The following is a 57,671-nucleotide window of genomic DNA, read 5'->3' as shown; positions in this document are numbered from 1 at the left end:
TTAAAGCCCCACAGACCGTCGAGCATGTACAGGGACGCATCGCCGCCACCAGTAGCCGCCTTAATCTGAACCGGAATATTGCGGTTCATAGCCGGCGAGAAGACCTGGCAGTACTGAACCCACCAGTTGTATGGATCCCACTCACAGCCTGGACGCAGTCGATCACGGTTTGGATCAGCACTCGCATCCTTCGCGGATGCGAGCATGATGCCACCAAACACCATTGCAACAGCCACAAGGGCAGCTACGACCTTCACCGTGAAGTTACGACTCACTGCAGTAAAGCTCATCGTTCTCCTCTTTACTTTCGGACTTACCTCCGCGCCAGACTTTTCGGAGGCAGTCGCTTACGCGAGCTTTCGCTTTTCTGCTTCCAGTTGTGACGCGACAACTGGAGACCCCACAAAAGAATCTCGAGTATGTAACGATACTCAATCGTTTCCCTACATCCAAGTTTAAATCGTAATCATTCCGTAATATTTCTCACATTTCTCCCCAAAACTATCCACCACAAGGAGAAACAATGTTTACCAGCATGGAATTACAAAATTGTAATTCTGCCCCCGGCTGATCCGTAGGACTAACTGAGAAACCTAAAACACGCCTACAAGAACCCCAAACACAACCTAAGTACTAACGAGGTACAGAAAAGCCCATGCACCCCTCGGTGCATGGGCTTTCAGCTACCACCCGAACCCGACGAGAACCCGACGAGAAAACCGACGGAAATCGCAGTTCGCTTAAAGGGAAAAGAACTGGGAACTACCCCAGAGTCGGGACAGCGTAGACAGCGATAGCAATGGACAGCAGCCACAGTACGGCCAGTGCCTGCAGCGGACGGTCCTTGAGCGCAATCTCATCCGGGCTTCCCGCATCACCACGGTCAACGTCGGCTGCGAAGCGCAGGATGGCCACAGTGAATGGAACCATCGAGATCTCGTACCAAATAGCCGAAGTCGACGAAGTGCCCGGCGCGCGGCCCATCTCAAAGCCCCACAGCGCGTAGCTCAGCACCACGGCGGTCGCAGCGAGGGTCCACACAAAGCGCAGGTAAGTCGCGGTGTAACCCTGCAACGACTTACGAATCTTCTTACCTGTGCGCTCCGCCAACAGCAGCTCAGCGTAACGCTTACCGGCTGCCATGAACAGCGAACCAAAGGCGGCAACCAGCAAGAACCACTGGGACAGGTTGATGTTGGCCGCAACACCACCGGCCATTGCACGCAGCATGAAACCAGAGGACACCAGCGCAATATCAATCACCGGCTGGTGCTTCAGGCCAAAGCAGTAACCAAGCTGCAGTGCAATGTATACAGCCACAACAATTGCTAGCCCCGGCCCCTCAGAGGCAAACCAGGACACCGCAATCGAACCAATAATCAGTGCGGCCGCCATAATGTACGCCATGCTAACCGGCAGTACGCCAGCGGCAATTGGGCGGAAGCGCTTGGTTGGGTGCGCCCTGTCAGCTTCGACATCGCGGGCATCATTAATCAGGTAAATCGACGATGCTGCCAAGCAAAAGGCCACAAACGCCACCAGGATGTCGACGGTCAGCGTGCCGATCGAACGTCCCGAGTCCATGATCTCGTTGCCGGCTGCCAGTGGAGCCGCAATGACTAGGACATTCTTCACCCACTGCTTCGGGCGAAGCGCCTTGATCATGCCGTCCAGCAGATTCTTCGGCGGATGCCCCTGCGGGTGCGCAGGCTCATCGATACCGGAAGTGTGCGGCTCGGACCCAATCCTTGATTGAGAAGCTTGCCGCTGGTTGGCCGACACATTGGCCAAGTTGTCGTTCTCCGCCTGTGTCACTGTGCATTCCTTTCCGCAATGGAGGGCTGTCCACCCTGGTTATGCTGCGCCTTTTTCGGCTCGATGACCTTATCACCTATCTTGTCCACCGCAAGAGCAGTGGCTGTACCCAGCGCTGCTCCGAGAGCAACATCGGTTGGGTAATGAACTCCCAGCACCAGGCGGGAGAGCATAATCGCAGGCACACCCACAGCCGGGGCTGCCGGGTAACCCAACTTTGCAATCCCCACCAGCGCCGCCGTCGTCGACGTCGCGTGCGAGGACGGGAAACTCAGCTTGCTCGGCGTACCAACGCCGATTGCTATACGACGATCATGGGGACGCGGGCGACGGACAATGCGCTTAAGCACCACTGATGCCGCATGCGAGGTAAAAGCGGCCACACCGACCTTTGCCCAGCCAATGCGTCGCTCCTTATCCACCGCCGCCCCGAGAGCAGCGAGCCCCATCCATCCGAGGGCGTGCTCACCGAAATAGCTCATGGCACGCGCGGTGGGCAGCACCCCCGGAACGTCGTTAAGCGTGTGCTGAATATTAACGAGAACGTCGGACTCGCCGAACGGATCGCCTTTAATTTTCGAAGACATTCGCCCAGGCCTTCCTACTGGTCAGATCGTCATAGGCTGCGCGGTAGCGTGCCTGCATTTGCTCAAACCGTTCCCCAACCTGCTTTTGCAGCTCCCAGGATTCTTCCAGCAGAGCCTTGGCCTTGTCGCGGTCACGCTGGCGATACACCACGCCACGGCCGTCAGCGGTGGTGACCGTTGCGCCATCCAGACGCGACAGGGAAAACCAACGCGCCTCCAGCGGCGCCAGGTTTGCCTGCGGCACCGCATGGTGCTCGGAGTTTTCCGGGCGCACGCTGTGAAGCAAACCCTTGGCCAGCCAACCGACCTTCTTCAGCTTGCCCAGACGACCACCGACATCCTTTGTCGGAACCCCCGGAATACCGGAGGGCTTTGGCAGATCGCCTGCGCTCGGCAACACAACCGCGTCGGGGAAGCTCTTGCGCAGGGCATTGATGCGCGGCAGCGACGATTCGAGAATGTCGAACAGATGCTCCGGGCCTGCCAAGAAGTCCTTCATGGCTTCGTTTTGGATGGCAACAGTGGAGTACTCCAGGCACAGGAGGTGCTTGAACGTGGCCTTGCGCATGGAACGCACGATGCCGGCAGCATCGCCCTCGTGCTGAAGAGCCGCGACGATCAAGCGGTTGCGCAGGTGGAAGTACGCCTGCCAATCAATCGCATCGTCCTTGTCCGACCAGGCCATATGCCAAATTGCGACGCCCGGCCACGTGGCCGTCGGAAAGCCTGCCTTGCCTGCGCGCAAACCGTATTCGGCATCGTCCCACTTAATAAACAGTGGCAGTGGCTGACCGATTGTCTCAGCAGCGACGCGCGGAATCAGGCACATCCACCAGCCGTTGAACTCCACATCAATGCGACGGTGAAGGTCCTTCGAATCAACAACCTCACCGGTTGCGTTAGTGCCGTGCTCCCCGCGATCGCGCAGCGGGTGCGCATAAAAGTCGTGGTCATAGTGGACGTGTGGCGCGGAGGTCCACATGAAGTCATGGCGGCCGATGACTTCACCCATCGAGTGCAAGTGGCTGCGCTCCTGCAGGTTCAGCATCTGACCGCCAACCAGCATCGGGGACTTCGCGAACCGGCCAACAGCGACCGCGCGCGGAATGGAATCCGGCTCGATGGCGATGTCGTCATCCATGTAGAGGATGAACGGGCTATCGGTCGCACGCTTCGAATCCGAATCCGGACCCCCCAGGGCCTCGTACATAATGCGGGAGTACCCGCCAGAACCACCGAGATTTCCCTGCGGGAAGATACGCAGGCGGTCACCGAAGTGCTCGGCGACAGCATCGAAGCCCGGCTCGTCTGCCGGATGCTTGGTGCCCTGGTCAGGCATCAAAACAGCGTCGATAATGGCATCGACTTCAGGATCCGAGGACAGCGCCTCAAGAGCAGCAACTGCATCGGTCGGGCGATTGAACGTCGGGATACCGATAGTGACGCGTCCCTCCGGCGCCGGGTGCTCCGTGCCGTCCGGGTACGTCTGGCTCGGCGCCTCGATATCGGAGTACCAACCTGCGGAGTGGATTACCACGTCCGTCTCACAGGTGAGGTCGAACCAAATCCAGCCGCCGTCTTCAAATTGCGTCAGCGGTACTGGGATTTCGCAAACATGCACATCCTTGCCGTCCACCTTGGCTTCTGCGCCTTCAGCCGCTGCACCCAGGTCACCGACAACTTCGCCGGTCACGGCGATACGCGCACCGTCAATCTTCGAACGGTAGATGTCCACGCGCGCGGTACCGGACAGCTCCAGGCGCAGGACAACATTGTCCAGATTCGTCCACCGGCGCCAGTAGCTGGCCGGAAACGCATTGAAGTAGGTTTCAAAACTAACTTCATCACCCGCCGGAATGGTGGCTGACGTGCGCGAATGCGCTTGCACGCGACCGGCATTCGTCTCCGGCTCAACCAAGTAGAGCGAGCGGACATCACGGGGCTCACCCAACTTTGGCAGCAAAATCCGCTGCAGGCGTTCAACGGCAAGGCTTGACGACGTTGTCGGGGTATGTGTCCGCTTTTGTTCAGGCTGTGATGCCATGAGACGTATCAACCACTTTCCGAAAGGTCTACCGGGGATGTTGCCGCCGATAAGTTACCGACGTTTCTATCTCATAGCATCCTAGTGCCCGTGGCGGATTGCCTCTTGTTGCCACGCTAGCGACAGCCCAGAATGTGAAAGCCCCTACGCGCTGCGGACTATCTGCTGCGCATAGGGGCTTTTTCGTTCAGGTTCTAGTTTTAAGCTCCGAGGAAACCTTCGATGCGGGCCTTGGAGTTCTGGAGGTTACGATCCCAGGTCGGCCAATCGTGGATACCGGTCTGCTCGTATTCAAACGTGGCATCCAGACCGGAGGTACGAGCACGCAACTCAAACTCGCGGGTGGACAAGCGGGACAGCGACTCCAGCGCAACACCACCGGCCTTCGGAACAACACGGTAGAGGTTCTTCGGGTCGCGAACCTCATCCGGAACACCATTTGCCGAGGTAATAACCAGATCCAGCCCCTTCATCTTCTCGACGTTCAGGTACGGATCATTGCGGACACGCTCCGCTGACATAGGCGCACCCCACATGTCGAAGGAGCTGTAGCCCGCCGACAACTGAGCAGCCTCAATTGCAGTGGTCATACCCGGCGCGGTGGTGTGCAGGTAACCGGAGAAGGCAAGAGCCTGACCGAACTGGTCTCGGTGGTTGTATGCCAGCGACAGTGCAGCAGATGCGCCCATGGACAGACCTGCAATGGAGTTACCAGTGCGAGAAATGCCGAACTCACGCTCAAGGTAAACCGGCAGTTCCTGAGTCAGGAAAGTCTCCCACATGTTTACAAACGGACCGTGCACACTAACCGACGGACGCTTCCAGTCGGTGTAGAAACTACCGCCGCCACCACCTGGAATAACCAGGTTGACGTTGGACCCCTCAAAAGTACGTGGAGCGTTACCGTGCTCCACCCAGTCTGAGGCATCAGCCGGGCTACGCAGGCCATCTAGCAGGTAGAGAGCCTTGTTACCACCATTGGCAGAGGCCACAATCTGGACCGGAATATCACGATCCATGGCCGGCGAATAAACCTGGCACTTCTGGGTGAAGTACTGGTACGAATCCCATTCACAACCCGGGCGCAGCGAACCTCGGTCGCCCGCCGCGCTCGCGGCCGGCGCCATGGTCAATGCAGACGCAGCCACAGCTGCTGCGGACGCAACGGCTGCAACCTTTCGGCGCCAACCACGGAAAGTAGAGGTGATTTTCACGTGTGCATTCTCCTCACAATGTGCGACTCCCCACGACCGGTGGGAGCTATCAGGCGTGTTTCCTCTTCAGGGAATTACCTTAAGAAACAATAAATCTTCGACAAACTTACCCGCATTCACTGTTGTTTTCCAGCAGAACACGTCGAAACCCCACCTTTCGGCGGGTTCCGGTATTCGCGTTTCTACTGCGCAAGCTCGCGCGACTCCCGCGCCCCACGCCAGGTAATAATCGCGCCGGCTACCGCGATCAGCACAATGCCCAGCGCCATGGACCAAGTCACTCGGTCACCGGAAAACGCCCAGCCCAGGATTGCACCGATAACCGGATCTAGTGCAAAGAGCGTGCCGACGACCGCCGCTGAGACAATTCCCGCAGCGATGGTGTCCATCACGTAGGGAATCACAGCACCAATGAACCCAGAAATAACGATGGTGGCCCACATCGAACCGTCGACAAGCGGTGCGGCGGAAACGGAAAACGGCGCGAGCACGATTGCTGCGACGACCACTGACAGCGCCAGATCCGGCATGCCGCCGCCCTCGGAACTGCCCATTCGGGCGGAGAAGAGCGTGTAGGCGCCGAAGAAGATCGCGCCGATCGCGGCGTAACCAATGCCGATAAGGTCCAGGTCATTGGAGGGCTGGGCGATTAGGGCAACGCCGATGAAAGCGACGATGGCCCACAGGCGGGATCGCCACATTTTCAGTCCCAGGAAGGAGACGACGCAGGGGCCGAGGAAGTCGATGGTGACGGCAACGCCCTGCGGGAGGCGGGCGATAGCGGCGTAAATCATCATGCTCATCATGCCCATAGCGATGCCGTAGACCACGATGTTGATGGCGCGAGCGCGGGTCATCCCGGACAGCTTTGGCCGGAACAGGACCACCATGATGATGGCCGCGGCAGTCATGCGTAAGCCCGATATGCCCGGCGCGCCGACCGTGGAAAGCATGCCAGTGACCAGCACGGCCGCGGCCTGGGTGCCGAGAGAACCGATGAGAACCAGAATTACGGGAGCCACTGGCAGGGTGAGAAACTTGTTCACACGCTGTAGCAATGGCCCCTGCTGGGGAACTTCGGTTTGGTTTTCTTCGCGCGACACTCGCGCAATACTAGTGCGGGAGCCGCAAGCGGCAAACTAGTGCCCGCGCTCCTGCTCGATTGCTTCGCCGTCGTTGAAGAACGGCGCAATCTTGTTGTCGAACATCGACAGTGCGGAACCGATTGCCATGTGCATGTCCAGGTACTGGTAGGTACCCAGGCGACCACCGAAGAGGACCTTGTTCTCCTGCGCTTCTGCTGCGGCGAGCTTGCGGTAAGCCTCCAGCATCTCGCGATCTTCCGGGGTGTTGATCGGGTAGTAGACCTCGTCGCCATCATCGGCGAAGCGGGAGTATTCCTTAACAATTACCGTCTTGTCCTTGACGTAATCGCGCTCCGGGTGGAAGTGGCGGAACTCGTGGATACGGGTGTACGGCACATCTGCGTCGTTGTAGTTCATCACTGGGGTGCCCTGGAAGTCGCCGGTGTTGACAACCTCCATCTCGAAGTCCAGCGTGCGCCATCCGAGCTTGCCCTCTGCGTAATCGAAGTAGCGGTCCAGCGGGCCGGTGTAGACGACCGGAGCATCCGGGGAGACAGCGCGCAGCTCGTCACGCACCTCGAACCAGTCGGCGTCGACAACGACGTCAATCTTGTCGGAGGTCACCATGTTTTCCAGCCAGGCGGTGTAGCCGTCGACAGGCAGACCTTCGTAGGTGTCGTTGAAGTAGCGGTTATTGAAGGTGTAGCGAACGGGCAGACGGGTGATGTTTCCGGCCGGCAGGTTCTTCGGGTCGGTCTGCCACTGCTTGGCGGTGTAGTGCTTGACAAAGGCCTCGTAGAGCGGGCGGCCAATCAGGGAGATGGCCTTTTCCTCGAGGTTCTTCGCGTCCCGCGGATCCAGACCGTCAGTCTGATCCTTAATCAGCTGGCGAGCCTCGTCCGGGCTGTAGTACTTGCCGAAGAACTGGTTGATCAGCCCCAGCCCCATCGGGAACTGGTACGCGGTGCCCTTGTACATAGCGAACACGCGGTGCTGGTAGTCGGTGAAGTCAGTGAACTGGTTGACGTAGTCCCACACCCTCTTATTAGAGGTATGGAACAGGTGCGCACCGTACTTGTGCACCTCGATGCCAGTCTCCGGCTCTGCCTCCGAGTAGGCGTTGCCGCCGATGTGGTTGCGGCGTTCAACAACGAGCACGCGCTTACCCAGCTCATTGGCGGTCCGCTCAGCAACGGTCAAACCGAAGAAACCCGAGCCGACCACGATGAGGTCGTAGGTGTTGTCCTTGATGTCCTGTAGGGACTTCGGAGCAAATTCATTGGCAGTGGTGTTCTTTTCGCTACTCACGCCTTAAAACCTATTGCATTTCCATCCGGTTTGCGGGTGTACACGCGGGCTTTACGACGTCCACGTGAGCCCAACCCAACGTTCGTTTGGTCACATTATTTGATAATTTTCCCAAAATTAACGGGGAAACACAGATGCCTCACTAGATTTTTTTAGTCACACTGGTAACATCCTCCTCAGAATTTTCTGTTGCTTTGCAACTTTCCTTCCCTTCGACCCCGGGGTAGGCCTCGGGTCGATAACCCTGTACCCCATTTTTTTGGAGCTTTTACCGTGCCAACTCGCCGTCGCATCAATGCCCCGTCGATGGGCCGTCGCACCTTCCTCTATGGACTGGCAGCTACTACTGCCGCAGCTCCACTAGCAACATGGGGTATTCGCCAGGCCCCTACCCTGGTTGAAAGCCCAGGCGCCAGCCCCATCGCGGCCAAGATCTCGACATCGCCGCTGGTTGACGCTGTCACGATGATGATTGACGACGCAGCCGTCGGCACGCATGCCATTACCGATGCCCTGCACCCGCTTCGCGGATTCGTGAAGGACATCACCCGCGACGAACCGTTCTCCCAGTTCGCCCTGACCTGGCCGGGCGATGACAACCTGCAGCTCTACGTTCGCGCCGAACGCGAAGATGGCAGCTTTGGCCCGTGGTTCCACGCTGATTCTCACGGCCCGATGAATAACTCCGGACAGTCCGGCACCGAGCTGCTGTTCGTTGAGCCCACCAGGCGCGTGCAGGTGTCGACTGTCGGACTGAACCTCCTCGAGGGCCTAGATCCACGCAACATCATTGGTATCGACAATCTTGACCCCGCAACCATCGGCGGTTCCCTGCAGGACCTCGTCAGTGCTACGGCCGCGTTGTCCCTCAACGCCGTCCAGGCAGTTTTCATCGACGGCGTAGAGCAGGTCGGCGAGGTTATTCAGCCAGTTGCGTACGAGTCGTCGATTGCCGGTGCGCCAAATGTAATCAGCCGTGCAGCATGGGGCGCAGATGAGTCCATCCGCAGCGGTTCGAGCTCCTACAGCACTTTCAAGGGCACGTGCATCCACCACACCGCGGGTTCCAACAATTACTCAGAGTCGCAGGGACCGGCCATTGTCCGAGGCATTTACGCCTACCACGCAAAGACGCTGGGCTGGGGCGATGTTGGCTACAACGCGTTGGTCGATAAGTACGGCAACATCTACGAGGGGCGCTACGGCGGCCTGGACAAGAACATTGAAGGCGCACACGCAGGTGGCTTCAACAACGGCACCTTCGGTATTTCGGTGATGGGCAATCACGACCAGCTGGAGATTCCGGATGCGGCCGTCACTGCACTCGGCGAGATGGTCGGCTGGCGCATGAAGGTCGGTGGCGTCGATCCGATGTCCACCGCCGCACTGACCAGCGCCGGCTACTCGAAGGCACGCTACAGCTCCGGCCAGACCGTGAACCTCCCGGCCATCTTCGGCCACCGCGACACCGGCTACACCTCATGCCCGGGCACCTTCGGCTACCAGCAGATGGATGCCATCCGCGCTGCAGCCAAAGCCAAGTTTGATGGCGCCGGCGGAGCGGGTATCGCCGGCCGCTCGACGGATTCGAACAACCAGGACGGAGAGGCCGCCAGCATTCCGTCGATTCCGGGCACCGGCGAGTCGGGCGACAACGGCGGTTCCCTCGGAAACGTGGAAACGCCCACGCCAGGCGAGGTTCTCGGTGAGTTTCTAACTGATTCCCTGCCAGCCAACCCTGCCGAAGCTACGCAGGCCTGGTTTGCGCCCCAGAACTAAGTCCCCGCTTATCCAATCCAGGCATAACCACATCACATTTGTGGTGTAGCACCAGATTTTCGTAATCACCCAGGAGTTATTACCGTGTTTAGTCGCCGCCGCATCAATCGCCGCGCAGGTGCCAAGCAATCCTTGGTACTCGCTGCCGTGGCGACCCTTGCTCTGACACCCGTCGCCGTTGTCGGCGCAGGTGCCGCTTATGACCTCATCGAGGACAACGGCGCCGGCCCCATCGATCCGATCGTCCAGAGCAAGTCGCTTGCAGACAGCGTCTCCGTTCTCGTCGAAGACGCGGCAATCGCAACACAGTCGCTTGCCGACGAGGCTCATCCCAACCGCGGTGTCGTCAAGGAAATTACCTCCGATACCGAGTTTTCCCAGTTTGCACTGACGTGGGCCGGTGACCCTGATATCGCCAGCTTCGTCCGCGCCGAGCGCGCCGACGGTTCCTGGTCCGACTGGTTCAGCGTCGACCCGGACTACCCCGCTGAAGGCAATGGCAACGGTCTGAACGGAACGGAGCTCATCTACATCGAGCCAACCAAGCGTGTTCAGGTTTCCACCCACGGGCTCAACATCTTCGGCCCGGGTTCCGGCGTGGATCTGAAGGACATCAAGGGCGCCGAGAAGTTGGATCTGTCCAAGCTCAACCTCGACGAGATTAATGCCGAGGGCGCCAAGAAGGCCGTGGAGGATGCAAAGGAATCCGCTACGGATGCAGCCAAGGCCGTTGACGATGCCGCTTCCGACTACCAGCAGACTCCGGATGCAGCTCCTGAGGACGCACTCGATGACCCGACCGCTCCGAGCGCTAACGACGCTGCAGGTCTGGACTCGCCGAACCTCCCAGTGAAGTGGACGGACATCGAGCCGGTCGCCGATGAACTGCCAATCGACCAGGTCGACGCAGTGCTTATTGACGGCCAGGCTGCCGCATCCGGCATCGACCCAATTGTGGACGCCAAGAATGTCACGGGCATGCCGAAGGTCATTACCCGTGCCGGCTGGGGTGCCAACGAGAATAACCGCTGTAAGGGCGCGGACTACGACAGCAAGCTTGTCGGTGCCACCGTGCACCACACCGCTGGCTCAAACAACTACACCGAGAGCCAGTCCGCTGGTATCGTCCGCGGCATTTACCAGTACCACGCACAGACTCTGGGCTGGTGCGACATCGGATACAACGCCCTGGTCGACAAGTACGGCAACATCTTCGAGGGCCGCTACGGTGGCCTGGATAAGAATGTCCAGGGCGCTCACGCAGGTGGCTTCAACACCGGTACTTTCGGCATCTCCATGATGGGTAACTACACTTCGGTTGCTCCCAGTGAGGCTGCACTGAACTCGGTGGGCAACATGATTGGTTGGCGTCTGAAGGTCGCCGGCGTCAAGCCGACCGGCCAGATCCAGATGACTTCGGGTGGCACCAGCTACTCCAAGTATGGATACGGCAAGCAGGTCACTCTGCCGACCATCTTCGCGCACCGCGATGTTGGTAACACCACCTGCCCAGGTGATGCTGGCTACGCCCAGATGGGCAAGATCCGCTCGATTGCCGAAAAGAAGTACAACAGTCTGACCAGCGGAAAGATTGACAATGAGGGCCCAGATGGCTTGATTGACCTCCTCGTTCCGCAGGATGAAAAGGGCGATAAGACCGCCGAAGACGCAGATTCGCAGTCGACCGAATCGACCGAGTCAACCGAGTCGAGCTCGACTACCTCGACCACTTCGACCACTTCGGCATCCACGGGTACGTCCACGACCTCCTCCTCCGAGAAGTCCTCGAGCGCATCGAGCACCACTTCGTCGACAACGTCGAGCTCCGACTCGACCACCTCGGGTACTTCGAATACCTCGGAGCCAACCGACGCCACGAACACCAGTGACACTGCTACGGCTGATTCCTCCGCACCGTCGGCAAGCGAGCAGAGCAACTCCTCCTCGCCGAGCGCATCCGACGAGCAGCAGAAGGCACAGGCTCTGGAGACAGTCTCGGGCGCACGTTCGATGCTGGCCTCGGCGCTGGGCATGCTCGGCGCACCGGGTCTGGGGCAGACCGCCGATGCCATTCTGGGTGCGGTTGGACGCTCGATTGAAAACGGACCATCGATTGCTGACCTGCCGGTTCTGATTGACCAGATCATCACTATCAATGAGCAGAACGACCTGGCTGCCGAATGGCGCCAAGTCTCCGAGGAAATGGGCTCGGTTCTCGGCTACGCGATGTCCGGTATCCAGAGCGGTTCTACCGTGGCGAACAATGCGGGCCAGGCCGATGCCCTGCGCTACGTGAAGTTCTCTAACGGCGTAATCACCGACTCCGACACCACCGGCGCTCACGCTATCTGGGGCAAGATTGCTGACGAGTGGGCCCGCCAAGGCTTCGAGGTCGGCAAGCTGGGCGCTCCGACGAAGACCCAGGTGGTCGATGGAAACATCGAGCGCGCTGAGTTCCAGAACGGTTCAATCACCTTCGACCGCACCACCGGCGAAGTCAAGACCGAGCTGAAGTAAACGCTGCAGTAAACCCGAAGCAGACGCTGTCGAGCACTGGTCAGCCAGCTGGCGCGGGGAAAAACCTCGAGGCTAGCTAGAACCAGCGCTCCAGCACACGAGCAACACCGTCATCATCATTGGTGGCGGTGATTTCGTCTGCAATCTCCTTGACGCTGTCAGCCGCATTGCCCATGGCCACACCCGTGCCCGCCCACGACAGCATCTCGATATCGTTCGGCATGTCACCGAAGCAGACCACATCTTTCGCGGTCGCTCCGACCAGTTCAGATACGTATTCAAGCCCGGCGCGCTTAGTCACGCCCGGCGCGGACACCTCCAAAAGCCCGTCCGGCATGGAGTAGGTCACGTGCGCCAGGCTCGCGTCAATTGCGGGGGCGACCAGTTCATATAGCTGGGCACTGTTCACATCTGAGTTTCGCAGCAAGAGTTTCGTCGCGGGTTCTGACAACACGGCCTCTTCAGCAAGCTCACCGTGCTCATCCGATTCCCACGCATGGTCATAGGACGGTGCCACCACAAAAAGCTCATCGATGGCGTCATTCGCCGATGTCCCAGCGCGCTCTGCCGCAATGCCGATTCCACCGATGGATCGCGTCGCTTCGCGCGCATGCTTAACGACGTATCGCAGCGTCTCTGGCTTCAGTGTGTTGGCGGCAACTACTTCATCACGGCCGGAGTCGTAAATCACGGCGCCATTGGCACACACGCACAACGGCTGAACCGGCAGCTGCTCGAGCACTGGCTGCAACCACCGGGCCGGCCTTCCCGTGGCCAGCACTAACGGGGTGCCGCGGCGTAGCATTCGCGTGACGGCCTGTCGCAGGCGGGGAGTTACCCGCTCCCGCGAGTCGATGAACGTCCCGTCAATATCCGAAGCTACGAGTAGTGGATGTAGTCTCTCGGTCACTTCGAACTACTTGCCGTCCTCACTGTTGTCATCTTCACCGTCATCGCAAAACCGGTCGTGCAACAACTGCAGCGTTGCAGCTACTCCCCCATGCTCGACAGTGTCGATTACCCAGTCCGCGTTCTTCAGCAAGGCCCAGTCCGCATCGGCCATAACTACCGGCATGCCGACACGCTGTGTAGCTTCCTCAAAGTTCGAGCGACCGGCAAAAAGAATCGCGGTTTCTTCCTTGCGAGCCTGCTTGCGCAGCGTGCTAACCACCGCATTTGTGACGTCCAGCTTGCTGGCGCCCTCCGGAAGTTCCACGACCTGCAGGTCAACCGATTCCAAAGCCGATAGATTCGGCTTATCTCCCGACTCGTGCAGAACAACGATTGTGGCTCCGACATCACCGAGCTGCTGCAAGGCCTTGATAGTTTCTTCGCTAATTGTGCCCGCGTCGTCGGCAAGCGATGCGGGGTAATCGAAGATAAACGTCTCCGGCTGAGCGGTGATGAGCCTGTTCAAGCGCTGTGGAAGCTTGTCGCGAATCATCATCGACTGGCCGATAAGACGGTAAACGGTCTGCTGCGTCTGTTCAACACCAGAGGCGGAGGCCTTCTCGAGCTGCACGTACGCTTCGCGGAACGTCACGCGCATCGAATCCGTGGCAGTACGCACGGACTCCTTGCTCTCCTTGGCGCCGGCGACGACATCATCAGCCATCTGTTCCACAGACTGACGGAACTGCGCCAACAGCGCGGTCGTCTGTTCCCTTCGACGAGCAGACTCCGCGCTCATCGTGTGCGAGGCATCGAGGAACTGCTGCCTGGTCTGATCGCCGAATTCACGCGCCGACTCGGCTAGCTTTTCCTTGAATGCAGCCAGGTCACCGCGCAAATGACGGATACGCTGGCGCTCTTCTTCGACTTTCAGGTCCTCTGCCTGTGCCTCTTCGAAAGTCGGTGCGCCACCGCCAAGACGAGCCGGCACCCAGTAGGCGCCCTTCGGCAGGGGACCTTCTTCAGCTGCGTACTCGTCCCAGAGCTGACGAACGCCCTGATCCATGATTTCGTGCAGCTTCTCGGTGGCTTCTGCCGGATCCCCCTCCGGTGTCCACGGTGGCAAAACCGTAATGTGAATCGGAGTATTGCTGCGGCCGAGATGCTTGGGGTGCCCCTTCGTCCACACGCGCTGGGATCCCACAATCAGCACGGGGATGATGGGCTTGCCGGTGCGCTGCGCCATACGCACTGCGCCGGACTTCAAATGCTTGACCTCGAAACTGCGCGAGATAGTCGACTCCGGGAAGATACCTACCAACTCGTCGTTTTCCAGCTTCGCGCAGGCCTCTTCGAAAGACTTGGAGCCGTCAGTGCGATCGACCGGAATGTGCTTACAAGCACGCATGATTGGTCCTGCGACCGAGTGGTCGAACACTTCTTTCTTCGCCATAAAACGGACAAAACGGCGGTGCTTGCGGAATGGAAGACCGACATAGGTGAAGTCCATGTATCCGGTGTGGTTAGTAACGAGAACGGCGCCAGAGTCTTTCGGCACGTTTTCCCAGCCCTTAACGGTGAACTTCAAACCTTGGGCAAAGAAGACGGTGCGCGCCAATCCGATAATCGTTAAGTACACAGGATCCTTGAACATGGCCTTTACTCTACAATCTTTCGCACCCCTTAGCGGGGCAATATGCACTGGTATCTGAGACTCGTGAATAAATGTCGTTACAGGCTCATATTCATGTGTAAATGCGAGCGCAGCTCCAGTCATCGCCTCTCAAATACGCCACACGCCCGCCGTGCACCCATTGCCCACCCATCAGCCATCTTTGACACCCCCATTATGGGGGGTTTCATTGCCAGCTGACTTTCAGTCTAAAAGTGGAAAACCTCTATTAACATAGCCATCTACCTGCGGAAAATCGGACAACATTACTGGCGCGATTTTCGTGACTTTTTGCCCCATTATTTATATCTACGTAACCGTAGGTTGGCGCTCACAAGTAAGCCGAGTTTTGGTAACCTGAGCCGTGAGCCGAGAAATTCTCTTCGACGAAAAAATCAACGCCCCCACCGGGAAGGATTGGAAAATGTCGTCCTCTTCATCTCTCGCCCCATCTGCAGTTCTGAACAAGGAACAGCATGAAAAGACCTGGGAGAAATTCGGTACCGAGCAATACGACGTCGTCATTATCGGCGGCGGTTCTGTAGGCGCTGGCGCTGCGCTCGATGCCGCAACCCGTGGTTTGAAGACTGCGGTCATTGAAACTCGTGACTTCGCAGGCGGTACCTCTAGCCGCTCCTCAAAGATGTTCCACGGCGGTCTGCGCTACCTGCAGATGTTGGACTTCCGCCTGGTAGCTGAATCCCTGCGCGAGCGCGAACTGTCCATGTCGCATCTGGCACCGCACCTGGTTAAGCCACTGCGCTTCGTCTTCCCTCTGACTCACCGCGTATGGGAGCGTCCGTTCATGGCATCGGGCTTCTTCCTTTACGACGTCATGGGTGGCGCCAAGCAGGTTCCGATGCAGAAGCACTACTCCCGCAAGGGAACCCTGAAGCAGGCTCCGGGCCTGAAGGAAGATGCCGTGGTCGGCGGCGTTCGCTACTACGACACTCTGGTTGACGATGCCCGTCACACCATGACTGTCCTGCGCACCGCTGCTCACTTCGGCGCTGACGTCCGCACCTCCACCCAGGTTGTCGACTTCGTGAAGGAAGGCGAGCGCATCGTCGGCGCGAAGCTCCTTGACACCGACACTGGCGCGACCACCACTATCCGCGGCAACGTTTTCGTCAACGCCACCGGCATTTGGTCCGATGAGATTGAGAAGCTGGCTGGCGTCACCGGCAAGTTCCGCGTCCACACCTCCAAGGGTGTCCACATTGTTATTCCGAAGTCCGCTCTTGAGGGCTCGGTGGCAATGACCTTCGTGACTGAGAAGTCCGTCCTGTTCGTTATCCCGTGGGGTGAGTACTGGATTATCGGTACCACCGACACCGACTGGACCATGAACCTGGCAAACCCGGCAGCTACCCGCGCTGACATCGACTACATCCTCGATCACGTCAACGCCAAGGTTCGTCGTCCGATTACTTACGACGACATCGTCGGTGTCTACTCGGGTCTGCGTCCACTGGTGGAAGGCGACTCCGACTCCACCACTAACCTCTCCCGTAACCACGCTGTTGCCCACGTTGCTCCGGGCATGGTCTCCGTCGCAGGCGGTAAGTACACCACCTACCGCGTCATCGGCGCCGACACCATTGACGCTGCAGTCCAGGATGTTCCACGCAAGGTACCAGAGTCCGTCACCGCTGATGTCCCGCTGCTCGGTGCCGATGGCTACCACGCACTGAACAACCAGAAGGCAGAGCTGGCCAAGCAGTTCGGTATCACCGAGAAGCAGGTCGAGCACCTGCTCAACCGCTACGGCTCCCTTATCTACGAGGTTCTGGCTCCGGCAGCTGAGGACAAGTCCCTGCTCGAGCCACTGGAGGCCGCTGAGCAGTACATGCGCGCTGAGGTCCTCTACGCAGTGACCCACGAGGGCGCAATGCACCTCGACGATATTCTGGAGCGCCGCCTGCGTGTCTCCATGGAGTACGCACACCGTGGCGTCGACAGTGCCCGGGCCACCGCGGAACTGGTTGCCCCAGCTCTGGGTTGGAACAAGGAGACGATGGAGAAGGAAATCAAGGTCTTCATCGAACGCGTCGAAGCAACCCTGGCAGCTGAGCATGAACTGACCGACAAGGCCGCTAACGAGATTGCTGCTCACGCAGTGGAAACTCGCGCGGACGTCGACGTCAGCCTCGACCGCTAGTTCATTTCCCACCCTCCCCTAGGTGGCCATAGGAGTTAGCTCTTGAATGGCCACCAGCGCTGTAGCCACAACGAAATAGCTTCCTTCTCGGGAAAACGGCTTCGCACTTCAAAGGGCTGATGGGGTCGAAATAAAAGTGCCGGCGAAAAATAGTTTCTCGCCGGCATTTCTTATACCTAAAGAATTCTACGTTGCAAGATTCATCGTGACCTTGCCCGGTCACGACTCACAGAGAGTTTTCTACATCTCATGGAGACAATCACAGGATCCCAGGCATTCCTCTGGGAGTTTTTCGGAACCGCCATTCTGATTCTGCTCGGTAACGGAGTCTGCGCCTCTATCAACCTCCGGACTACCCGCGCTGCAAATGCAGGCTGGTTGGGCATTGCCTTCGGTTGGGGTATGGCCGTTTTCGCTGGCGCATCTATTGCTGACGTATCCGGCGGGCACTTGAACCCAGCGGTAACCGTTGCCCTGGCAGTCAAAGGCAGCCTGGCTTGGAGCCTGGTCCCCTATTATGCCGCAGGTCAGCTGTTGGGCGCATTCGTAGGTGCAATCCTGGCATGGGCCGCATTTAAGCAGCTGTTCGATGCCAATGGCGTTGACGACAACGGCAATCCGACCAATGCGAATGCCGAAACTGGTGGCAACTTCTTCACCGCGCCGGTTCATCCAAATAACTTTTGGAATGCCGTCACCGAGTTCATCGCGACCTTCGTTCTGCTCGCATTCATCCTGTTCGGCCCAGCCGGCGGCGAGCTTGGCCCGCTGACCTACTTCGGTGTCTCGTTCATCATTGTGTCGATTGGTCTTTCCCTTGGTTCCCCGACTGGATACGCTATCAACCCTGTTCGTGACCTCGGCCCCCGTTTGGCCTACGCTTTCGTGCTCCCGATCAAGGGCAAGGGCGATGCGAACTGGGCATATGCATGGGTTCCGATTGTCGCACCGATGCTGGCAGCCGTGGCTGCAGGCGCTCTTGCCTTTGCCATCGGATAACGGGAATATGAGAGTAAACGCACAATAGAATAGCGCAAGTCCGAAAACTCACATTTACACACAATTTCGCTAGGAGTATCCCCCATGATGCACAGCAAATATGTCCTCGCCATTGACCAGGGAACTACTTCCACCCGCTGCATCATCTTCAACCATGACGCAGAGATCGTCACTGTCGCCCAGATGGAGCACAAGCAGATCTTCCCGGAAGAGGGCTGGGTCGAGCACGATGCCCAGGAGATTTGGACCAACACCCGTCGCGTAGTCAGTGAAGCTCTCGCTGATGGCGACATCTCCTCCCAGGACATTGAGGCAATCGGTATCACCAACCAGCGTGAAACCACTGTCGTCTGGGACAAGAACACTGGTGAACCGGTCTACAACGCCATCGTCTGGCAGGACACCCGCACGAACGCCATCTGTAAGGAGCTCATGGGGGATGAAGGCGCGGACCGCTGGCGTGAGACCACGGGCCTGCGTATCAACTCCTACCCGGCTGGACCAAAGGTACGCTGGATTCTCGACAACGTCGAGGGCGCTCGCGAAAAGGCTGAGGCTGCCGACCTACTCTTCGGCACTATCGACACCTGGCTGCTGTGGAATCTCACCGGCGGCGCAGAGGGCGACAACGGCGAATCTGCAGTTCACGCAACGGACGTCACTAACGCATCCCGTACTCTCCTGATGGACCTCAAGACCCTCGAGTGGGATGAGGACATTTGCCGTGAGATTGGCATTCCGATGTCGATGCTGCCGGACATCCGCCCGTCGGTAGGCGACTTCGGCCGCGTTCGCGCCCGCGATGCGCTGTCCGGCCTGCCCATTACAGGTATTCTCGGCGACCAGCAGGCCGCCATGTTCGGCCAGGGCTGCTTCGGCGAGGGCGACACCAAGAACACCTACGGCACTGGCCTGTTCATGCTGATGAATACCGGCGAGAACCCGAAGTGGTCCGAGCACGGCCTCATCTCCACCGTCTGCTACCAGGTCGAGGGCGAGAAGCCGGTCTACGCTCTCGAAGGCTCTGTCTCCATGGGCGGCGCACTTGTTCAGTGGCTGCGTGACGAGCTGCAAATGATTCCAAATGCCGCTTCCATCGAGAACAAAGCAAAGAGTGTCAAGGACAACGGTGGCGTGTACATCGTGCCGGCATTCTCCGGTCTCTTCGCTCCTCGTTGGCAGCCGGACGCCCGTGGCGTCATCGTCGGCCTGACTCGCTTCGTTAACCGCAACCACATCTCCCGCGCTGTGCTGGAGGCTGCTGCGTACCAGACCCGTGAGGTTCTCGATGCCATGGTCGCAGAATCCGGCACGGACATCACGACGCTGAGCGTTGATGGCGGCATGACCATGAACGAGTTCCTCATGCAGTTCCAGTCCGACATCCTAGATGTCACTGTCACTCGCCCGAACAACATTGAAACCACTGCTCTCGGCGCTGCATATGGTGCAGGTCTGGGCGTTGGCTTCTGGTCGAGCTTGGATGAGGTCAAGGCTCACATCACAATTGACAAGAAGTGGCGTCCGAAGATGGAGGCCGAAGAGCGCGATCGCCTGTTCCACCAGTGGAACCGTGCCGTTGAACGCACCTACGGCTGGGTCGAGGATACCGATGCTGAGGAGGCACCGAAGCCTGAATAAGCCCTCGTAAGAGCCTAAAAATGGCTCGGAGAACCGATTCGGTTTTCCGAGCCATTTTTATTATAAATTCAGGGCTTATTTGTTATAATAAAATTATTATCACTACCATCCGCTCCTCGATTGAAAATAGAAAAGAGCAATCATGCGTCGCGCATCGATTTTCACTGCGAGTGTGACCACCGCCCTGACTTTGGCACTGGCCACCCCGGCAGCATCAGCAGCCCCAACGGACTTCATCAAGAACCCGCTGGAGCCAACCCCTGACCCGCAGTCCACTGCAATGGTCGAACTGCCAACTACCCCGGCGCCGACCACTACAGTTGACGGACGCCACGTGACGGTCACCGACGGCTACATGACCTCACAGGATGGCAAGGGCACCCAGATTTACTGGAAGTCCAACACCATTCCGAACGCCAAGGCCACTGTCGTCGTCGTGCATGGCGCTGCAGAGCACCTGGGTCGCTACGAGTGGGTAACCGGCAAGCTTCTGAACGCCGGCTACAACGTCTACCGCCTCGACCACCGCGGCCACGGCCACACGGGTCAGGTTGAAGGCACTCCAGTTGCTCGTGGCCACATCGATGATTTCCACTCGCTTGTCGATGACCTGCACATGCTTGTAGAGAAGGCCAAGGCGGAGAACCCGAGCACGAAGACCTTCCTGCTCGGCCACTCCATGGGCGGTCTTGCTGTGGACTTCCACGGCATCAAGTACCCGGGCAGTGTCGACGGCATCGTCGCCAACGGCGGTGGCGCTCTGTTCAACCCCTACGGCGGCACGGACAAGGGCGAAACCATCACCCCAGAAGCCATGACCGATGTCCAGCGCGAAGCACAGCCGACGATTTACCAGCGTTTGCCGTTCCAGGACATGACTACTTTCAACACGCGCATGCTCAAGGAAGTACCGAACCGTACCGAGATGCGCGTCCCATCGCTGCCGGGCACTGACCTGATTCAGGTTGGCAACCCGCTGGGTGCGAAAACCTCTTCTTCCCAGGCAGTGCGTGATGAATACGGCACTGATCCGTACAACAACTCCAAGCTTTCGCTCGGCATGGGACAGCAGATGGCGTTTGCCGCTACCTACAACGGCACCAACTCCGTCGACTTCGTTGAGCCGACCCTGGTCATGATGGGTGGCCAGGATGAGATTGTGCCGCCGTTCTTCTCGCGTGACTGGTACAACGGTATCTCGTCCACCGACAAGCAGCTGATCGAGTTCGAAGGCCAGTTCCACGAGACCTTCAATGAGCCGGCACAGCATGAGGCCATTGCGACGGCTATTGCCTGGCTTGATGCGCGCATCTAATTGAGCGCTAAATAGGAACCGAACCGGTTCCTAACAGTTACGAGTTCTTCATAGAGCTAACCCGGTGGAATGGGGGCGATTGTCTTCTGACAATTGCCCCCATTTTCTTTGCCCTGTTCTCTGCCAGCTGTATAGGCGTTCAGTACTTGGCAATACAAACTACTGGGGGTATAGTTGGCATTACAAGGTACTAGGTATGAAAAGCATTATGCTCAAACAACTTCCTTCTACCGCCGGAAAGAGAGCACAACGCCATGCCCAAACGCCCACAAACACAACTGAAGAAGGGAGTACTCGAGCTCGCCATTCTCAAGCTGATTTCTCGCGAAGAGCTCTATGGCGCGGCACTCGTCGCAAAGCTCAACGCCTACTCCCACCTCAGCGCGCCCGCAGGAACCGTCTACCCCCTACTCTCGCGGCTTACCACCAACGGCTTGATTAGCAATCGCTGGGAGGAATCCCCCAAGGGGCCGCCCCGCAAGTACTACTCACTAACAGACAAAGGACAGCAAACACTCACGCAGCTACATCAGGATTTCATCGACCTATCCGCCGACATGACCGCACTATTTTCCGAGGAGCCCCAATGAACACCTACCTCACCGCCATCGACCACAAACTGCGTGAAATCGGCATGCCGCACGCGCAACGCCAGGCAATCATTTCCGAGCAGGAGAGTCTTCTGCAAGAGCTTAACGACGTCCACGCAGACCTGGCCGAAGAGCTGGGAACGGCGACCGAATACGCCGAGCGAGTCGCCGAACAAGTTGGTGAACCGAGCGCTTTGCGACGCTACCTCAGCAACCCACTTCGAGCATTTTCCAAGCGCGGTCGCGCTTCCCTGTGGAATATGAACGACCCGCGGATCCTCCAACCTCACCTGTTGGGTTTCGGCTGGTCCGTTAATTGGGCTGCGGTGGCCACCAAGCTGGGCATTGTCCGACCGGACGATATTGACGGTGAGGTTATCTCTGAAATTCCGGCTCGCGCACTGCAGGCGACCGCTTTTCTCCCCGCAGCCGTGACGGTTGCACACGGAGTCGCACTGGCCAGGTGCTGGAAGCAGTTGCCTTCAGAAGTCCACACAAAATGGAAGCTAAACGGCGAGGCAGTTCAAAAGACAGCACCGAAGGAAACTCTGCTTCTTCCCTTCGTGGTTTCTACGGTCGGAGCTGGATTCTCAGCTGCTTCGCTGCTCAAGGCGGATGACCGCGAAGATACTCTGCGCGTCGCGTCCCTAGGCGCGCTCGCAAGCACAATTGCGCCATCTCAGCTGATCGGCGTTCTCACGGAAGAAAACTCCAAGCTCAATCCGGCCTTAGTCCACGCTGGTGTTGCTCTGACGTCGGTCGTGGCTTCGGCCGCATGCCTTGTCTTTCCCCTCTTCGCGGGGCTGAAGGCCACGTGGAAGAAAGCTGGAGCAGCTTAAATCACGGTGCAGGAGACATCAGCAGGTGAAAGACTCATCAGAAAGATTGTTGTAATCCGAATGTTGTAAACAACCTCTACCACCTCGAGTGAGGCTATCCCCCTGATTCAGTTGTGTTTTCGGTTGTGTTTCTACACTCAACCTTCCTGGTGTTTTTACCTTCTCAATCCCCCAAGTAATTTTTTAGCGCAATTACACGACTCACGCCCGAAAAAGTCACTTCACGACACCTATGTCACCTCGTGCCAGCTGTGGAGGTGGCATGAGGTGACATAGGTGTCGTGAAGTCGCGGATGAGCTGGGGGCGGGGCCGCACCTACTTAACCGGCTCGAGAACTTCCTTGCCCATCATGAACGGACGCAGCGCCTCCGGAATCACCACAGAACCATCGGCCTGCTGGTGGTTTTCCAAAATGGCGACCAGCCAACGCGTCGTGGCCAGCGTGCCATTTAGGGTGGCGCAGTACTGCGACTTGCCGTCGGCATCGCGGTAGCGGGTCTTCAAACGACGAGCCTGGAAAGTCGTGCAGTTCGAAGTCGAGGTCAACTCGCGGTAAGTGTTCTGCGTCGGCACCCACGCCTCGGTATCGAACTTGCGGGAAGCGGATGCACCCAGGTCGCCACCAGCAACATCGATGATGCGGTACGGAACATCGACCGCGGCCAGCATCTCGCGCTCCATGTTCAGCAGCTTCTGGTGCTCTGCCTCCGCCTGCTCCGGCGGACAGTAGGAGAACATCTCCAGCTTGTCGAACTGGTGCACGCGCAGGATTCCGCGGGTGTCCTTGCCGTAAGAGCCCGCTTCACGACGGAAACAGGAAGACCAACCAGCGTAGCGACGCGGCCCCTCCGACAGGTCAATAATCTCGTTGGAGTGATAGCCGGCCAGCGCGACTTCCGAGGTACCGACCAGGTAGAGGTCATCTTCCTGCAGGTAGTAAATCTCATCGGAGTGCGCACCGAGGAAACCAGTACCCGACATGGTCTCCGGACGAACCAGCACCGGCGGCACCATCAGCTGGAAACCGTTCTGAGTTGCCTTCTGAGCAGCCAGGTTCATCATGGCCAGCTGCAGCATGGCACCGTAGCCGGTCAGGAAGTAGAAGCGGGAACCGGAGACCTTGACGCCACGCTCCATATCAATAAGCCCCAGCGACTCACCGAGGTCCAGGTGGTCCTTGGGCTCAAAATCGAACTGTGGAATCTCGCCAATTTCCTCCAGCACGACAAAGTCATCTTCGCCACCGGCGGGCGCACCCGTAACGATGTTGCCAATCAGGTACTGCAGACGCTCGACCTCAGCCTCGGCTTCCTTCTGCTCCGCTTCGGCTGCCTTCACGGCGTCGGAAAGCTCCTTGGCCTTCTCCAACATGGCCGGACGCTCTTCCTTCGACGCCTGACCAATCTTCTTACCGAAGCCCTTCTGTTCCGAACGCAGCGCGTCGGTGGAGGCAATAACCTCACGGCGCTTAGCGTCAGCTTCCAGCAGCTGATCGACCAATGCCGGGTCCTCACCACGGGTGCGCTGGGACTCGCGGGCTACTTCAGGGTTTTCGCGGAGAAATTTGAGATCAATCACGTCACCTAGAGTACCTGGTTTACGTCGATAAGCAGGTACGCGCGGGTTAGAGCGCCGCTTCCGCTCCTGAGGCGACCAGCAGCGCGCCGAGGACGAGGAAGATCGCGCCGGCGACAGTGTCAATCCACGGTCCTGCCAGCACCATTCGCTTGACGACGGCATCCGTCGACACCACGATTGCGATAAATAGGAAGAAAGCGATTTGGGAGACGATTAGCACCAGCGTACAAAGCACGAGCGTCCCCACAGATGCGCCCGCGGGAATGAACTGTGAAAGCACTGCCGTGAGGAAGAGAACAATCTTCGGGTTCGACATGTTGGTGAAAAAGCCCTGGCGGAACGTCGCCTTCGGCGACCGGAGCGCCTCGCTTCCCAGGGCTGGTGCAGCACCGGCGCGCAGTTCGCGGAGAGTATTGATGCCTGCCTTGGCCATACTGATGCCCATGTAGATGAGATAACAACCACCGACAAGCTGGATTACGCCCATCAGCAAAGGATTGGCGGTGATGACAGCTGCGAACCCAAAAACGGTAAGCGTCATCCAGATAGTGGCGCCAGTACTGATACCTGCAACCGCTGCGATCGCGTGCTTTCGGGATTTGGTGGCAAGGCGCAGGATTAAGAAGACGTCAGGCCCTGGTGAGGCCATACCAATAATGTGGACGCCCAGCAGGCTGAGTAGTGCAGTCCAGGTCAAGACTCGTGTCCTCGGGTAGCGAACGAATACCGGACTATTGTAGTGCTTAAAGCTCTTGAGCAAATTTGGACCGCAAACTCGGGCAGAGCGTCGATGACTGAGCTCCCTGCAACGGCATCAACGCTCATGGCAGCGTTGTCGCTTTTAGCGTTACCTTGTCCACAGGCTCATTGGCGGTGCACAATGGGGTCACTATGGCTGATGACAATATGAACCAGGATCGCGAGCACGCTGCCGCCACAGACACTGACTCCGGTGCAGGTACTGGCGCAGATGCCAGCGCTGGTGCATCCTCCGCAGCCGGCAACGATGCCAACGCTTCGAATAACTCCCGTGGAAGCTGGGGAATGCGCGCTTTGTCGACGGCAATGCTGGTTGGCGCCGCGGGAATGGCATTCGCGCTGCAAGCGGGAGTCATCGAGCCACCGAGTGGGCCACTTGGGGGCAAGGGTTCGTCGGCAAGCGCGTCATCGTCGACAACGACGACCATCGTCGACAAGGAGACGACGGCGTTCACCAGCGCAACCGCGGGCAACTGTCTGGACTGGAATCTGGCAGAAGATTTGAATGTTTCTGACTTCCGCGTCGTGCCCTGTGAGCAGCCGCACGCTTATGAGGTCGCCAAGAAACTGAATCTCGCCGATTACGAGGAACATCCGGGGCAATACGCCAAAACTGCCAACTACCCGACAGCGGACAATTTGGTGGCTCTGCAAAATGGCGTGTGTCGCAACACTGTGACTGAATACCTGGGCGGCCAGTACGATCCAGACGGTCGATTTATCACGGCGCCGATCATTCCTTCACCTAGCCAGTGGGAAAAGGGTGACCGAACCTTCCTGTGCGGTATCCAGGTCGTCGATGAAGACGGCAACACGGCGCACATGTCCGGTCCTGCGGCCGGGCAGGACCAGTCCCGCGTGTTCGAGGGCGGCCGCTGCGTGACATTGGACGAAAACGGCGCCATCCGCCAGGTGCCGTGCGTGGAAGATCACCTGATGGAGTCGACGGGAGTTGTCAATCTCCGCGACCATTTCGGTGACAACGTCCCCACTGACCAGGAGCAAAATGATGTGCTCGCGGAACAGTGTGTGACTCTCGCGCAGAATTACCTCGGCGGTGACGACCCGCTGTATAACTCCACGCTACTGCCATTTTGGACGTCATTGTCGCAGGAGTCGCTCAATGCCGGCTCGCGCAGTGTGAACTGCTGGTTGATTAAGGACAATGGCCAGGGCGGGTTCTCCACTCTCAACGGCCACGCTAACGCGTCCTTCACTATCGACGGCCAGCCGCCCGTAGCTCCGCCACCGCGCAATCCGCTGCGGGAGGAGCAGGGTGACGCTGGCGCTGGCGCTGGCACAGGTGACGTCGGTGAGGTCGGTGCCGACGGTCCTGGCGCAGGAGCAGGCGCTGCGGATAACGCAGTCGCTCCCGCCGGACAGTAGAACAATCGGCCAGTAAAACAAGAGGACATTGCGAGGCAGCACCATAAATGGTTGACGTTAGCCCGGAGCGGTTCGATGCACTTGTCGATGAGGCCATCGACCGCATCCCCACGCAGTTTCTCGACCAGCTCGATCAGGTCATCATCCAGGTCCACCCGTATAACCTCGACGAACCCACACTGCTGGGCCTCTACGAGGGCATACCTCTGACCGAGCGTTCTAACAACCACTGGGGTCCGCCTGACCAAATCAGCCTGTATCGCGACATGCTCTGCCGCATCAGCCGCACCGAAGAGGAGCTGGTGGAGCAGATTCGGGTCACTCTCCTGCATGAAATCGGGCATTATTTCGGCCTCGAGGAGGAGGATCTGGACCGACTCGGCTACGGATAAGTTTGTCCCGCCGTGCACGGTCTCGTTCCTCTCGCGATACTGTCCCCTCCCCTCTTCTTCCCTGTAGCCTTAATAACCATGAGCGACAACTCGAGCGAGAAGCCAGAAATCAGGGTCGGCGACAGGGAGCGCAACGCTGCCATGGAGCGTCTCGGCAATCATTTCGCTGATGGCTACTTGGATGTCGATGAGTTCTCCAAACGCGCCGAAAGTGCTGCTTCCGCTAAAACTCGGGCGGAACTGCAAACTCTCTTCGCGGACCTGCCCGCTGAGGTCTCCCCCGAGAGTTCACAGGGCACCCCGGCTAATCCGCAGCATCAAAGTGTCGATCAAGAGCTGCAAAACCTGATGAAAAAGGGCCGCCAGCTCAACATTGTTGATTCTGCTGCAGGCGTTATCGTATGTGTCACTATCGTTCTGATGTTTGCCACCAATATCGATAACGCGTGGCTCGGCTTCATCGTCGCTGCGGCCGTTGCCCTTATCGGGCGCGCCGCCTTGAACATCAATGATGACGAAGAAGAGCTCCTCAACGAAATCAACGAAGAGGAATCCAAGCGTCGCACGGAACGCCTACGCCTGGCAGCTCAGAAGCGCCGTGAGATTCAGGAGGGCCAGCAGTAACGGTCGCCGTTTCGCTCTCTTCTAGGGCAACTCGCTGTCGCCCCAGCGACGCACATCCCACGCGCGCGGTTCAATGCCAGCACGCTTGCCGACGGCCGCTGCGTTCGGAACCAGCTCAATTCGCTCGGTATTGGCAATGCGGTGTCGCAGTGCGTATTCCGGATCCACCCCGGTCAGATACTGCCCAATCAGACGAATAGCCGCGCCGTGGCTGACAATGACGACATCCTTGCTGCCGCCCTCCCTGGACTCCTTGGATTCACCACCTGTCGCTCCTGCCTGCTCCAGCAGCTGCTGTAGCGTCGGCAGGTATCGGTTCAGCACGTCAGCACCGGATTCACCGCCGGGAAGACGGTACTCCAGCTCCCCATTGAGCCACTGGTAGAAGGCGCGCATGTACTCCATGTGCGCATCGCGATCATTGCGCCCCTCAAGGTCGCCGGCCTGAATCTCGTGGAGACCACCCTCATGGCGGATGCGAACGGAAGTCTCTCCCAGGTGGTGCAGATTCGCGACCGCGCCTGCACCAGTTTGGCGTGCACGCAGGGCATGGGATGTGACAATGTCACCGATTCTGTGGACGTCGGGAAGCAAAAGACGTCCCAGACTGCGCGCCTGCCTCACACCGAGGTCGGTGAGCGGTGCGCCCGGCAATGCGGTATCCAGGCGGCGGTTGATGTTGCCGGTGGTCTGCCCGTGGCGGATGAAAATGATGCGCTGGGAATCAACCGGCATGACAGATTCAGGGCGGTCTGGGCGGTCATCGAGGAAAGGCAGCTGTCCAACTGGATTTTCGGGCGCGGCGGGTGTCATGTTTTACCTTCGTCCTTCCTTGAGCGCGTCGACCCATTCAATTGACTGGGAGATATCCGGCGGCGGGGTCATAATGCTGCGGCGACCGCCCTCAGCGACCGGCCAAGATCCCAGATACCGCAGGTCTTCGGCGTATTCGTGCAGTGCCGCGAGAGCCGCCGCAACCTGTGCATCATCAACGTGGCCGTTGCAGTCAATGTAGAAGCGGTAGAGGCCGAAGAGCTCGCGTGTCGGCCGCGACTCGATGCGGGTGAGGTTGACCTGTCGCACTGCGAACTCATTCATGGCGCGCATCAGTGTGCCGGGCTGGTTCGGCAGCGTGAAGGAGACCGAGGTCCGGTCGGCACCGGTGCGCGGCGTCGGCACACCAGGGCGCCCCACCAGCAGGAAACGGGTCCGGGCACCGCGCACGTCGGCGACCTCAGTGGCCAGCGCCTCAAGTCCGAGCAGCTCACACGCGCGGGCCGGGGCAGCGCAAGCGTCGTGAGTGCCCTCGGCGACCTGGTGAGCCGCCGCCGCATTGGAGCTGGCCTGATGAACTTCCACGCCCGGAAGGTTGGCATCCACCCACTGTTTGACCTGCGGATACGCCACAGGATGTGTCGTAAAAGTACGCACCTGTTCCGCCGTCGTACCGGGACGGACCAGGATAGAGAAGACCACCCCGACCTCGGTTTCACGGAAAACCTGCAGCTCCGGCCCAGCAGCGAGGGCATCAAAAGTTGGTGTGACGGGACCGTCCACGCTGCTTTCGATAGCCACGCAGGCAAAGTCCGCTTCCCCTCGGCGCACGGCTCCAAGCGCGGCCGCGGGACTATCCACCGGCACCGCATTGACCGCAGATTCCCCTGCCGGATCAATCTCGCCAGCACGCGCCATGTCCCACAGCGCCTGCTCGGTGAATGTGCCCGCAGGACCCAAATAAGTAACCGTCGTCATAAGCTCAGATTAGAGGGCTTCTACACTTATTGCATGACCTTTTCTTCCGAGATGCCCGCCCGCGCCCTCACTGAAGCCGTGCGCAGTGGCGCAATCTCGGTATCGGAGATCGTTTCGGAATTCGCCACGCTTGCCGACGACGCCGCAACCAATCCCGCCCGTTTCGGTATTGCCACGTCCTTGGCCGAGCACGCTGTCGACCGTGCACGCAGCCTCACTGCTCAATCAGAGGCCGCCCGGCGCGCTAGCCACGGCCTCCCGCGTGACCTCCTGGGACTGCCAGTGGCGATTAAGGACCTATTCACCATCGCCGGTGTCAAATGCACGATGGGCTCCGCCAACTTGGCTTTCACCGCCACCGAAACCTCGGAACCCGTGGCGAAACTTCTGGCTCGCGGCGCCATCCTCACGGCGACTACACACACCTCCGAGGTTGGGATGACGGCCTACACCGAGCCGATTGGCTACCCGGCTCCGGAAAACCCCTATTTCGCCGCGCCCAATCAGCTGCCCAATCAGCCGGATACCGCGCCACGCACTCCCGGTGGTTCCTCGGGCGGCAGCGCAGTAGCTGTCGCAACTGGTGTCGTTCCCGCAGCTCTGGGCTCTGACGGTGGCGGTTCCATCCGCGTGCCTGCCGCCTGCTGTGGCCTCGTTGGGTTGAAACCGGCACACGATATTGCGGGTGGAAATCTCTCCACGCCCGCTTTTCTCACTCGCACAGTCGATGACGCAGCGCTACTGGCCGGGGTGCCCTTTTCCGCAACCTCGCATGTTTTCCGACGGTCCCAGCGCCCCCTTCGCATCGGTGTCACTGTCAGCCCGTTTCATGCTGAGGTGGACGTCGATAAGCGCTGGGCAAACGGTGTGTGGGCGGCGGCTGACCGTCTTGCCGACGCCGGGTATGAGGTGGTGGAAGTGCCCAGCCCCTATGACCCGGCAGGTCCGGACGTGTTCGAGATCTTTCGACGGACCATCACGCGAATGGCCACGAAATTACCGCGCGCGGACTACTCCGAGATCGTGCAGTGGATTCGCGCCTGTGGCCAGGAGACTTCCGCAGCGGAGGCGGCGGCGACACATCAGCAGCGGATGGCTCTGCCCGGCGCGATTCGATCGCGTTGGGAAGTCGATGCGGTGATTACGCCAACGCTGGCGTTTGATCCGCCACGTATTGGGCATTTCTCTGCGTTGGCGCCGTGGGAGGACTTTGACGAGCAAACCCGGTGGACTCCGTGGTTATCGCTGTGGAATCTGACTGGGTGGGCAAGCGTGTCCGTGCCAATTGCTGTGCCGGGCACAAGCGGCAGCACACCCAACGCGGAGCTCCCCGCCACCAGCGTCAACATCGGTGCGGTGCACTGCGGTGAGGCAGAGCTACTGGAGATCGCTAGCGTGCTGGAGGCTGCTAACGCCAGCTAACGCACGTACTTCGCTGCCATTGCCGCTGCCTGTCCGGCGTATCCGCCACCAAATAGCACCGCGTGCATGAGCACCGCGTAGAGCTGGTGGAGTTCGCAGCTCTCGGCGAAATCCGGCAGGGGATGTACAGATTCGTAGCCACGCAAGATCTTGTCGAAGTGCGTTGCCCCGAATAGCGCCAGCAGTGCCAGATCCTCCTCCCGGGCTCCGCCGTGTGCCGCGGGGTCAATCAGGATCGCGCCGTCTGCATCCCACATGAGGTTTCCCCACCACAGGTCACCGTGGACACGCGCAGCGTCTGGCTCGTTGTCGAAATCTCCAGCCAAGAGTCGGTCAATGAGCTGGTCAAAGATATCTAGCTGACGGTTATTGTAGGAGTTTTCCAACTTTCCAAGCGTGGGCAGCAGACGTCCTTTCGCCCAGTATTCACCGAAGCTCTCCCGTGGAGTCAGGTCCATCTGTAGTGGCTGATCCAGCGGACCGAAGTAGCCGTGCCCCTCCCACTCATCGGGGCCGGCACCCCAGCCAGCGGCGCCCAGATTGTGGGTAATAGCCAACGATTTTCCAAACTCGTACGCTGCCTGTGGATTCGGCGCCATCGACTCAATTCGACGCAATTTCAGCGCATGCCCGCTCACGCCCAGCACATCCACGACGCGCGCACCACCGTCAGATTCGCCCTCGCGCAGCCAGTCCAGCCCCGCCGCCTCACAGGCGAAGAACCCTCGAGGAACACCATGTCGGCTCTTGACATAAACATCCGACTCGTTGACTGCACGTTCGTAGTTCTGGTTCATTGCGGACATATTTCCAGCATATTCTTCTTCGGTCCCAAACCCTTTCAGCACGTCGCACGCAGGGTAACGCCAGCGCTACCAATACTTGTATTGCTGTCTCGGTTCTCTTAGTGCACTGTCGTTGCCTATTCTTAATTGGTATGGAAGGCAACTTCGACGACTCGCGCATTGCCCGCGACCGATACGGCAGGCCGCTCAAAGATCGCTATGGTCGCCCCATCTACCGCCGTGTGGACGAGGCGTCGCCGAAGCATGCTCGCTCCCGTGCGGCCGATTCGCGTGGCGCTTCACGACGCCCCATCCCTCCCCGCCCGAACCGCCCTTCTCGGGCAGGGGCAGCCCGCCCAGCGCCTATGCCTCCACGCAGGTCTAGGCCGCAACCAGAACGTCGGCAGGCGCCACTGAACGAAACGCGCATTGAGTCCCGTCCACCGATGAACCGGACCGGTAGCGGACGCGCTGGCAGCGATCCGCGGTTTCCTCCACCCGGCTATAACCCGGATGCGGATTTCCAATCTTCCTCGCAGGGTTCGTCGCAGGACTACTACAGTGCCCCACAAACAGCGAGTTCTGGCCGTGGTGGACGCCGCAGCAGTCGTGGCGGAGCCGGTGCCAGGTCGAGCTTCCGCATGCCACGCATGCGGCTGCCACGCTTGCGCTTTAAATCCATCATCCTGGTTGTCGTCATCTTCCTTGTCGCCACGATGGCACTTGTTGACATCCGCCTGACCAGGGTCGACGCGTTCTCAGGTCTGGCAAATCGCCCTGCCAATACGATGTCCTCCAACTGGTTGCTCGTCGGTTCGGACTCTCGTACGGGCTTGTCAGAGGAAGATGCCGCCAAGCTATCGACGGGCAGTGGTGATTTCGGCCAGCGCACAGACACCATCATGATTGCCCACATTCCGGTGTTCGGTAAGCCGAAGTTGGTCAGTATCCCGCGTGACTCCTTCGTGGATATCCCGGGCAATGACAAAAACAAGATCAATGCGGCATTCGCATTTGGTGGCCCCCAGTTGCTCATCGACACCGTAGAGAAAAACACTGGAATTCACATCGACCACTACGCCGAAATTGGCTTTGGCGGTTTCGCCGGTGTCGTCGACGCTGTCGGTGGCATCGAAATGTGCCCTGAAGAAGCCATCGACGACCCGCTGGCAGGCCTGAATATTCAGGCCGGTTGCCAGAAATTCGATGGCGCGAGTGCCCTGGGTTACGTGCGCACGCGTGCTACCGCCCAGGGAGACTTGGACCGCGTAGAGCGGCAGCGTGAATTCATGAGTGCGCTGATGGGACGGCTGAAGTCACCTGCGGTATGGCTCAACCCCTACCGCTGGATTCGCCTGGCCAATGCTGGCACTAAGGCCGTGCTCGTCGGCGATGGTGACCACGTCTGGCATCTGACCTGGCTGATGTTGCGCATGCTCTTCGGTTCCGATTCTCTTACCGTGCCCACCTCAGGCGCCATGGATACCGGTTATGCGGGCAATGTGCTGCTCTGGGACGAAATCGAAGCGCCAACACTTTTTGCGGAGCTGAGATAGCCAAGAGAGTAGCTAAAACTGCTTCAGATAACTTAGAGGCAACTAACGCGTGTGGCTCAGTTTTTCGCTGAGCCACACGCGTTAGTTCTTAAACCAGTTCCGCCAGGCTGTCTAGGTACCTAGTTCCGAATGGTCACCTGACGGGACACGATGGTCTCACGGGACTTACGCTCCTCGGCGGTCAGCGGCTCTTCGCTGGCCAGCGCCTCAGCGATACGCTTGTCGGCCTCTTCCACGGCAGCAATCCAGTGGTCGTGCGGCTTGGTGTTATCCAGGTCCCAGACCGGCACCAGCACGCCATCGGTACGGAAGACACCGGCGAACTTCGTGCCCTCTCCCAGCGAGAGGTTGTCCGCAGCGTGCACGCGTGCCAAGGCATCCAGCAGCGGCTTCTCATCTTCACGACGCACCCAGCGGATGTGGGCGCGCTCGCCCGGATCAATCCACCACACAGCACCAGCGACCTTCGCATCCAGGCGGTATGACGGGAGAATCGCGTCGTTAGCCACGGCCAGGTTCTGCTCGATCATCGGGGTGCGTTCAATGCCCTTGGGAATCCACCACTCGAAGTCCTGGTGGACCTCCATGTTGTCGAGATCCACGGCGGTCAGGACGTCGGTAAGCGGTGCAGCTTCGCCGTCAGTAGCGGCGGAGAGCTGCTGACCCGGCTCTGCATCGCAAGCCCATGCCAGCGCACGGGAGAGATCCGCAGCGCCGTCATTGGTGCGAGCCTGCGTCTGCAGCGCGACGAAAGCCTCATTGCCCTGGTCAGCGGCACGCGTCAGTGCGGCTACGCCACCCGGCAGCACGGTGCAGAGCTTGATGTCACGCTCAGCGTCAGCGACCGTGACCGGAATGACCACAGCCGGAGCGAACTCGCGGACAGCCACGATGTCAGCCTCTTCGTCGAAGTCCTTGAACGGACGCGGATTGCCCAGCAACGCTGCACGCTCAGCAGCGCGGGCTGCCAGCTTCGCCTGACGGCGGCTCATGCCCTCCGGGGCCTGATTATTCTTCTTACGAGATTTCTTTCCCACAAGGCCACAGAATACCTATTCGCAGTCCGTAATTCGCGACTGCCTGGGCTACTTATAAAAATCGTCGACGAATTCGCTCGCCGTTCCTTCGAAAAGCTGCTTGTCGACGGCCATTGCGCCCGCCTCCCCCTGTTCATCGGTAGCTTCGCTGGGGATGAAGCCCTTGGACCAAAAACCGGGCTGGGTGCGCTCGCGACCTGCCCCAACGGGAATGTTGCGATGCACTTCCTCGGGAGCCAACACGTAGCGGAGTAGCCGAGCCGTAAGGGCAGTTGTCACACAAGCTAAAACAGTGATGATTCCGGCCTGGAAGTACGTCCTGGACACGTCGGCAGCGATAAACCAACCCGTTGCAAGTGGCCACAAAACGCAGGCCAGATACCAGATAAAGCGACCTGGCCCCATTACGGCAGTGACTCCTGTTTCAGCCAACGCGACCACGGGTCCCGTGATGTTGCGCACTGGCCACATGTGCATCGTGCGCACATCCGTTGCCGTGCGCGACAGCAGTGGGCGGGCATACGTTGCGCGGTCACGCAGCACCTGGAGGGTCTTGTAGACCGAAAAACCCAGCCCAATGAGGGAAACCATTCCGCAGAGACCGAAAGCCCATGCTCCCAGTTCGCCGAGGAGGGAAACCACCAGATCCTGACCTGGACTCAGAATGCTCATCCAGATGAATACGGTAAATGCGGCGAATACTCCAGCGCCGCTCATTGCCCATCGAAAGACGCTGTCCGCACGCTTGCGAACAATCTCATCGGCCTTCCAGCGCGGCGTCGCACCTGTGATGGCCGAATCCGAGACAGTCGGCTGCCAGCTCTGCTGCGGTGGCAGCACCACCTGAGGTGGGGACTGCTGTGGCTGCTGTTTTGGAGACTGCGGCGGCACAGCCCACCCCGCGTTTTCTGCCTGTTCATTAGACATTTTCCGCAGGGCTCCTCTCTTACGCGCGGCCGGCTTCTTCCGCAGTCTTTTCTCCCACGGTGTTTTTAGGTGCGCTCCCCCTAACCTACCTAAACTAGCCCGGCCCCTACCCCAGCCACTAGTCCGACCAGCTGCGAATCTTCCGCAGCATGATGCGGCTCTTACGCTGCGAACGTCCCATCTTCCGGGCCAGGTTGTTCAAAATCGCGATGGCCTCGGTAATGTGCGGCCCCTTGTTCAGCATCACGCACTCGGCACGCAGGGCGAAGGCCGCATCGGTAATCTCCGCGCGGGACGGCAGGCCGGCCTTGGCCATGTTCTCCAGCACCTGAGTACCCAGAATGGTCGGCACACCGGCTGCCTGCGCCAGCGTCAGAATCTGGCCTGGGACCTCACCCATACGGTCGAAGCCCAGCTCCACAGCCAGGTCACCACGAGCAATCATCAGACCGGACTTGGCGCGCTTCATGCTGGCGATGATGATTCCCGGCAGATTCTGGAATGCCGGAATAGTCTCAATCTTCAGCACAACACCCAGGTTCCGAGCCTTCGACGCCAGGTCCTCGCGGCCCGCAGCCTCATGTTCCGCCGCAATCTCATCGAGCACCTTGTAAACGTACTCAGCATCCCCCTGCGTGCGAATAAAGCTCACCGCAGCAATATCCGCATGCTCCACCACAAAGCGCAGGTGCTCAATGTCTTCGTCGGTAAGCGAATTGAGTGGCAGGTCGGTGTTCGGCAGATTGATGCCCTTATGCGCCGCCAGCGGCTGACCATTCGGCTTCGTACGCAGGACACGCAGCCGGGCATCGACGTGACTATCTTCGCTTGACGACGTCTCGGAGACCTCAACCACCTCAGCGCCAAGTGCACCGTCGTCGAAAAGTACCGGATCGCCCGGCTTCAGAGCCGCCACAGCAGACGGCAGCGAACAGGAGACACGAGGAATCTCGTCATTTGTGCGGGGAATGGTGGTGATTTCCTCGCGACTGGTGAGAATGAACTCATCCCCAGTGTGGAAGCGCAGCTTTTGCACGGTCGGTGGCACACCACCAGCGCGCGTGACCTCGTAGTTGCTGCGCAGGTGTGTGCCCTCGGCGATCCAAGCGTTCTTCTCCCCCTCGGCGAGGACAGCCTCGATCTCGCCCTCGGAGTCGGTGTCGATGCGCACAACGGTGAAGTGACGCTTCGCCGAGCGGGAGTCATGCAGCGTAATGACATCGTCAAGCTGCAGCTGTTCCAACCACCCCTGATCTGCTTCCAGCGGCAGTGCGGGACGCCCCGGCAAATCGCTCGGAGCTGGCTTGGGGTGCTCATCCAGCCGTGGAGTCAGCCAAATCTTGGACTTGGAGATGACCGTGCCGGCGTCGTCACGCACAACACGGGCGCGCCCCACACGCGGCCCCGGTTCGATATCACCCGTGCGCAGCTTCGGGCCAGCCAGATCCATGGACACGAAGATGCGGCGACCGGCCTTCTCAGCTGCAGCATTGACGTTGTCAATCATGCGGCTCCACTGCTCAGGGCCGTCGTGGGCGCAGTTGATGCGAGCGAGATCCATGCCAGCGGCAGCGAAGCTCTCCACCAACTCTGCATCGTCGGCGGCCTCGGCGGGCAGGGTCACCATAATGTGCGAAGTGACATCCGCGCGCTCCTGACCGAACAGCTCGGTGGCGTTGTTATCCAGGGCAATATCCGCGCGCTCATCGTCGGCAATAATGCGGGCGACATCGATGTCTGAGGTGCGCCCCGCCAGCGCCAACAGCGCGTTGAGAGCGAGCTCAAGGCGCCCCCGGGTGAAAGTCTCCACCGTGGTCAGACTGGTCACGCCGAGGTCGTGCAAGCTGTTTTGCAGCTCACGGATGTCAATTGTGCGCAGGTGTGCGTAGTGCAGCAGGTTTTCCGCGTGCCGACGGCGCTCTTCCGGCACCTCTGCGAGCAGTGCAGAAGCCTCCACCGAGACGTCGTCCAACTCTGTGATCAGATCAGTGACCTTGCTGATGAGGTCATCCAGACGCGGTACGGCCGCGCCGCTTTCAGTGTTGTCAGTTGCTGTGTCTTGAGGGCTCTGCGCTGCCATAGAGAAGGCACTCCTGTGTTGAAGACGAAGCGTTGGCCAGAGTCGGCCACGCGGGCCAATAGAAGGTGGGCATTCTCATTCTCAAATGAGACGGCCGAAAGCGCATGTCGAGAAGACATCTACTCTCGCTACCAGCAGTTACTTCCAGAATGGATCCTGCACATCTCGGAGCGTCTGAATGGACTTGTCCAGCTGCTTCTTTTCGTATTCGTCCAGCTCAAGCTCGATAACGCGGCGAATTCCTCGACGGTTCACAATGGCTGGTGTTCCGATGAACACGTCCTCATGACCGTATTCACCTTGCAAGTATGCGGAGACCGGCAGAGCTACCTCTTGGTTCTGGAAAATGGCGCGCGTAATGCGGGCCAGACCCATACCGATTCCGTAGGAAGTGGAGCCCTTGGCATCGATAATCTCGTAGGCGGCATCACGGGTTCGGATGAAGATGTCCTCCAGCTCGTCGTGAAGCGCGGGGTCGGCGGCGAGGCGCTTGGACAGACTGACGCCTGCAACGTTGGCGCTGGACAACACCGGCAGCTCGGAGTCGCCGTGTTCACCAATGATGTATGCGTGCACGCTCATCGGGGAAACATCGTAGTATTCACCCAGCATGTAACGGAAACGTGCGGTGTCCAGGATGGTGCCGGAGCCGAAGACACGGTTGTGTGGCAGCCCGGAGTACTTCCACGCGGCGTATGTGAGTACGTCGACGGGGTTGGAGGCGATCAGTAGGAGCCCATCAAAACCGCTGGCCATGACGGAATCGACGATGGACTTCATAATTTTCATATTCTTGTCCACCAGCTGTAGGCGAGTCTCGCCGGGCTTTTGTGCTGCGCCTGCACAGATGACTACCAGCGCGGCATCGTCACAGTCGGCGTACGTGCCCTGAGTGACTTTGGTGCGCGACGACGCCCACACGACGCCATGGTTTAAGTCCATGACGTTGCCCATCGTCTTCTTTTCGTCGATGTCAATGATTGCCAAATGGTCGACAGTGCCTTGGTTGACCAGTGAGTACGCATATGCCACGCCGACGTCGCCAGCGCCGATCAGCACGACCTTATTTCCTGTGGATAGCTTCATAGCCCTCGGATCCTTCTCAACCGATTCGGAAAACGTTGCGACACCCCACAGGCTACGCTTTGTGCGGAAAACTGGCGCGGGATGAATAAACCCCGTGGAAAAAATTTTGCCATGATGGGAGTTATGGGATTCCTGCGTCGCGCATTTACTTCGATTGCGCCCTCGATTGCGTCTACGGGCAACACACCTGTAGCTCAGTCAATCGAAACCACCAGGACAGTGCGAGCTGCACGAGCAGCGCGAACGGGAATTACAGGAGTCGCTGGCACAGCTGGCATGGCCAAAGCGCTGGGCGCAGTCGGCACCGGCAGTCTGATGGCTACCAAAGTCTTTCGCGAACGCCTCCTAGGTACCGGCCCTGGCACTATCCGCAGCGCACTGCGGGCGGGCATCCCCTCCAACCCCGGTCTAATTGGTGCAGAAATTGCGTCATGGGCTGCCTTTAGCCCCTCGCTGATGCCGCGTACTCGGACCGCCACCGTTACTGTGACCTTCCTGGCACAGCTGGCGGGCCATGTCACCGGGGTGGCTATCGGCTATGGCTACAACACGACGATGCGGCGTCTGGCCAGCACTCCGCTCAGCCGCTTTGCGCCGGCACCTCGCCACGAGCGCGCGCTGGCCGTGACCTGGCATGTTGCCACCACGGCCACCACCGCGGCGCTGTGGCTGCGCTCCATTTCCCAGCAGCGCGAAATTGGCCGACTGGTGGGCAAGGATGAGCAGGAATCCGCACGCAGCCAGTTCGCCTCCACAATGATTGCCAGTGGTCTCTACCTGACCACTCGGGGGCTCTCCGCGCTGGCCAATCGCGGCTATGACTTACTGCGGGACAACCTCCGCCCCTGGCTGCCGCGCGGTCTCGCCCCGGTTCTCAGTGGTGCCATCGTCGGTGGTGCCGTGGCCGCCAGCATTGACCGACTGCTTATCCGTCGGACTTTGGAGTCCATCGCCAAGAAGTCCCGATACCTGAACACGCTGGTCGTTCCCGGCCGCATGCAGCCGTGGGAGCCAGAGCGTTCCGGTAGCCCGTGGTCTTTGGAGCCGTGGCACGCACTCGGCGCCGAGGGGCGCGTCTTCGTCGCCGAAGGCCCCCGTGCCCGCGACCTGGCAGCGGTCACCGGCAAGCCGCTCTCCGAACTGCAGGAGCCCATCCGCATTTATGCGGGCAAGGTGCCAGGTCGTTCTCTGCGGGAACAGGCGGAGCTCATCATCCGCGAGATGCACCGCACCGGCGCGTTCCGGCGTGATCATCTGGTTGTCTTCACCACCACCGGCACCGGTTGGGTGCCACCGTGGTCGGCGCAGGCTGCAGAGTTCTTGACCCTTGGCAACTGCGCCACTGTCGCTCTGCAGTACTCTGACCTCCCCTCCCCAGTGGCATGGCTAACGGACCACGAAACCCCAATCGCGGCTGGCCACACCCTTATCCATCGGGTGTTGCAGGAAGTCGACAAGATGCCGGAGAACGACCGTCCAAAGGTCTACGTCGCCGGTGAATCCCTCGGCGGGTTTGGCGGTCTCGGCGCATTCGAGAATTCCGCTGACATGCTCGCACGCGTCGACGGTGCTGTCTGGACGGGCGCACCACAGTTCTCCGCAATGTGGAAAGAGCTGACGCACCGTCGGACAAAGGGGTCTCCGGAAATCGCTCCAGTCATCGACGAGGGGCGAAACATCCGCTTCGCTACGCGCCCCGACGAGCTGTACCACTCCTTCTATGGCACCAAGTTCGGGCCGTGGGAATTCCCGCGCGTCGCATTCCTGCAGCATGCCTCTGACCCCATCGTTTGGTGGGATTACCCACTGGCCTGGCGCCGCCCCGACTGGCTTGCAGAGCGCGTCGGCCGCGATGTTCTCCCCTCCATGCGCTGGCATCCGTTCGTCACCTTCTGGCAGGTGCTTATCGACGGCCTCGCCTCCGTCACCGTCCCCGGTGGTCACGGCCACCGGTACGAGGAAGAAATGCTGCCCACGTGGGCTTCCATTCTCGACATTCCGCTTGACGACGACCTGGGTGGCGCGGCCGGAATGCGCTTCAAGCGCGTGAGTAAATGGATTCGCCGCATTCAGCCGCCACGTTCATAAACTTGTGACAGATACCTCTGAACAGCATTTTTTACGAATTTCGCATTAATTGTATTGCTTAAATGGTTGCGCATCCGCTCATCTTGAGTACCATCGACGGCACAACCTAAAAGCGTGTTGAGGAGGAATTTTCCTAATGACTAAGTACGAACTTCCTGAGCTGGATTACGCTTACGACGCTCTGGAGCCGCGCATCTCCGGCGAGATTATGGAGCTGCACCACAGCAAGCACCACGCTAATTACGTCAATGGTGCCAACGCTGCTTTGGAGAAGCTCGCTGCTGCTCGCGAGTCCGGCGACTTCGCAGCTGTTACCGGCCTGTCCAAGGACCTGGCCTTTAACCTGGGTGGCCACACCAACCACTCCCTGTTCTGGAAGCTGCTGTCCCCGAACGGTGGCGGCCAGCCGACCGGTGAGCTGGCTGAGGCTATCGAGCGCGACTTCGGCTCTTTCGAGAAGTTCCAGGCTCACTTCAACGCTGCTGCTCTGGGCCTGCAGGGCTCCGGCTGGGCTGTTCTGGGTTACGACACCATTGCAGAGCGCCTGGTTATTGAGCAGATGACTGATCAGCAGGGCAACCTGTCCATCAACCTGAAGCCGGTTCTGCTGCTGGATATGTGGGAGCACGCTTTCTACCTGCAGTACAAGAACGTCAAGGCTGACTACGTCAAGGCTGTCTGGAACGTCTTCAACTGGGATTACGCTGCAGAGCTGTTCGCAGCTGCCAAGTAATTTCAGCTAACAGCGCGTAGCTTTTTACGCGTCCCTGCCGCGCGCTAAAGATGGCTTACCGGCTCGCTGACGGGGCTTACCCTCAGCGGGTCGGTTTTTTATGTCTTGTTTGAGACCACTTTTGGTATTTCCCGGGTGGCACACGTAGCCGTCGTTTAGCGTTAGTGCCCATGAACACCAGCAACAATGTCAACGTCGCCTATGAACACCTCGCCGTAGCTGATTCAGAGGCGGCGAAAATCGCTGTCGTCAGTTTGGACCGCGAAGACAAACTCAACGGTCTAACACTTGAGATGCTGACCGAGCTGTCCGCCGTCGCCCGGAAACTGGCAGCTGACCGTGATCTGCGTGGCGTAATCCTACGTGGCGAGGGCAAATCGTTTTGCGCTGGACTCGATTTCGCCTCGGCATTTAAGAAGCCCTCACGCATCCTGCGCTCATTCGTCCCCGATATCCACGGCACAAACCTGTTCCAGCGCGCCTGCTGGGACTGGCGAGGCCTGCCGGTGCCGGTCATTGCGGCGGTGCATGGGCACTGCTACGGCGGTGGTCTACAGATTGCACTAGGTGCTGATTTCCGCATTACTACGAGCGATGCCAAGTGGTCAATCCTCGAAGCGAAGTGGGGACTGATTCCGGATATGTCCGGTATGCGAACCATCCTCGATGAGGTCAGCGCCGATACTGCACGTTGGCTGACCATGTCTGGCGAAGAACTCAACGGCAAGGAAGCAACTGAGATCGGTCTGGCGACGTGGGCCGTGGACACGGAGGACGCTGCACTCAAGCTGTCCAAGGAGAAGTTGGCACAGCTGGCGACACGCTCGCCGGATCAGCTGGCGGCGACGAAGCGGCTTTTCCGCGATGTGCACCGCTCTCCTCGCTCAACATTCCGTGCCGAGCGCACACAGCAGCTGCTGCTGTTAGCCCGCAAGAACACGGCCATTATTCGCAATGCTGCGATGAAGAAGGTCTCACCTAAGTTCGCCCGGCGCGGCACGTGGGCGCGTGGTTAGCGCGCTAAGGAACCGGCAGGTCATCCCCATGCGGCAGGTCCGCGGCCGCGCGCTGTGAATCCAGCCAGTCGCGGACGTGGGCTACCGATCGGCAGTCATCGCCGTTGTAGCGCAGCAGCATGGCGCGAGCCTCGGCTTGCGTGAGCTTTTCAAAGGACTGTTCCGAGACAAAGTCAAGGTCAGTGACCGTCGCAATGCGATACAGATCCAGCGATGCCTCGCCGTCAACATCGGCGTCGCGCCAGTGGAAGCCCGACCACGGGGCCACGACTTTAAGCCCCATGCCGACGGTGGAGAGGATCTGGCGACGGGCGACCTTCAGCATGTCCACCCAGTCCTCCGAGGCAATGAACTTGTCCACTTCTTCGCGGGTCGGCACCCGCACAATCTTTGTCGGGCCAGCTGCCTCGGAACTGGAACCAGCCGCATCGCCTGTAGCCAGCTCCGCCGAATCTGCGGGCACCACAAATTCCTGGCCGCCGAACCGGGTGGCGCTCTGACGCAGCCAATAGTTCTCACCCTCTGCCGCCCAGCAATAGGCGCGGAAGGTCTTGCCTTGTTCATGCGCCGCATTTCGACGACGCATCAGGTAATCCCAGAAAATCGCAAAGTTCCTGGCCTCTGCCGTGCCACCGAGCCCTTCTGGCCCCGGTGGCTCCCAGGTGATAAACCCGCGGTAGTCCTCCCCAGGCACCCACGTTCCCCACAGGTAGGCGCCATCGTTGGGGTACGCCTCCATATCGATATCCATCTCAATATCGCCACGCGGGGCCGATGTCTTAGCGGCTACCCGGAGCGCGTCGACGTCGGCAAGCCGCGCCCTCGCCATCCACACCTGCTCCTTGCTGACGTGCGGAGTGTTGGTACTGGCCTGCGCCAGTGCCGTGACTGTGTCGATGCCCACACTGCGCAACCGCATGGACTTATCGCCAGGTAGGAGGAGGGAAATATCGTCACTTGCGGTCAGCTCATCCAAGCAAAGGTCGTGGTGACGGCAGGTTCGGCACTCCCGGATGCGCCGTGGCGCCAGCGGCCAGGTGCCTGGCGTAAACCGTGACGGTCGCCCCTGAGTGGCAGCGACGGCATCACGCGCATCCCGCAACGCCATCCGGTACGAGGCCACGCGCGAACCTTCATCGGCAATGACAATATGCCGTGTATCCAGGTTCATCCCGGTGGCACTAATCGCCCCCACCAGGCCACAAGACACGCCCAGGCGGTGCAGTATCGCCGCTGCCTGCCCAAGCTTCACAGCATCGGGTCCGTAATGCCGTAGCTTCCACTCGTCCGCGACAACCATCGCCTGACGCAGGGTCCGTCCCATCACGCCATCACGCCCGAGCCGGTCAACGCCCAGCAGTCGCACCTGCATCGCCGCCGCACGCGCCACATTGCTTGACGACGGCTTACGCCGCCGGCCCGGTTTGCGCGCAGAGAGCAGGTGCCGTGTGACAACCAGGACCGGCATATACGTCGGGGAGGTCGTCTGTGGTGAATCATCGACCTTGACCAGCAGATCGGGGTGGCAAATCTCGTCGATTCCCGAGTACACCCCACCGGGAATCGGACGCTCATGCATGAGCACGCCACCGGTGATGACGCTTTCTCCGCGGGCGATGGCCTCAAGGGTATCCAGGTGAGCGTCCGGTCCCGAGGCCACTGTGTACAGGCCGGGGATGGACGCGATGGACGTCGGCAAGCGGTGCTCATGGTGAGAAGCAGGTTCGACTAGCCGCCCCTCGCGGAGGTCGAGGCTCAGCCGGTAGCGGCAGCCGATGAGGTCGCTCGCGTGGAGAAGCGGGCGCGAAACGGATGAATCAGTCACAATGAGAATTAGCGTATCGCCACTCGGTAGGAAGTTTCACGTTAAGCTTGGATAGCAAGAATCGTGATGCAGCCACTGCATCTGGCAAGCGCACTCCGGCGCGGTGGGGTTTACGGGTTTTCCGCCCCACTTTTCCGGAGGGACTATCTGCGAGCAACTAGGCGAAGGAAAAAATGAGCTTCTTGGGTGACATCCGTGAGCGTCGGCGCGAAACCGCCAAGCAGGTGAAGGCTGCCAAGGCGAAGGCTAAGGAAGAGGCTCGCCACGCAGCTCGACTTAATCGCAAGGCACATAAGGCTGAAGTCAAGGCCGCTAAGCGCGACCAGAAGCACCAACACAAGCTGGAGCTGAAGGAGGCCGCTGGCCGCGTTCGTTCTGAGGAAAAGCTCGGTAAGAAGGAACTCAAGCTGGAAAACCGTGCTCTGAAGCGCGCGGAGAAGATCCGCAAGGCGAGTGCCAAGGACGAGAAGAAGGCGCTGGCCGCCAAGCAGCGCCACCAGACCAAGATGGCCGAGAAGATCCTGCAACAGCAGCGCAGCCAGGGCTTCAACAAGGACAAGGCAAAGTCGTGGATCGGTGGCGCACGCCTGCTGGTACCGGTGCTGGTTCCGCTGGCCTACCGCGCCATCACTGCCATTCAGCGCCGTGAACACTCTTCGGCCGCGCAGAAGTTCGGTGTTTCCGCTAATGATGCCGCTCGTTACCAGGGGCACGGTGCGCCGCTGCTGGCCCGCATTGAGGCCACTCGTGGTTCACTGACAGAGCTGCGTAAGTCGGGTGTCAAGGGTACCGATGGTTTTATCAAGGACGCCAACTCGCGTCTGGATGTCATGACTGACGCCATTAACACTGCCGAGAAGATGACCCCGGAGCAGCGTCGTCGCGCACACCACTCCATTACCGCAGAGCTGGATTCTCTGGATCGCCAGATCATTTCGGAGCTGGGCGCGTAAACCTGGCCGCTTCGGGTTAAGGCCACTCGCCGAGATTCGTCGAACTAAGCGCGACTGTTGTTGAGCAGCAATAGTCGCGCTTTCGCTCTTAGTACCCCCGTATCGGGCTATTTTCTCCCTCCGATGGCGCTACGGACTGAGAACTACTGTAATGAGGGCTATGCCATCTTCAGATAAATCTCAGACTGCAGCCTCGGATCTGAACGGCGCAGTCTCGAACAGCGACGCAACAGCCCAAAAGCCATTCACCCCTACTCGTCGTGCCGTACTGCGTGCCGGCGCTACCGGTGCTGCTGCTGGCGCCATCGGCCTGGCGACCGCTACTAGTGCGGGGGCCAATCCTGAGTCGCAGTCCTCAGCTAATGCTGGCGGTTCTGGTGGTTTTCAGGTCTTCCAACACGGTGTGGCCTCTGGCGATCCACTGCCGGACTCCGTTCTTATCTGGACTCGTGTGACATCGCACCCTGGCGACACCGCAGGTGCAAACCAGGGCCGCCCTGTTGCACTGAAGTGGGAAGTCGCTTCTGATGAGGGCTTCGGCAACATCGTTGCCTCTGGTGCCCTGAACACCGACCCGGATGCTGACAACACCGTCAAGATCGATGTCAAGGGTCTCTCCGCTAATTCCTACTACTTCTACCGCTTTACCGTCACCGCTGGTAATCACGCGGGCCAGGTTTCCCCGATTGGCCAGACTCGCACTGCGCCGCCGGTGAACTCCTCGCCAGATCACCTGGGCATCGCGCTGACCTCCTGCGCTAACTGGGAAAGTGGCTTCTTCTCCGCTTACCGCGATATGGCGGAAAATGACCGCATCGACATCATTATGTGTGTCGGTGACTACATCTACGAGTACGAGGCCGGTGGCTACTCCGGCAAGGGCCCGGTTCGTGACCACAAGCCGGCTCACGAGATTATTTCTCTCGCTGACTACCGCCTGCGCTACGCCACCTACCGCACCGATGCGGACCTGCAGGAAGCTCACCGCGCAAAGCCGTGGATTGTGACCTGGGATGACCACGAGGTCGCCAACGATGATTGGCACAGTGGCGCTGAGAACCACGACCCGGAGACCGAAGGCGACTACGTTGCCCGCCGCGACGCCGCTATCCAGGCTTACCTGGAGTGGCTGCCGGTTCGCGCTGTCCCCTTCTCCCAGGGCGGCAAGCTCTACCGCAGCTTCCGTTTCGGCGATCTCGCCGACCTGACCATGCTGGACCTGCGCACCTACCGTGACCAGCAGCTGAAGTTCATCCGCGCTGGCGAGACCGATGATGAGAGTCGCTCCATGCTCGGCTCTGAGCAGTTCAATTACCTGCTCGGCCAGTGGCGTTCCTCGAGCGCAAAGTGGCGTGTCGTGGGCAACTCCGTCATGTTCACTCCAGTGCTGGTTCCGCCGCTGGATCCGGAGGCCACTCACGCTGTCACTGAGCTGCTGAGCTTGCCTCAGGACGGCCTGCCGTACAACTTGGATCAGTGGGATGGCTACGCTGCTGAGCGTCGTAAGCTGATCGACATCATGGGTAAGGAGGGCTACGACAACGTTGTCTTCCTCACCGGCGATATTCACTCCTCCTGGAACTGCAACGTACCGAAGGTCCCGGGCCAGTACCCGAGTGCCGGTATCGCCGCCATTGAGATTGTCTGTACTTCCGTCAGCGCCCCGAACATCGATGACATTGTGAAGCTGCCGCAGGACAACCCGATTTCCTTGGCTGCTACCGCTGGACTCAAGGCTGCGAACCCGTACGTCAACTACCTCGAGTTCGACCGCCACGGCTACACCGCTGTCTACTTCGGCCGCGAGGACGTTACCTCTGAGTACCGCCTCGTCGAGGTCAAGGAAGAACCGAACCAGCCACTTTTCGTCGCCGCTACCTACCGAGGCAAGCCTGGTCAGGGCATGACCCAGGCTTAAGCGCCTTCTCATCCTTTCGCTTTCCGACGACCACTGAGAGCGCACCCCGCATTGCGCTCTCAGTAGCGTAGTTGCTGTTCACGACGGCCCTGCACAACATGCAGGGCCGTCTTTTTATTACCCCAAGTTCTTGTGCACAATTAATCGAATTATTAACAAACCATGTATTCGATATAAGTTGCACAATCTAACTCAATTATCGTCAATAGACATTAAATTTCTTTGCACTTATACTGTGAGGGAAAGAAAACAGGGCTTGATATTAATTTGAAATTTCACCGTATTGAAGTTTCACCGTAAGCCTTCTTCATTATTACAAGTTCAGCACCAAGCTTAGGCAGGGATTCTATGGCACGCCGCGAACTAATTCAGTACATCGACGACCTTGATGGGACTCCGCTTGATTCCGCAGATCACCAAGTCGTTCGTTTCTCTTTCCGCGGTAAGAACTACATTCTCGACCTCTCTCAGGAAAATGCTGAGAAGTTCGAGCAGGTATTAGAACCGTATATTGCGAACGCTTCTATTGATCACAGCACGGTTGTAGCTCCGCGTAAGCGCTCTTCCGCTAATCCCAATGCCGCTGAGGCCCGTGATCGCAATCGCAAGATTCGCCAGTGGGCACGAGAGAATGGCATGGATGTTGCAGACCGCGGTGCGCTGCCAAAGCACATTATTGAAAAGTACGAGAGCGCTAACTAGTTCTCACCCAGGTTCGTTTGCCTTCCACTGGATGTCATCCAGCTTCACTATCTTAAAGACAGGGTCCCGCCACAGCGGGGCCCTGTTTTAAAGTTGGGGCAGGTGATTCGAGTCGCTAGGATAGCGGCTGGAATTGGCACACCGGCCTAATCCGGTTGTCTTACTTTTCTTATCCTTGACATGGAGGAGTCGGCCCGTGGTTATTTTGGAACCATTTGTTTGGCTGGTCTCGTTTGTCCTTAAGGCGTGGCACCTTTTACTGGCCTCAGTGTTTCACCTGCCATCTTCTCTGTCCTGGACGCTTTCTCTCTTCCTGCTGGTGTTTACGGTGCGTGGCGCTCTGGCGTTTCTCGCGTTCCAGCAATTTATCTCGGCGCGCAAGACGGCCAACCTACGGCCGCAGCTTTTTATACTCAAGGAGCGCTACCGCAGGAGCATCGAGCCGAACTCGCCACAATACGTAAACTTTGCCAGCAAGGAAATGCGCAAAGCCGAAGGTATTAAGACCTCCGTAATGCTGGCGCCCCTCTTCGTCCAGATTCCCGTGATTATGGGCCTTGTTCGCATGCTGAGGCACATGCTGCGGGCGTCTGAGGGGCCTGGACTGCCTGCGTCTCATAATGTCGGATTCATCTCTAAGGATGAGATTTCCGACTTTCTGAGCGCGACATTCTTGGGGCAGCCTCTACCCGCGTATCTGCGCATGGACCCGGAGCAACTACAAATCCTTGGGGGCAATCATGATTCGCTGTTAGCTTTCTGCATTATCGGCATCGTGGCAGCGGCCATTTTCACCGGTTTTAACTTGGTCATTTCCTACCGCCGGTTGCAGCGCACTCTCGACTATTCCAATAGCGTCAGTGTATTCCTCAGCAAATTCATGCGCGTAATGCTTATCTACGCACCGCTGATGATCCTCTTCGCGGGGTTCTTTGGCCCAACACCTGTGGCTCTAATTGTCTACTGGGTCACCAATAACTTCTGGACACTGACCCAAAATATTATTCTCACCCGCTATGTAGAAAAGACCTACCCACTCACGGACGATTTCCGAACTCTTCAAAACCACCAAAAGGGTGAATACGAATCGGAGCGGGAAGAAAAGAAGAAGTTAAAGCAGGCCAAGCGTCGCTTTTATATCAAATCCGCATTCGCTCCGTGGAAAATAAAGCAGTATAAGAGCGAATATGCCGCTATTGAGAAGGAATCGCGGGACCGTCGTAAAGCAAAGCAGGACGAAGAATATGCCCAGGCTTTGAAAATTGCGAAGGTTCGCTACATGGTGACCCAGATGAGGCCTGGCGCTCAGGACAATTTGCCGTCCCTGACGCAGGATATGAAGATTTCCTCGGGTATAGTTCCGCCGCTTCCCGGCCTGGCTAAAGTGCGGGCAGACATGAAACGACAAGCCGAGAAAGCACAAAAGGCGCAGAAGCGGCCGAAACCAATTCTGATTGCAAAGAACCTGGGAATGCTGCTCGGCCAGAATACGAAGAATATGGTTAAGAAAGCCACCGGCTCAAAGGAGTCGGACTGGAAACGCTTCCGGGATTAGCCCGTGAGCAAAAGGCGAGAACTAGGGCGCGTTAAAAAGGGAATTAGGTATTTACGTGACCAAGTCACGGGCCAGGTCGCGCGCCATCTGCAGCGGGTTCAGATCCTTGGACATCTTGGCACCCGCGAGGCCGCCGTCGAGGTAGAGCAACAGCATATTTGCGTGAGCAGACGGCATACTAGATTCATTTTCAGTCAGCAGCGTGTGTAGCTGTTGCCAAACCCAGGAGCGGTGATCGGCTGCGGCCTGGCGGATGTCCTGCTCCGACTCCGTTTCCGGCCGCGGATATTCACTAGCCGCATTCTGGAAGTGTGAACCACGGAAGTCGATTGCCGGCTGCTCCGCAATACACTGATCGAAGAAAGCGAGAATCTTCTCCGCCGGGGTATCCAACGAGGCCACTCGCTGCTCCCAAGCCTCCCGCCATTTGGCATCGAGGTCTTGCAGATACGCGATGACCAGCTTGTCCTTGGATCCAAACAACGAGTACAGGCTGGCTTTGGCGACATCAGCTTCCCGCAGGATGCGGTCAATGCCGACAACGCGGATGCCTTCCGTTGTAAACAGAGCTGTCGCTGATGTCAGGAGGCGCTCCCGCGGACTGGGGCGGTTACGACGGCGAGAGGAAGCGCGGCCGCCTTTTGCGCCCTTGCCCGTTGTCGCTTCTGCCACGGCAGTACCTCTCGTCCTTCCAAAGTCACACCCCGTTATAACAGCTGCTTACTCGCAAATATCGGCGTTCGCGTCATTGCTTTCGCAACACTGAGCAGGGCGTTTATAGTTTGTGATATTCCATTGTAGGCGCATCTGCGACTGTGATTTTGTAAAAGAACAAACTAGTCAGTCTTTCAGCCTCTAGTCCTACTTTAGCGTGCGATGATTACTGCCCCCAACAGATGTCGCGACAACCGCAGAACGCCAACTTCACGACAACCGCACAACAAAAAGGGCATCTCAATGTTAATGAGATGCCCCGCGCTCTAGCTCACTATCCAGTAGATAGCAGCGTTACGACGCTTTGTGCTGAGCTGTGCTGTTTTTCTTGGTTGTTTTCTTGGTTTACTTACGCTTCTGAACCAGGCCGACAATCCACAGCAAAATCACGGCGCCGAGCAGACACGTAAGGAAGCTGAAGATCATTCCACCACCGGCGACATCAACGCCGAACAGGGTGAGCAGCCAACCGCCGAGGAAGCCACCGACAATACCGACGACGATATTCAGGACGACGCCCATCGAAGCATCGGTGCCCATAATCTTGGAACCAATCCAACCGGCAAGGCCACCGATGATAATCCAGCCGAAGAAGCCCAGAGAGGGGCTAAAGGAGGCAGCAAGAAGAATCTCGTTCATGATAGATATTCCTTTCCGAAATCGTTCTGACTCAACTATAAGGCTTTCCAAAATATCTTGCACCTACTGCAAGCACTATCAGGCCATTTCGGCCACTGGGAAACTAGCGAGATAACAGTCGGATAACCACAGGAAAACCCTTATAGAATCTGTACTTTCTGCATGAAAACGGGGTTTATGCAGGCGAGAGGCCTCATTTAAATATACCGAAGCCGGTCTCCGAGACATGTCAGAAACCGGCTAGGTTCTACTTATAAATATTCGGTAACGGTTTCCACTCTCGGCGCTAAACGCGTCTCGACGACCGGCACCGGCGTCTTTTCTCAGCCTCCTCGAAGCGCGCTTTAGGCGTCAGTCTCCGGGCGGACGACCATCATCGGGCAAGCAGCCGCCTGCAGGAGTGCACGCGAGGTGGAGCCGAGCAGCATGCCCTTGAAGCCTCCGCGGCCGTGGCTGCCGACGACCAGCAGCTGCGAGCCTTCCGAGGCATCAGCCAGAGCACGAACCGGACGGTCGCGGGTAACAACCTTCTTGATGGCCACGTCCGGGTACTTCTTAGCGTACTTCTCCAGGCGGTGGCCGAGCAGAGCCTTCTGCTCCTCTTCCACAACCTGCCACTGGCTCTGAGCTGCAGAAAGACCGGCCAGGGAAGCCTGTACCTGCATGTCCATCCAGGTGTGAACTGCAATCAGCTCTGCACCACGGGCATCGGCCTCACGGAATGCGTACTCCGTTGCCTTTTCGGAAATATCGGAGCCATCGACGCCGACAACGACCGGGCCGTACTTGGTCTCATCGGTTACCAGGTTGTCCTCGCGGACAACAACAACCGGGCACGATGCGTGGGAAACAACAGCGGCGGAAACCGAACCCATGACCATGCCAGAGAGCCCACCCAGACCGCGAGAGCCCATAACCACCATGGTTGCCTGCTCAGACAGGTCGAGCAGCATGTCAATCGGGCTGCCCTCTTCAATCTGGTGGCTGACATCTACCGACGGTGCGAAGTCGAGGGCAATCTTCTTGGCCTCGTTAATCTTCTCCAGGGTTTCGGCCTCAAGATCGTCGTAAAGCTCCTGCGGCGGAACCATGCCCTCTGCGTAGAGGAACTGTGGCATGGAGTAGCTGCTGACCAGACGGAGTGGCTCACCGCGCTTCACTGCGGTGTTAGCGGCCCACTTGACGGCGGTCTTGGATGCCTCCGAGCCATCGACCGCGCACACAATGATGTTCTGCCTTGGCATTGATTGCCTCCTTATTATGCGATCCATAAAAATTGGCTCTCCGCGGCCCGACCGCAACGCAGCTACACCTATCGCACCTGCTTGGACGCCATTTTAATGGACAAGCTTTGCTATTTAGTCAACTCTTCCGAGCCAACCTTTTTATTACTTTCACCTCCACCCTACCCCCATTATGTTGCGACCGACAGGGCAGAATGTTGTCCACCTACGCCATTAGGGGCGATACCAACACCGCCATGTCACAGCAGCTCCGCTTGTCGGCCAGATGAATCCGGGGCACCTGTTAAAGTCAGCCGTATGCGTCGCATGCCACTGCCCATTCGCGATGGGCTCAACCCATCCCGCATCGCCGCTCCCGGGCGTCGTGGCGATGCCCCCACCCGTGCGTGGGATCTGCTCGCAGGCGCTATCGCAGGTCAAACCCATCGCCACCCGGACGATGATGAAGCGGCCGTGGCTAAACGCTTTGCAGATGGGCTCGTCGTTCGCGCCAACTCAGTGCCGTACAGTCCGGATGACATGGTGAAGCCCGGCGCGGAAATGTGGTTTTACCGCACCCCGGCACCGGAGCGCACAATCGCGGGGCCGATGCCGATTGTCTTTCAAGATGACAACCTTGTGGTCGTCGACAAGCCGTCGTTTTTGGCAACGATGCCACGCGGCCGACACATCACGGAAACCGCTGTCGTACGCCTGCGGCGGGAGCTGGGAAATCCGGAGTTGGTTCCCGCGCATCGCCTCGACAGACTGACGTCGGGGTTGCTCATCTTTACCGCCCGGCGCGAAGTTCGTGGCGCCTACCAGGGGCTTTTCGCATCTGGGGAAGTCACTAAGCGCTATCACGCGCTGACATCGCCCACACCCATCGCTGGCGCGACCAGCGAAGCCCTGCCCGAGACCCCGCTGGAGTTGCGCACACGACAGCACAAAGTTGCTGGCCAGATGCAGGCTTATACTCTCGAGGGCGAGCCAAACGCCCACACCATCATCGAGCACATTTCGCTTGTCGACGTGCCTTCGGACGCCGACGGCCTCGCTGCCGACAGTGGTCGCGTTGCGCTGTGGCAATTGAAACCCATCACCGGACGCACTCATCAGCTGCGGCTGCACTTGAGTGAGCTGGGCTTTCCCATCCTGGGCGACCAGTACTACCCGGAGATTCTGCCGCTGGAGGCCGAGAATACCTCGGAGCCCCTGCACCTGGTCTGTGTAGAAATGAGTTTCGCTGACCCCGTGACTGGTGAACAACGAACGTTCCATTCCCGCCGCAGCGTTTTCAATCCGCTTTCGCTGCCGGATATTAATTCGCCGTTGATCAAATCTAATTAGAAGAGAACCCCCTCCCCCATGTCTGCCAAGCATGCACAACAATCCGCTAAATCATCCGCTGAATCTTCTTTGGAGCATCCCGCCCCACCAGCGGCGGCCTACGCTGAGAGGCTCACCAAGAAGTACGGTGTCGGCAATGCCGCTGTTACTGCACTGGACCATGTCGATATCTCTTTTGCCGCTGGTGAGTTCACCGCGATTATGGGCCCGTCCGGGTCCGGTAAGTCGACATTGATGCACTGCATGGCCGGTTTGGACTCCGCGACGTCGGGAAGCGCGTACATCGGCACGACGGATCTGTCGAAGCTGTCGGACAAGGAAATCACGGCGCTGCGGCGTGATCGCCTGGGCTTTGTGTTCCAGTCCTTCAACCTGGTGCCGACGTTGACGGCGGCAGAGAACATCACCCTGCCTATCAATATCGCTGGTCGGAAGGTGGATAAGCAGTGGTTCGAGGAAATCACCACGCGCCTCGGGCTTAAAGAACGGCTTACGCACCGCCCCTCGGAACTGTCCGGTGGCCAGCAGCAGCGTGTCGCCTGTGCGCGTGCCATTGTCAGCCGGCCGGAGATCATCTTTGGCGATGAGCCGACGGGCAACTTGGACTCGAACTCATCTCGTGAGGTATTGACGATTCTCCGCGATGCGGTTGATGACATCGGCCAAACCGTCGTCATTGTGACGCATGATGCCACCGCCGCGTCCTACGCAGACCGTGTTGTGTTCCTCGCGGATGGCCGCGTGGTTGACGAGCTTCGCAATCCCACGCCCGCCGATATCTTGGCGCGCATGGCAGATATTGAGAATCTTTAGGAAGGCAGGTCATCTCCCCCATGGCATCATCGTCTTCCACGCTGAGCCGCGTCGCCTGGCGCAACATCACCTCACACAAGTTGCGCCTCGTGCTCACAATTATTTCGGTCGTGCTGGGCACGGCCTTCATCACCGGCGCATTTGTGTTCACATCATCGCTGGACAAGGCCTTTAAGGGCGCAATGAGTACCGCTTATGACGGTGTCGACGTGGTGGTGACGGCCCCTGCTGACAATCCCGGTGCGCTCACCAAAGAAACTGAACAGAAGGTAGAGAACTTCCCTGGGGTGCACGCCCTCAACATCGGCAATCCCAACAACAGCATTACGGCCACGGGAGCCGATGGCAAGCCGATTCAGACCAATGGTTCGCCATCGATGGGCCTTCCCTACTATCCAGCGGCCGAAGCGGTGGGCAACAAAGTCACAATTACCGAGGGGCACGCACCGGAAGCACCAGGTGAGGTGGTCGTCAACTCCGCCACCGCCAAACTCGGCAACCTCCACGTCGGCACTGAAATCAAGGTGGCCACCCGCCTCGATCGGGCGACGGTGAAGGTCGTCGGCATCGCTGATACCTCCATCGACGAAACTGGCTACCTCGCGGTCTTCTTCACCCAGAATCAGTGGCGCGAGCTCTACGGCGAAGACGGACATGCGGACATGTTCACCCTCGCTGCCGATTCCACCACCGACGCCGCCGCACTCACCCGTGACGTCGCGGCTGCGTTCCCCGACCTCAAGGTAGAGGCCGGCTCTAAGCTCGCCGACGAGGCTTCCGAACGTGTCTCCTCCGCCTTAAGCTTTGTTAACTACTTCCTCATCGCTTTCGGGCTCATCGGTCTGCTGGTCGGCATCTTCATCATCTCCAATACCTTCACCATGCTGGTCACTCAGCGCATGAAGGAATTCGCTCTCCTCCGCGCCCTCGGTGCTTCACGACGACAGCTCACTGCGTCCGTCCTCTTGGAGGCATTCATTGTTGGCCTCATCGGTTCTGCACTAGGTGTAATCACGGGGTTTGGGCTGAGCCAGGGGCTATTCATGCTTCTCGATGCCATGAGTATCTCCATGCCCGGCGACGGCCTGACATTCGAACCGGTTGCGGTTATCGTGCCTCTCATTGTCGGCGTGGTAATTACCATGATTGCCGCCTGGACACCGGCGGCCCGCGCTGGCGCAGTCCCTCCCGTAGAAGCCATGCGCTCTGGGGACCAAACACCCAGCAATAGTCTCAGTGCTCGGACGTGGACCGGCGCAGTGCTGGCATCCGCCGCTATTGCAATCATTGCCTGGGCATTGCAGTGGAACGACGCGGAAACCAAGATTCGCGCCATCTTCGTTGGTGTCGGTGCGGTGATGGCCGTAGCCTCCGTCTGGCTTGTCGGCCCTGCGCTGTCCATGCCTCTGATCGGAGGACTGGGGCGCGTCGTAGGTGCGCCTTTTGGAACCGTCGGCAAGCTTGCGGCAACGAACTCTCACCGCAATCCGCGCAGAACGGGAACCACATCGTTTGCACTGACGCTCGGACTTGCGCTGGTGACTGTGATTGGCATGTTCGGCGTGTCCATGAAGGAAGCGGTCAATGAGTGGTCAGAGACCAATCTGACGGCTGACTTCGTGCTCTCACCGCCTCTGACTGCGCATTCGGCCCTGCCTCTTGGTGTCGAGGACGCGGTGAAGGATATCGATGGTGTCGAAGACACCGCAACGTTGTCGATTGGTGCACTGCTGGTGATCCCACCTGAAGAAGCCGCCACGATGATGGACTCCATGCCCGAACAACTCGAAGGCGGACCAGAAGGAGGCAACGCATCCGTTTTCAATAGTGACGTTGCCAAGTGGTACGGTACCCGCGCCATCCAGGGCTCCCTCGATCTGGCGAAGCCGGAGGCGGGCATTGTCATCAACGAATCAACAGCGCAGAAGAACCGATGGCAAATTGGCACTGAACTCGCAGTAATTGCCAAGAGTGGTGTCGCGCAGCTCCCCATCACCGGTATCTTTGCCGACACTGGCGATCCCGGTCAGTCCATCATCATTTCCGATGCTGCCATCCATGAGCACATCAACAGCAGGCTTGTCTTACCGTTCCAGACCTACGTCGATGTCTCCGATTCCATCGCGGCAGACAGCGGCGCCGTGGATAAAATGAAGCAAAAGCTTAGCGACGCCGTTGCGGACTACCTCGTAGTACAAGTGATGACTGCCAAGGAGTTTGCGGGCCTGGCTAATGCCTCTATCGATGTCATGCTGGGAATCGTGTACGCACTGCTGGCACTGGCGGTCATCATTTCGATTCTGGGAATTATCAATACTGTCGCGCTCTCAGTTGTCGAGCGCCGCCAGGAGATTGGCATGCTTCGAGCCGTCGGCCTGCAGCGCTCGGGGATTCGCCGGATGATTCGCCTGGAATCTGTGGAAATCTCCATTTTCGGCGCAGTCGTGGGTATTGTCCTCGGCTTGTTCCTTGGCTGGTCACTGCTGACCGTGCTGAAGGATGAGGGCCTGAATACTATTGCGGTACCGTGGCTGCAGGTTGTTCTCATGCTGCTTGGGTCTGCGATTGTAGGCGTTATTGCTGCTCTCGGACCTGGTCAGAAGGCCGCGAAGACCCCACCTCTGGCCGCTATCGCAGACGAATAGCCGCCGCTATATGAAAGCGCCCCGTGCAGATATAGTTTCTGCACGGGGTTTTATTTCGCCTTATTACCTAGGCCGAATCAGCTATCCGACTCACGCATTTCCGCTGGAAATTTATACGGCTGCGTTGGCCTTGCGATCCACGCGTTCACGATTCTTCAGCGCCTTATTGAGAAGCATAAAGAACCACACAAAGCCAACCGTCAGGATAATGTGGCCGAGTCCTGCAATTCCCGAGTACATCGGACCCCAGGCCTCCGGGCCTGAAACAACGTGGACGATACCGTTTGCCACCATCATGCCGATCGTCCAAACAATGCCGACATTCTGAACAATGAACCAGCGATCAAAGCCCTTGACAGCTGAAATATTGAATTGACCATCCAATGCCAGCGCAACCAAGAAAAAGATCGTGCCAAGGACAAGGAAATGCGTGTGCAGCGTATTGAGCTGCGTTTTATCGCCAAAATCCATTGCACGGGTAAATTCACGATAGAAAACGCCAGAAAATAGACCAAGACCGAGATAGACCGAAGCGGCTGTGAATAACTTACGCATACTTCGTAGCCTACTCAGATAATACTGGCTGCTAAATGGACTAAACCCAGGGGGTTAAACGAAAGTTTGATACCGCGAAACTAGAGGGCCTCAAACTAACCGCGCCAGTCGAGCCACAACACGTTTCGGCACAGCCTTAAATAGAGCCATCACCAGACCATATAGACCGGGTGCGACCTCCGCTCGGCCGCTCTCCGCTGCACGTAACGTGCGCTCCACCAGATAACTGAGATTCTGCTCAGGCATAAGACGCAACTTCACCGACTTCGCCTGCTTCACGACGTCCCGGAGCGCCTTGGTCTTAACCTTTCCCGGGTAGCAAATAGTTACAGTTACACCATTAGGCCTTAATTCATCCCTAAGGCTGATACCCCAATGCCGAATAAACGCTTTCGATGCTGTGTACACCGCGATCCCTGGAGTTGGTGCTACAGCCGAGATCGACGAAACCAGAATAATGTGGCCATCCTCTTCGAATAAATCGTTTAGAGAGTAAACCGCTGCGACCGTTCCGCGAATATTCGTCTGTATCATTTGATCAGCCCGCGAAAAGTCCTGGGTATTAACATCGCCATAATTCGCGTACGCGGCATTGAGGATTAAATAAACTATCGTCGCGTGATGGCGCTCAACACGATTCCGGAGCTTATCGCCAAAATCATCATCGGACTGGTCTAGACGAAGATATCGAAGACGCGAACCTTGGGTCCTAGAGTGTTCAGCGGCCTCGCTGGAAGAATCATCGTTGTAGCTACGAGAGATACACCAGATTTCATCTAGGTCTGGACGTAGCTGCCCGAGCCTATCGGCGAAGACGGCACCTATGCCCCGAGATGCTCCAGTCACGATTCCCACTCGCATGATTTCCAAGATACAGCTGACTGGTTCAGGCAATTAAAACGGCGCCGACCAAGAGTGCTGTATGGGAATAAACATGCCGACAAAAAGATACAGCGTTAAAACACTTACGCTAGTTTATGTTGTTTGCTTGTGGGTAAAACAAAAGCGGGCCGCGGCCACCACCCCACACACGGGGAAATAGCAACCACGACCCACCAACAATTATTTATGCCGGCGGCGACCTACTCTCCCACACCCTC

General features: G+C 58.7%; 47 protein-coding genes (1 of these 47 running past the window's edge). 23 read left to right on the top strand and 24 right to left on the bottom strand.

Annotation, left to right across the window (positions count from 1 at the left end; genetic code table 11):
- From HMPREF2849_RS00780 to glf, 7 genes are all read right to left on the bottom strand, one after another.
- On the bottom strand, nt 1-290 hold the start of the coding sequence (locus tag HMPREF2849_RS00780) for an alpha/beta hydrolase (RefSeq protein WP_070862452.1). The gene continues 754 nt to the left of window position 1, outside the view; 290 of the gene's 1,044 nt are visible here — the first part of the coding sequence; it begins with the start codon at nt 288-290; the stop codon falls past the left edge of the window.
- A 472-nt stretch (nt 291-762) separates the two neighbouring features.
- Entirely contained in the window at nt 763-1,782 is a 1,020-nt protein-coding gene (locus tag HMPREF2849_RS00775; protein WP_070862482.1) for a decaprenyl-phosphate phosphoribosyltransferase, read from the bottom strand.
- Between the two features lie 29 nt (nt 1,783-1,811).
- A complete protein-coding gene (locus HMPREF2849_RS00770; RefSeq protein WP_049171825.1) occupies nt 1,812-2,402 on the bottom strand; it encodes a phosphatase PAP2 family protein in 591 nt (196 codons plus the stop codon).
- Complete coding sequence (locus HMPREF2849_RS00765) at nt 2,386-4,446, bottom strand: glycosyltransferase (protein ID WP_070862451.1); 2,061 nt, start codon at nt 4,444-4,446, stop codon at nt 2,386-2,388. The genes HMPREF2849_RS00770 and HMPREF2849_RS00765 overlap by 17 nt, the downstream gene beginning before the upstream one ends.
- Before the next feature lie 200 nt (nt 4,447-4,646).
- Nucleotides 4,647-5,660 (bottom strand): alpha/beta hydrolase, encoded by a 1,014-nt coding sequence (locus HMPREF2849_RS00760; RefSeq protein WP_016421648.1) that lies wholly within the window; start codon nt 5,658-5,660, stop codon nt 4,647-4,649.
- A gap of 182 nt (nt 5,661-5,842) precedes the next feature.
- On the bottom strand, nt 5,843-6,763 hold the full coding sequence (locus tag HMPREF2849_RS00755) for an EamA family transporter (RefSeq protein ID WP_231367158.1): 921 nt from the start codon (nt 6,761-6,763) through the stop codon (nt 5,843-5,845).
- Nucleotides 6,764-6,799: 36 nt separating this feature from the next.
- Nucleotides 6,800-7,996, bottom strand: coding sequence for a UDP-galactopyranose mutase (gene glf / locus HMPREF2849_RS00750; RefSeq protein WP_070429935.1), 1,197 nt, complete (start codon nt 7,994-7,996; stop codon nt 6,800-6,802).
- Nucleotides 7,997-8,326: 330 nt separating this feature from the next.
- On the opposite strand from glf, the gene HMPREF2849_RS00745 reads away from it, so the two are divergent.
- Both HMPREF2849_RS00745 and HMPREF2849_RS00740 read left to right on the top strand, forming a co-directional pair.
- On the top strand, nt 8,327-9,832 hold the full coding sequence (locus tag HMPREF2849_RS00745; RefSeq protein ID WP_070862450.1) for an N-acetylmuramoyl-L-alanine amidase: 1,506 nt from the start codon (nt 8,327-8,329) through the stop codon (nt 9,830-9,832).
- Nucleotides 9,833-9,916: 84 nt separating this feature from the next.
- Nucleotides 9,917-12,349, top strand: a complete 2,433-nt coding sequence (locus HMPREF2849_RS00740) for an N-acetylmuramoyl-L-alanine amidase (RefSeq protein WP_070862449.1) — start codon at nt 9,917-9,919, stop codon at nt 12,347-12,349.
- 76 nt (nt 12,350-12,425) lie between these two features.
- Here HMPREF2849_RS00740 and HMPREF2849_RS00735 read toward each other — a convergent pair whose 3' ends face one another.
- Nucleotides 12,426-13,259, bottom strand: coding sequence for a Cof-type HAD-IIB family hydrolase (locus tag HMPREF2849_RS00735; protein WP_070862448.1), 834 nt, complete (start codon nt 13,257-13,259; stop codon nt 12,426-12,428).
- 6 nt (nt 13,260-13,265) lie between these two features.
- Entirely contained in the window at nt 13,266-14,894 is a 1,629-nt protein-coding gene (locus tag HMPREF2849_RS00730) for a lysophospholipid acyltransferase family protein (protein WP_070862447.1), read from the bottom strand.
- Between the two features lie 442 nt (nt 14,895-15,336).
- Between HMPREF2849_RS00730 and HMPREF2849_RS00725 the strand changes: the two genes are divergently transcribed.
- The 6 genes from HMPREF2849_RS00725 (at nt 15,337) to HMPREF2849_RS00700 (ending at nt 22,457) form a co-directional block, all read left to right on the top strand.
- A complete protein-coding gene (locus tag HMPREF2849_RS00725; protein WP_070862446.1) occupies nt 15,337-17,073 on the top strand; it encodes a glycerol-3-phosphate dehydrogenase/oxidase in 1,737 nt (578 codons plus the stop codon).
- Between the two features lie 249 nt (nt 17,074-17,322).
- Nucleotides 17,323-18,072 carry an MIP/aquaporin family protein gene (locus HMPREF2849_RS00720; RefSeq protein WP_180950648.1) on the top strand — a complete coding sequence of 250 codons (750 nt, stop codon included), beginning with the start codon at nt 17,323-17,325 and terminating at the stop codon, nt 18,070-18,072.
- Nucleotides 18,073-18,156: 84 nt separating this feature from the next.
- Nucleotides 18,157-19,713, top strand: a complete 1,557-nt coding sequence (gene glpK, locus HMPREF2849_RS00715) for a glycerol kinase GlpK (protein WP_070862445.1) — start codon at nt 18,157-18,159, stop codon at nt 19,711-19,713.
- Nucleotides 19,714-19,855: 142 nt separating this feature from the next.
- Complete coding sequence (locus HMPREF2849_RS00710) at nt 19,856-21,028, top strand: alpha/beta hydrolase (RefSeq protein ID WP_049171838.1); 1,173 nt, start codon at nt 19,856-19,858, stop codon at nt 21,026-21,028.
- Nucleotides 21,029-21,282: 254 nt separating this feature from the next.
- A complete protein-coding gene (locus HMPREF2849_RS00705; protein ID WP_049171840.1) occupies nt 21,283-21,618 on the top strand; it encodes a PadR family transcriptional regulator in 336 nt (111 codons plus the stop codon).
- Nucleotides 21,615-22,457 carry a DUF5808 domain-containing protein gene (locus HMPREF2849_RS00700; RefSeq protein WP_070437297.1) on the top strand — a complete coding sequence of 281 codons (843 nt, stop codon included), beginning with the start codon at nt 21,615-21,617 and terminating at the stop codon, nt 22,455-22,457. The genes HMPREF2849_RS00705 and HMPREF2849_RS00700 overlap by 4 nt, the downstream gene beginning before the upstream one ends.
- Before the next feature lie 316 nt (nt 22,458-22,773).
- On the opposite strand, the gene serS is transcribed toward HMPREF2849_RS00700, so the two are convergent.
- The gene (serS, locus tag HMPREF2849_RS00695; protein WP_049181855.1) at nt 22,774-24,036 is read right to left on the bottom strand and encodes a serine--tRNA ligase; all 1,263 of its coding nucleotides are present in this window, start codon (nt 24,034-24,036) and stop codon (nt 22,774-22,776) included.
- A 46-nt stretch (nt 24,037-24,082) separates the two neighbouring features.
- A complete protein-coding gene (locus HMPREF2849_RS00690) occupies nt 24,083-24,733 on the bottom strand; it encodes a LysE family translocator (protein WP_070833565.1) in 651 nt (216 codons plus the stop codon).
- A 194-nt stretch (nt 24,734-24,927) separates the two neighbouring features.
- Between HMPREF2849_RS00690 and HMPREF2849_RS00685 the strand changes: the two genes are divergently transcribed.
- The 3 genes from HMPREF2849_RS00685 (at nt 24,928) to HMPREF2849_RS00675 (ending at nt 27,197) form a co-directional block, all read left to right on the top strand.
- Nucleotides 24,928-26,181 carry a septum formation family protein gene (locus HMPREF2849_RS00685; protein WP_246822067.1) on the top strand — a complete coding sequence of 418 codons (1,254 nt, stop codon included), beginning with the start codon at nt 24,928-24,930 and terminating at the stop codon, nt 26,179-26,181.
- Between the two features lie 47 nt (nt 26,182-26,228).
- On the top strand, nt 26,229-26,573 hold the full coding sequence (locus HMPREF2849_RS00680; RefSeq protein WP_038626990.1) for a metallopeptidase family protein: 345 nt from the start codon (nt 26,229-26,231) through the stop codon (nt 26,571-26,573).
- 78 nt (nt 26,574-26,651) lie between these two features.
- The gene (locus HMPREF2849_RS00675; protein ID WP_070862443.1) at nt 26,652-27,197 is read left to right on the top strand and encodes a DUF1707 SHOCT-like domain-containing protein; all 546 of its coding nucleotides are present in this window, start codon (nt 26,652-26,654) and stop codon (nt 27,195-27,197) included.
- A 21-nt stretch (nt 27,198-27,218) separates the two neighbouring features.
- Here HMPREF2849_RS00675 and HMPREF2849_RS00670 read toward each other — a convergent pair whose 3' ends face one another.
- Together HMPREF2849_RS00670 and pheA are read right to left on the bottom strand one after the other, a co-directional pair.
- Nucleotides 27,219-28,010 (bottom strand): histidine phosphatase family protein, encoded by a 792-nt coding sequence (locus tag HMPREF2849_RS00670; protein ID WP_070862442.1) that lies wholly within the window; start codon nt 28,008-28,010, stop codon nt 27,219-27,221.
- Between the two features lie 3 nt (nt 28,011-28,013).
- Nucleotides 28,014-28,949, bottom strand: a complete 936-nt coding sequence (gene pheA, locus HMPREF2849_RS00665; RefSeq protein WP_070429921.1) for a prephenate dehydratase — start codon at nt 28,947-28,949, stop codon at nt 28,014-28,016.
- 33 nt (nt 28,950-28,982) lie between these two features.
- Between pheA and HMPREF2849_RS00660 the strand changes: the two genes are divergently transcribed.
- A complete protein-coding gene (locus tag HMPREF2849_RS00660) occupies nt 28,983-30,371 on the top strand; it encodes an amidase (RefSeq protein ID WP_070862441.1) in 1,389 nt (462 codons plus the stop codon).
- Here HMPREF2849_RS00660 and HMPREF2849_RS00655 read toward each other — a convergent pair.
- Nucleotides 30,368-31,177 (bottom strand): fructosamine kinase family protein, encoded by an 810-nt coding sequence (locus tag HMPREF2849_RS00655; RefSeq protein ID WP_070862440.1) that lies wholly within the window; start codon nt 31,175-31,177, stop codon nt 30,368-30,370. The two genes, HMPREF2849_RS00660 and HMPREF2849_RS00655, sit on opposite strands and share 4 nt — an antisense overlap.
- 131 nt (nt 31,178-31,308) lie before the next feature.
- On the opposite strand from HMPREF2849_RS00655, the gene HMPREF2849_RS00650 reads away from it, so the two are divergent.
- Complete coding sequence (locus HMPREF2849_RS00650; RefSeq protein WP_246815149.1) at nt 31,309-32,712, top strand: LCP family protein; 1,404 nt, start codon at nt 31,309-31,311, stop codon at nt 32,710-32,712.
- A gap of 119 nt (nt 32,713-32,831) precedes the next feature.
- Here the strand turns inward: HMPREF2849_RS00650 and HMPREF2849_RS00645 are convergent, their stop codons facing one another.
- The 4 genes from HMPREF2849_RS00645 to HMPREF2849_RS00630 all read right to left on the bottom strand — a co-directional run bounded on the left by HMPREF2849_RS00645 (nt 32,832) and on the right by HMPREF2849_RS00630 (nt 37,842).
- Nucleotides 32,832-33,749 (bottom strand): DUF5926 family protein, encoded by a 918-nt coding sequence (locus tag HMPREF2849_RS00645; RefSeq protein WP_070429924.1) that lies wholly within the window; start codon nt 33,747-33,749, stop codon nt 32,832-32,834.
- A 48-nt stretch (nt 33,750-33,797) separates the two neighbouring features.
- The gene (locus tag HMPREF2849_RS00640) at nt 33,798-34,676 is read right to left on the bottom strand and encodes a hypothetical protein (RefSeq protein WP_070851807.1); all 879 of its coding nucleotides are present in this window, start codon (nt 34,674-34,676) and stop codon (nt 33,798-33,800) included.
- Nucleotides 34,677-34,794: 118 nt separating this feature from the next.
- A complete protein-coding gene (locus HMPREF2849_RS00635; protein WP_083327246.1) occupies nt 34,795-36,756 on the bottom strand; it encodes a pyruvate kinase in 1,962 nt (653 codons plus the stop codon).
- A 138-nt stretch (nt 36,757-36,894) separates the two neighbouring features.
- A complete protein-coding gene (locus tag HMPREF2849_RS00630) occupies nt 36,895-37,842 on the bottom strand; it encodes an L-lactate dehydrogenase (RefSeq protein ID WP_016421677.1) in 948 nt (315 codons plus the stop codon).
- Nucleotides 37,843-37,953: 111 nt separating this feature from the next.
- Here HMPREF2849_RS00630 and HMPREF2849_RS00625 point away from each other — a divergent pair, with 111 nt between their 5' ends.
- The 3 genes from HMPREF2849_RS00625 (at nt 37,954) to HMPREF2849_RS00615 (ending at nt 41,679) form a co-directional block, all read left to right on the top strand.
- A complete protein-coding gene (locus HMPREF2849_RS00625; RefSeq protein WP_016421678.1) occupies nt 37,954-39,930 on the top strand; it encodes an alpha/beta-hydrolase family protein in 1,977 nt (658 codons plus the stop codon).
- A gap of 136 nt (nt 39,931-40,066) precedes the next feature.
- Nucleotides 40,067-40,663, top strand: a complete 597-nt coding sequence (locus HMPREF2849_RS00620) for a superoxide dismutase (protein WP_016421679.1) — start codon at nt 40,067-40,069, stop codon at nt 40,661-40,663.
- Between the two features lie 170 nt (nt 40,664-40,833).
- Entirely contained in the window at nt 40,834-41,679 is an 846-nt protein-coding gene (locus HMPREF2849_RS00615) for a crotonase/enoyl-CoA hydratase family protein (protein WP_070862439.1), read from the top strand.
- 4 nt (nt 41,680-41,683) lie between these two features.
- Here HMPREF2849_RS00615 and HMPREF2849_RS00610 read toward each other — a convergent pair whose 3' ends face one another.
- Entirely contained in the window at nt 41,684-43,504 is a 1,821-nt protein-coding gene (locus HMPREF2849_RS00610; RefSeq protein ID WP_070429928.1) for a ribonuclease H-like domain-containing protein, read from the bottom strand.
- Nucleotides 43,505-43,677: 173 nt separating this feature from the next.
- Between HMPREF2849_RS00610 and HMPREF2849_RS00605 the strand changes: the two genes are divergently transcribed.
- The 4 genes from HMPREF2849_RS00605 to yidC all read left to right on the top strand — a co-directional run bounded on the left by HMPREF2849_RS00605 (nt 43,678) and on the right by yidC (nt 48,632).
- On the top strand, nt 43,678-44,457 hold the full coding sequence (locus HMPREF2849_RS00605; protein WP_016421682.1) for a DUF6474 family protein: 780 nt from the start codon (nt 43,678-43,680) through the stop codon (nt 44,455-44,457).
- Between the two features lie 160 nt (nt 44,458-44,617).
- A complete protein-coding gene (locus HMPREF2849_RS00600) occupies nt 44,618-46,375 on the top strand; it encodes an alkaline phosphatase D family protein (protein WP_246815150.1) in 1,758 nt (585 codons plus the stop codon).
- Nucleotides 46,376-46,723: 348 nt separating this feature from the next.
- Nucleotides 46,724-47,077, top strand: a complete 354-nt coding sequence (locus HMPREF2849_RS00595; protein ID WP_016421684.1) for a histone-like nucleoid-structuring protein Lsr2 — start codon at nt 46,724-46,726, stop codon at nt 47,075-47,077.
- A gap of 196 nt (nt 47,078-47,273) precedes the next feature.
- Nucleotides 47,274-48,632, top strand: coding sequence for a membrane protein insertase YidC (yidC, locus tag HMPREF2849_RS00590; protein WP_016421685.1), 1,359 nt, complete (start codon nt 47,274-47,276; stop codon nt 48,630-48,632).
- A 51-nt stretch (nt 48,633-48,683) separates the two neighbouring features.
- Here the strand turns inward: yidC and HMPREF2849_RS00585 are convergent, their stop codons facing one another.
- From HMPREF2849_RS00585 to HMPREF2849_RS00575, 3 genes are all read right to left on the bottom strand, one after another.
- Nucleotides 48,684-49,304, bottom strand: a complete 621-nt coding sequence (locus HMPREF2849_RS00585) for a TetR/AcrR family transcriptional regulator (protein WP_016421686.1) — start codon at nt 49,302-49,304, stop codon at nt 48,684-48,686.
- Nucleotides 49,305-49,691: 387 nt separating this feature from the next.
- Nucleotides 49,692-49,985, bottom strand: a complete 294-nt coding sequence (locus tag HMPREF2849_RS00580; RefSeq protein WP_016421687.1) for a GlsB/YeaQ/YmgE family stress response membrane protein — start codon at nt 49,983-49,985, stop codon at nt 49,692-49,694.
- A gap of 344 nt (nt 49,986-50,329) precedes the next feature.
- Nucleotides 50,330-51,229, bottom strand: a complete 900-nt coding sequence (locus HMPREF2849_RS00575) for a universal stress protein (RefSeq protein WP_016421688.1) — start codon at nt 51,227-51,229, stop codon at nt 50,330-50,332.
- 297 nt (nt 51,230-51,526) lie between these two features.
- On the opposite strand from HMPREF2849_RS00575, the gene HMPREF2849_RS00570 reads away from it, so the two are divergent.
- Genes HMPREF2849_RS00570 through HMPREF2849_RS00560 form a run of 3 tightly spaced genes read left to right on the top strand, consistent with a single transcriptional unit; the run spans nt 51,527 to nt 56,016 of the window.
- A complete protein-coding gene (locus HMPREF2849_RS00570; RefSeq protein ID WP_070429930.1) occupies nt 51,527-52,558 on the top strand; it encodes a pseudouridine synthase in 1,032 nt (343 codons plus the stop codon).
- An 18-nt stretch (nt 52,559-52,576) separates the two neighbouring features.
- Nucleotides 52,577-53,371 (top strand): ABC transporter ATP-binding protein, encoded by a 795-nt coding sequence (locus HMPREF2849_RS00565; RefSeq protein WP_246815151.1) that lies wholly within the window; start codon nt 52,577-52,579, stop codon nt 53,369-53,371.
- Between the two features lie 20 nt (nt 53,372-53,391).
- The gene (locus tag HMPREF2849_RS00560; protein WP_070429931.1) at nt 53,392-56,016 is read left to right on the top strand and encodes an ABC transporter permease; all 2,625 of its coding nucleotides are present in this window, start codon (nt 53,392-53,394) and stop codon (nt 56,014-56,016) included.
- A gap of 111 nt (nt 56,017-56,127) precedes the next feature.
- Here HMPREF2849_RS00560 and HMPREF2849_RS00555 read toward each other — a convergent pair whose 3' ends face one another.
- The gene (locus tag HMPREF2849_RS00555) at nt 56,128-56,571 is read right to left on the bottom strand and encodes a DUF2871 domain-containing protein (protein ID WP_038627034.1); all 444 of its coding nucleotides are present in this window, start codon (nt 56,569-56,571) and stop codon (nt 56,128-56,130) included.
- A 90-nt stretch (nt 56,572-56,661) separates the two neighbouring features.
- Nucleotides 56,662-57,417, bottom strand: a complete 756-nt coding sequence (locus HMPREF2849_RS00550) for an SDR family NAD(P)-dependent oxidoreductase (protein WP_168157923.1) — start codon at nt 57,415-57,417, stop codon at nt 56,662-56,664.
- Between the last annotated feature and the right edge of the window lie 254 nt (nt 57,418-57,671).

This window comes from Corynebacterium sp. HMSC073B01 (genome assembly GCF_001838255.1).
GTDB lineage: Bacteria > Actinomycetota > Actinomycetes > Mycobacteriales > Mycobacteriaceae > Corynebacterium > Corynebacterium jeikeium_D.
Note: the sequence above shows the minus strand (reverse complement) of the source record. Positions and strands in the feature narration are given on the sequence as shown.

Coding starts and splice junctions, on each gene's coding strand:
- HMPREF2849_RS00615 (WP_070862439.1), top strand. CDS start 40,834: ATGAACACCAGCAACAATGTCAACGTCGCCTATGAACACCTCGCCGTA.
- HMPREF2849_RS00770 (WP_049171825.1), bottom strand. CDS start 2,402: ATGTCTTCGAAAATTAAAGGCGATCCGTTCGGCGAGTCCGACGTTCTC.
- HMPREF2849_RS00580 (WP_016421687.1), bottom strand. CDS start 49,985: ATGAACGAGATTCTTCTTGCTGCCTCCTTTAGCCCCTCTCTGGGCTTC.
- HMPREF2849_RS00705 (WP_049171840.1), top strand. CDS start 21,283: ATGCCCAAACGCCCACAAACACAACTGAAGAAGGGAGTACTCGAGCTC.
- HMPREF2849_RS00660 (WP_070862441.1), top strand. CDS start 28,983: ATGACCTTTTCTTCCGAGATGCCCGCCCGCGCCCTCACTGAAGCCGTG.
- HMPREF2849_RS00685 (WP_246822067.1), top strand. CDS start 24,928: ATGGCTGATGACAATATGAACCAGGATCGCGAGCACGCTGCCGCCACA.
- HMPREF2849_RS00625 (WP_016421678.1), top strand. CDS start 37,954: ATGATGGGAGTTATGGGATTCCTGCGTCGCGCATTTACTTCGATTGCG.
- HMPREF2849_RS00710 (WP_049171838.1), top strand. CDS start 19,856: ATGCGTCGCGCATCGATTTTCACTGCGAGTGTGACCACCGCCCTGACT.
- HMPREF2849_RS00730 (WP_070862447.1), bottom strand. CDS start 14,894: ATGTTCAAGGATCCTGTGTACTTAACGATTATCGGATTGGCGCGCACC.
- HMPREF2849_RS00630 (WP_016421677.1), bottom strand. CDS start 37,842: ATGAAGCTATCCACAGGAAATAAGGTCGTGCTGATCGGCGCTGGCGAC.
- HMPREF2849_RS00650 (WP_246815149.1), top strand. CDS start 31,309: ATGGAAGGCAACTTCGACGACTCGCGCATTGCCCGCGACCGATACGGC.
- HMPREF2849_RS00570 (WP_070429930.1), top strand. CDS start 51,527: ATGCGTCGCATGCCACTGCCCATTCGCGATGGGCTCAACCCATCCCGC.
- HMPREF2849_RS00675 (WP_070862443.1), top strand. CDS start 26,652: ATGAGCGACAACTCGAGCGAGAAGCCAGAAATCAGGGTCGGCGACAGG.
- glpK (WP_070862445.1), top strand. CDS start 18,157: ATGATGCACAGCAAATATGTCCTCGCCATTGACCAGGGAACTACTTCC.
- HMPREF2849_RS00560 (WP_070429931.1), top strand. CDS start 53,392: ATGGCATCATCGTCTTCCACGCTGAGCCGCGTCGCCTGGCGCAACATC.
- HMPREF2849_RS00605 (WP_016421682.1), top strand. CDS start 43,678: ATGAGCTTCTTGGGTGACATCCGTGAGCGTCGGCGCGAAACCGCCAAG.
- HMPREF2849_RS00670 (WP_070862442.1), bottom strand. CDS start 28,010: ATGACACCCGCCGCGCCCGAAAATCCAGTTGGACAGCTGCCTTTCCTC.
- HMPREF2849_RS00725 (WP_070862446.1), top strand. CDS start 15,337: ATGTCGTCCTCTTCATCTCTCGCCCCATCTGCAGTTCTGAACAAGGAA.
- HMPREF2849_RS00595 (WP_016421684.1), top strand. CDS start 46,724: ATGGCACGCCGCGAACTAATTCAGTACATCGACGACCTTGATGGGACT.
- HMPREF2849_RS00680 (WP_038626990.1), top strand. CDS start 26,229: ATGGTTGACGTTAGCCCGGAGCGGTTCGATGCACTTGTCGATGAGGCC.
- HMPREF2849_RS00700 (WP_070437297.1), top strand. CDS start 21,615: ATGAACACCTACCTCACCGCCATCGACCACAAACTGCGTGAAATCGGC.
- HMPREF2849_RS00635 (WP_083327246.1), bottom strand. CDS start 36,756: ATGGCAGCGCAGAGCCCTCAAGACACAGCAACTGACAACACTGAAAGC.
- HMPREF2849_RS00640 (WP_070851807.1), bottom strand. CDS start 34,676: ATGTCTAATGAACAGGCAGAAAACGCGGGGTGGGCTGTGCCGCCGCAG.
- pheA (WP_070429921.1), bottom strand. CDS start 28,949: ATGACGACGGTTACTTATTTGGGTCCTGCGGGCACATTCACCGAGCAG.
- HMPREF2849_RS00555 (WP_038627034.1), bottom strand. CDS start 56,571: ATGCGTAAGTTATTCACAGCCGCTTCGGTCTATCTCGGTCTTGGTCTA.
- HMPREF2849_RS00765 (WP_070862451.1), bottom strand. CDS start 4,446: ATGGCATCACAGCCTGAACAAAAGCGGACACATACCCCGACAACGTCG.
- HMPREF2849_RS00655 (WP_070862440.1), bottom strand. CDS start 31,177: ATGTCCGCAATGAACCAGAACTACGAACGTGCAGTCAACGAGTCGGAT.
- HMPREF2849_RS00720 (WP_180950648.1), top strand. CDS start 17,323: ATGGAGACAATCACAGGATCCCAGGCATTCCTCTGGGAGTTTTTCGGA.
- HMPREF2849_RS00575 (WP_016421688.1), bottom strand. CDS start 51,229: ATGCCAAGGCAGAACATCATTGTGTGCGCGGTCGATGGCTCGGAGGCA.
- HMPREF2849_RS00620 (WP_016421679.1), top strand. CDS start 40,067: ATGACTAAGTACGAACTTCCTGAGCTGGATTACGCTTACGACGCTCTG.
- HMPREF2849_RS00565 (WP_246815151.1), top strand. CDS start 52,577: ATGTCTGCCAAGCATGCACAACAATCCGCTAAATCATCCGCTGAATCT.
- HMPREF2849_RS00600 (WP_246815150.1), top strand. CDS start 44,618: ATGCCATCTTCAGATAAATCTCAGACTGCAGCCTCGGATCTGAACGGC.